49 protein-coding genes and 2 pseudogenes (1 of these 51 running past the window's edge) are annotated in these 57251 nt (G+C 70.0%); 22 read left to right on the top strand and 29 right to left on the bottom strand.

What is annotated here, in order from left to right; translation table 11 throughout:
• From ACZ5C2_RS33855 to ACZ5C2_RS33845, 3 genes are all read right to left on the bottom strand, one after another.
• A protein-coding gene (locus ACZ5C2_RS33855; protein ID WP_468799892.1) for an ABC transporter permease crosses the window boundary here: on the bottom strand, positions 1 to 620 show its 5' portion. 358 nt of this gene lie to the left of the window's left edge; only the first 620 of its 978 coding nucleotides appear in the window; it begins with the start codon at positions 618 to 620; its stop codon lies off the left edge, out of view.
• 104 nt (positions 621 to 724) lie between these two features.
• On the bottom strand, positions 725 to 2524 hold the full coding sequence (locus ACZ5C2_RS33850) for an ABC transporter substrate-binding protein (protein WP_468799890.1): 1800 nt from the start codon (positions 2522 to 2524) through the stop codon (positions 725 to 727).
• Positions 2525 to 2626: 102 nt separating this feature from the next.
• Entirely contained in the window at positions 2627 to 3673 is a 1047-nt protein-coding gene (locus tag ACZ5C2_RS33845) for an ABC transporter permease (RefSeq protein ID WP_468799888.1), read from the bottom strand.
• A gap of 441 nt (positions 3674 to 4114) precedes the next feature.
• On the opposite strand from ACZ5C2_RS33845, the gene typA reads away from it, so the two are divergent.
• The gene (typA, locus tag ACZ5C2_RS33840) at positions 4115 to 6031 is read left to right on the top strand and encodes a translational GTPase TypA (protein WP_468799886.1); all 1917 of its coding nucleotides are present in this window, start codon (positions 4115 to 4117) and stop codon (positions 6029 to 6031) included.
• Positions 6032 to 6106: 75 nt separating this feature from the next.
• Here typA and ACZ5C2_RS33835 read toward each other — a convergent pair whose 3' ends face one another.
• Complete coding sequence (locus tag ACZ5C2_RS33835) at positions 6107 to 8389, bottom strand: ABC transporter family substrate-binding protein (RefSeq protein WP_468799884.1); 2283 nt, start codon at positions 8387 to 8389, stop codon at positions 6107 to 6109.
• 323 nt (positions 8390 to 8712) lie between these two features.
• On the opposite strand from ACZ5C2_RS33835, the gene ACZ5C2_RS33830 reads away from it, so the two are divergent.
• The 4 genes from ACZ5C2_RS33830 to ACZ5C2_RS33815 are packed head-to-tail and all read left to right on the top strand — an operon-like array spanning position 8713 to position 12599.
• Positions 8713 to 9006, top strand: coding sequence for a hypothetical protein (locus tag ACZ5C2_RS33830; RefSeq protein ID WP_468799882.1), 294 nt, complete (start codon positions 8713 to 8715; stop codon positions 9004 to 9006).
• A gap of 44 nt (positions 9007 to 9050) precedes the next feature.
• Positions 9051 to 9887 (top strand): hypothetical protein, encoded by an 837-nt coding sequence (locus tag ACZ5C2_RS33825; protein ID WP_468799880.1) that lies wholly within the window; start codon positions 9051 to 9053, stop codon positions 9885 to 9887.
• Positions 9888 to 9903: 16 nt separating this feature from the next.
• Positions 9904 to 11838, top strand: a complete 1935-nt coding sequence (locus ACZ5C2_RS33820; protein WP_468799878.1) for a fumarate reductase/succinate dehydrogenase flavoprotein subunit — start codon at positions 9904 to 9906, stop codon at positions 11836 to 11838.
• Positions 11835 to 12599 carry a succinate dehydrogenase/fumarate reductase iron-sulfur subunit gene (locus tag ACZ5C2_RS33815; RefSeq protein ID WP_468799876.1) on the top strand — a complete coding sequence of 255 codons (765 nt, stop codon included), beginning with the start codon at positions 11835 to 11837 and terminating at the stop codon, positions 12597 to 12599. Before ACZ5C2_RS33820 ends, ACZ5C2_RS33815 begins: the two co-directional genes overlap by 4 nt.
• Here ACZ5C2_RS33815 and ACZ5C2_RS33810 read toward each other — a convergent pair.
• The 10 genes from ACZ5C2_RS33810 to ACZ5C2_RS33765 form a co-directional block, all read right to left on the bottom strand.
• Positions 12586 to 13998, bottom strand: coding sequence for a glycoside hydrolase family 18 protein (locus ACZ5C2_RS33810; RefSeq protein WP_468799874.1), 1413 nt, complete (start codon positions 13996 to 13998; stop codon positions 12586 to 12588). The genes ACZ5C2_RS33815 and ACZ5C2_RS33810 overlap by 14 nt on opposite strands.
• Before the next feature lie 90 nt (positions 13999 to 14088).
• Positions 14089 to 14649 (bottom strand): GNAT family N-acetyltransferase, encoded by a 561-nt coding sequence (locus ACZ5C2_RS33805; RefSeq protein ID WP_468799872.1) that lies wholly within the window; start codon positions 14647 to 14649, stop codon positions 14089 to 14091.
• A gap of 32 nt (positions 14650 to 14681) precedes the next feature.
• Positions 14682 to 17321: a SpoIIE family protein phosphatase gene (locus ACZ5C2_RS33800; RefSeq protein ID WP_468799870.1), complete on the bottom strand. Its 2640-nt coding sequence runs from the start codon at positions 17319 to 17321 to the stop codon at positions 14682 to 14684.
• A 267-nt stretch (positions 17322 to 17588) separates the two neighbouring features.
• On the bottom strand, positions 17589 to 18032 hold the full coding sequence (locus tag ACZ5C2_RS33795) for an ATP-binding protein (RefSeq protein WP_468799868.1): 444 nt from the start codon (positions 18030 to 18032) through the stop codon (positions 17589 to 17591).
• A gap of 138 nt (positions 18033 to 18170) precedes the next feature.
• Positions 18171 to 18584, bottom strand: a complete 414-nt coding sequence (locus ACZ5C2_RS33790) for a (deoxy)nucleoside triphosphate pyrophosphohydrolase (protein WP_468799866.1) — start codon at positions 18582 to 18584, stop codon at positions 18171 to 18173.
• Positions 18585 to 18607: 23 nt separating this feature from the next.
• The gene (locus tag ACZ5C2_RS33785; RefSeq protein WP_468799864.1) at positions 18608 to 18796 is read right to left on the bottom strand and encodes an SPOR domain-containing protein; all 189 of its coding nucleotides are present in this window, start codon (positions 18794 to 18796) and stop codon (positions 18608 to 18610) included.
• Positions 18797 to 19185: 389 nt separating this feature from the next.
• A complete protein-coding gene (locus tag ACZ5C2_RS33780) occupies positions 19186 to 19938 on the bottom strand; it encodes a GntR family transcriptional regulator (protein WP_468799862.1) in 753 nt (250 codons plus the stop codon).
• Between the two features lie 147 nt (positions 19939 to 20085).
• The gene (locus tag ACZ5C2_RS33775; RefSeq protein ID WP_468799860.1) at positions 20086 to 21294 is read right to left on the bottom strand and encodes a DUF4190 domain-containing protein; all 1209 of its coding nucleotides are present in this window, start codon (positions 21292 to 21294) and stop codon (positions 20086 to 20088) included.
• A 93-nt stretch (positions 21295 to 21387) separates the two neighbouring features.
• Complete coding sequence (locus ACZ5C2_RS33770; protein ID WP_468799858.1) at positions 21388 to 22968, bottom strand: S8 family peptidase; 1581 nt, start codon at positions 22966 to 22968, stop codon at positions 21388 to 21390.
• A gap of 338 nt (positions 22969 to 23306) precedes the next feature.
• Complete coding sequence (locus ACZ5C2_RS33765) at positions 23307 to 24326, bottom strand: ArsR/SmtB family transcription factor (protein ID WP_468799856.1); 1020 nt, start codon at positions 24324 to 24326, stop codon at positions 23307 to 23309.
• Between the two features lie 225 nt (positions 24327 to 24551).
• Here ACZ5C2_RS33765 and ACZ5C2_RS33760 point away from each other — a divergent pair, with 225 nt between their 5' ends.
• Complete coding sequence (locus tag ACZ5C2_RS33760) at positions 24552 to 25367, top strand: M23 family metallopeptidase (RefSeq protein ID WP_468799854.1); 816 nt, start codon at positions 24552 to 24554, stop codon at positions 25365 to 25367.
• Between the two features lie 214 nt (positions 25368 to 25581).
• Here ACZ5C2_RS33760 and ACZ5C2_RS33755 read toward each other — a convergent pair whose 3' ends face one another.
• A complete protein-coding gene (locus ACZ5C2_RS33755) occupies positions 25582 to 27108 on the bottom strand; it encodes a GH39 family glycosyl hydrolase (RefSeq protein WP_468799852.1) in 1527 nt (508 codons plus the stop codon).
• Between the two features lie 377 nt (positions 27109 to 27485).
• Here ACZ5C2_RS33755 and ACZ5C2_RS33750 point away from each other — a divergent pair, with 377 nt between their 5' ends.
• The 4 genes from ACZ5C2_RS33750 (at position 27486) to arfA (ending at position 32406) form a co-directional block, all read left to right on the top strand.
• On the top strand, positions 27486 to 28787 hold the full coding sequence (locus ACZ5C2_RS33750; protein ID WP_468799850.1) for an ABC transporter substrate-binding protein: 1302 nt from the start codon (positions 27486 to 27488) through the stop codon (positions 28785 to 28787).
• An 11-nt stretch (positions 28788 to 28798) separates the two neighbouring features.
• Positions 28799 to 29824: a carbohydrate ABC transporter permease gene (locus ACZ5C2_RS33745; protein ID WP_468799848.1), complete on the top strand. Its 1026-nt coding sequence runs from the start codon at positions 28799 to 28801 to the stop codon at positions 29822 to 29824.
• Positions 29821 to 30723: a carbohydrate ABC transporter permease gene (locus ACZ5C2_RS33740; RefSeq protein WP_468799846.1), complete on the top strand. Its 903-nt coding sequence runs from the start codon at positions 29821 to 29823 to the stop codon at positions 30721 to 30723. The genes ACZ5C2_RS33745 and ACZ5C2_RS33740 overlap by 4 nt, the downstream gene beginning before the upstream one ends.
• A 183-nt stretch (positions 30724 to 30906) precedes the next feature.
• Complete coding sequence (gene arfA / locus ACZ5C2_RS33735; RefSeq protein ID WP_468799844.1) at positions 30907 to 32406, top strand: arabinosylfuranosidase ArfA; 1500 nt, start codon at positions 30907 to 30909, stop codon at positions 32404 to 32406.
• Positions 32407 to 32456: 50 nt separating this feature from the next.
• Here the strand turns inward: arfA and ACZ5C2_RS33730 are convergent, their stop codons facing one another.
• From ACZ5C2_RS33730 to ACZ5C2_RS33720, 3 genes are all read right to left on the bottom strand, one after another.
• Complete coding sequence (locus ACZ5C2_RS33730) at positions 32457 to 33515, bottom strand: LacI family DNA-binding transcriptional regulator (RefSeq protein ID WP_468799842.1); 1059 nt, start codon at positions 33513 to 33515, stop codon at positions 32457 to 32459.
• Positions 33516 to 33670: 155 nt separating this feature from the next.
• Positions 33671 to 35209, bottom strand: a complete 1539-nt coding sequence (locus tag ACZ5C2_RS33725; RefSeq protein ID WP_468799840.1) for a glycoside hydrolase family 43 protein — start codon at positions 35207 to 35209, stop codon at positions 33671 to 33673.
• 259 nt (positions 35210 to 35468) lie between these two features.
• On the bottom strand, positions 35469 to 37628 hold the full coding sequence (locus tag ACZ5C2_RS33720; RefSeq protein WP_468799838.1) for a DEAD/DEAH box helicase: 2160 nt from the start codon (positions 37626 to 37628) through the stop codon (positions 35469 to 35471).
• 309 nt (positions 37629 to 37937) lie between these two features.
• Between ACZ5C2_RS33720 and ACZ5C2_RS33715 the strand changes: the two genes are divergently transcribed.
• A complete protein-coding gene (locus tag ACZ5C2_RS33715) occupies positions 37938 to 38189 on the top strand; it encodes a hypothetical protein (protein WP_468799836.1) in 252 nt (83 codons plus the stop codon).
• Positions 38189 to 38581, top strand: a complete 393-nt coding sequence (locus tag ACZ5C2_RS33710) for a DNA-binding protein (RefSeq protein ID WP_468799834.1) — start codon at positions 38189 to 38191, stop codon at positions 38579 to 38581. The genes ACZ5C2_RS33715 and ACZ5C2_RS33710 overlap by 1 nt, the downstream gene beginning before the upstream one ends.
• A 121-nt stretch (positions 38582 to 38702) precedes the next feature.
• On the opposite strand, the gene ACZ5C2_RS33705 is transcribed toward ACZ5C2_RS33710, so the two are convergent.
• Positions 38703 to 40121 carry an ATP-binding protein gene (locus ACZ5C2_RS33705; RefSeq protein WP_468799832.1) on the bottom strand — a complete coding sequence of 473 codons (1419 nt, stop codon included), beginning with the start codon at positions 40119 to 40121 and terminating at the stop codon, positions 38703 to 38705.
• A 470-nt stretch (positions 40122 to 40591) separates the two neighbouring features.
• On the opposite strand from ACZ5C2_RS33705, the gene ACZ5C2_RS33700 reads away from it, so the two are divergent.
• Both ACZ5C2_RS33700 and ACZ5C2_RS33695 read left to right on the top strand, forming a co-directional pair.
• Positions 40592 to 40978: a CPCC family cysteine-rich protein gene (locus tag ACZ5C2_RS33700; RefSeq protein ID WP_468799830.1), complete on the top strand. Its 387-nt coding sequence runs from the start codon at positions 40592 to 40594 to the stop codon at positions 40976 to 40978.
• Positions 40975 to 41700, top strand: coding sequence for a HEAT repeat domain-containing protein (locus ACZ5C2_RS33695; RefSeq protein ID WP_468799828.1), 726 nt, complete (start codon positions 40975 to 40977; stop codon positions 41698 to 41700). The genes ACZ5C2_RS33700 and ACZ5C2_RS33695 overlap by 4 nt, the downstream gene beginning before the upstream one ends.
• A 396-nt stretch (positions 41701 to 42096) precedes the next feature.
• Here the strand turns inward: ACZ5C2_RS33695 and ACZ5C2_RS33690 are convergent, their stop codons facing one another.
• The 5 genes and pseudogenes from ACZ5C2_RS33690 to ACZ5C2_RS33670 form a co-directional block, all read right to left on the bottom strand.
• Entirely contained in the window at positions 42097 to 42495 is a 399-nt protein-coding gene (locus ACZ5C2_RS33690) for an effector-associated constant component EACC1 (RefSeq protein WP_468799826.1), read from the bottom strand.
• Positions 42483 to 43178: pseudogene (locus ACZ5C2_RS33685) on the bottom strand (caspase family protein); the annotation flags it as partial. The pseudogene ACZ5C2_RS33685 and the gene ACZ5C2_RS33690, both read right to left, overlap by 13 nt.
• A gap of 21 nt (positions 43179 to 43199) precedes the next feature.
• A complete protein-coding gene (locus ACZ5C2_RS33680) occupies positions 43200 to 44048 on the bottom strand; it encodes a helix-turn-helix domain-containing protein (RefSeq protein ID WP_468799824.1) in 849 nt (282 codons plus the stop codon).
• A gap of 401 nt (positions 44049 to 44449) precedes the next feature.
• Entirely contained in the window at positions 44450 to 44986 is a 537-nt protein-coding gene (locus ACZ5C2_RS33675; RefSeq protein ID WP_468799822.1) for an NUDIX domain-containing protein, read from the bottom strand.
• Between the two features lies 1 nt (position 44987).
• Complete coding sequence (locus ACZ5C2_RS33670) at positions 44988 to 46343, bottom strand: tetratricopeptide repeat protein (protein WP_468799820.1); 1356 nt, start codon at positions 46341 to 46343, stop codon at positions 44988 to 44990.
• A gap of 224 nt (positions 46344 to 46567) precedes the next feature.
• On the opposite strand from ACZ5C2_RS33670, the gene ACZ5C2_RS33665 reads away from it, so the two are divergent.
• From ACZ5C2_RS33665 to ACZ5C2_RS33650, 4 genes are all read left to right on the top strand, one after another.
• The gene (locus tag ACZ5C2_RS33665; RefSeq protein WP_468799818.1) at positions 46568 to 47317 is read left to right on the top strand and encodes a hypothetical protein; all 750 of its coding nucleotides are present in this window, start codon (positions 46568 to 46570) and stop codon (positions 47315 to 47317) included.
• A gap of 78 nt (positions 47318 to 47395) precedes the next feature.
• The gene (locus tag ACZ5C2_RS33660) at positions 47396 to 48307 is read left to right on the top strand and encodes a phosphotransferase family protein (RefSeq protein WP_468799816.1); all 912 of its coding nucleotides are present in this window, start codon (positions 47396 to 47398) and stop codon (positions 48305 to 48307) included.
• A 1-nt stretch (position 48308) separates the two neighbouring features.
• Complete coding sequence (locus ACZ5C2_RS33655; protein WP_468799814.1) at positions 48309 to 49001, top strand: class I SAM-dependent methyltransferase; 693 nt, start codon at positions 48309 to 48311, stop codon at positions 48999 to 49001.
• A gap of 36 nt (positions 49002 to 49037) precedes the next feature.
• Positions 49038 to 49583, top strand: coding sequence for an HAD domain-containing protein (locus ACZ5C2_RS33650; RefSeq protein WP_468799812.1), 546 nt, complete (start codon positions 49038 to 49040; stop codon positions 49581 to 49583).
• A 120-nt stretch (positions 49584 to 49703) separates the two neighbouring features.
• Here the strand turns inward: ACZ5C2_RS33650 and ACZ5C2_RS33645 are convergent, their stop codons facing one another.
• The 3 genes and pseudogenes from ACZ5C2_RS33645 to ychF all read right to left on the bottom strand — a co-directional run bounded on the left by ACZ5C2_RS33645 (position 49704) and on the right by ychF (position 52059).
• Positions 49704 to 50381 carry a hypothetical protein gene (locus tag ACZ5C2_RS33645; protein WP_468799810.1) on the bottom strand — a complete coding sequence of 226 codons (678 nt, stop codon included), beginning with the start codon at positions 50379 to 50381 and terminating at the stop codon, positions 49704 to 49706.
• Positions 50382 to 50438: 57 nt separating this feature from the next.
• Positions 50439 to 50756, bottom strand: a pseudogene (locus tag ACZ5C2_RS33640) (relaxase/mobilization nuclease domain-containing protein); the annotation flags it as partial.
• A 214-nt stretch (positions 50757 to 50970) separates the two neighbouring features.
• A complete protein-coding gene (ychF, locus tag ACZ5C2_RS33635; protein ID WP_103541405.1) occupies positions 50971 to 52059 on the bottom strand; it encodes a redox-regulated ATPase YchF in 1089 nt (362 codons plus the stop codon).
• 187 nt (positions 52060 to 52246) lie between these two features.
• On the opposite strand from ychF, the gene ACZ5C2_RS33630 reads away from it, so the two are divergent.
• A complete protein-coding gene (locus ACZ5C2_RS33630) occupies positions 52247 to 52897 on the top strand; it encodes a DUF6542 domain-containing protein (RefSeq protein WP_468799807.1) in 651 nt (216 codons plus the stop codon).
• A gap of 56 nt (positions 52898 to 52953) precedes the next feature.
• Here the strand turns inward: ACZ5C2_RS33630 and ppgK are convergent, their stop codons facing one another.
• Both ppgK and ACZ5C2_RS33620 read right to left on the bottom strand, forming a co-directional pair.
• The gene (ppgK, locus tag ACZ5C2_RS33625; protein WP_468799805.1) at positions 52954 to 53700 is read right to left on the bottom strand and encodes a polyphosphate--glucose phosphotransferase; all 747 of its coding nucleotides are present in this window, start codon (positions 53698 to 53700) and stop codon (positions 52954 to 52956) included.
• Positions 53701 to 53777: 77 nt separating this feature from the next.
• A complete protein-coding gene (locus tag ACZ5C2_RS33620; protein WP_468799925.1) occupies positions 53778 to 54803 on the bottom strand; it encodes a 4-hydroxy-3-methylbut-2-enyl diphosphate reductase in 1026 nt (341 codons plus the stop codon).
• A 66-nt stretch (positions 54804 to 54869) separates the two neighbouring features.
• On the opposite strand from ACZ5C2_RS33620, the gene xseA reads away from it, so the two are divergent.
• From xseA to ACZ5C2_RS33605, 3 genes are all read left to right on the top strand, one after another.
• Positions 54870 to 56078 (top strand): exodeoxyribonuclease VII large subunit, encoded by a 1209-nt coding sequence (gene xseA, locus ACZ5C2_RS33615; protein WP_468799803.1) that lies wholly within the window; start codon positions 54870 to 54872, stop codon positions 56076 to 56078.
• Positions 56079 to 56087: 9 nt separating this feature from the next.
• The gene (locus ACZ5C2_RS33610; protein ID WP_468799801.1) at positions 56088 to 56345 is read left to right on the top strand and encodes an exodeoxyribonuclease VII small subunit; all 258 of its coding nucleotides are present in this window, start codon (positions 56088 to 56090) and stop codon (positions 56343 to 56345) included.
• A 166-nt stretch (positions 56346 to 56511) separates the two neighbouring features.
• A complete protein-coding gene (locus ACZ5C2_RS33605; RefSeq protein ID WP_468799799.1) occupies positions 56512 to 57102 on the top strand; it encodes a malonic semialdehyde reductase in 591 nt (196 codons plus the stop codon).
• Positions 57103 to 57251 lie beyond the last annotated feature (149 nt).

The raw sequence follows: 57251 nt of genomic DNA, 5'->3' as shown, positions 1-57251 counted from the left end.
TACTGCGCGGTGAAGATGGTGGCCATCACCGCCCACGGGATCAGCAGGCCGACGGCCCAGGTGAGCGGGTTCTCGGTGAACGGGTGGTAACTCGGGTTGTCCAGCCAGCCGGCCTGGTAGACGACGATGCCGAGGACGATCGGGCCGAGGAAGTAGATCTGGAACGAGCTCAGCACGATGGAGGCGCCGCTGACCAGCTTGTCGACGACGGTACCGCGCTTCCAGGCGGCCATCAGGCCGGAGCCGAGACCCAGGATGAGGAAGATCACCAGACCGCCGACGGTCAGCGAGAGCGTCAGCGGGAAGCGGTCCATGATCGAGTCCCAGACGAACTGACCGGAGCTGAAGGACTGTCCGAGGCACGGTGCCTCACAGTGGCCGGTCGCGAAGTCCCGCCCTGCGACGATGCCCGTCATGAACTCCCAGAACTGGGTGGTGATGGGCTTGTCCAGGCCGAGGTTCTCGCGGATCACGGCAAGGTTCTCGGGCGAGCAGTTCTTGCCGCAGGACAGCGCGGCGAAGTCCTGAGGAACCGTATAGAACAGAAAGAACGTGAAGGCGCCGATCAGGAACATGATGACGACGGCGCCGATCAGCCTGCGGATGAGGAACTGAAGCATGGCGGGTGAATGCTCTCTTCGAAACGCGGCGGCAGGGAGGGGGTACCGTCCGCGGGGGTGCGCTCCGCCTGGCGCGCACCCCCGCGGTCAGCCTAGCTGACGGGTTACGGCTTCTTCAGGTACAGGTCGTTGATGTCGATGTAGCTCGACTCGGTGCTGTACCGGGCGCCACCGATGTTCGATCCGTAGAGCTGGATCTGCTTGGAGTAGTAGACCGGGGCTGCCGGGTTGATCTCCTCCACGATGCGGTGGTGAGCCTGCTCCCAGGTCTTGGCGGCCTCCTCCGGCTGCTGGATCAGAGCCTTCTGGATCAGCTCGTTGACCTGCTTGTCGTTGATGTGCGAGTAGTTCGACGCACCGTCGGCGACGAGCTCACCGTCGTAGACCGGAGTGATGACCGTGGACGGCGACGACCAGTCCTGGCCCCAGCCGGTCATGTAGATGTCGTACGGGTTGTCCAGCTTGCCGACCTGCTCGTAGAAGCTGGCCCGGTCGATCTCCTTGGCCTGGACGTCGAAGCCGATCTTCTCGAGCGCGTCCTTGATGATGACCTGCTGCGCCTGGCCGCGCGGCGTGTTGGAGTAGGCGTAGCTGATCTTGGTGCCCTCCTTGAAGCCGGCCTCCTTCAGCAGCTCCTTGGCCTTCGCCGGGTCACCGTTGGGCTTCTTCAGCTTGCCGAACGGGTCGTACTCGGGGTCGTAGTTCGGCAGGGTCGGGGCGAGCAGACCGCCGGCGATCTCACCGCCGTAGCGGCCACCGTCCGCCTGGACCATGGACTGGTTCGGGATGGCGTAGGTGATCGCGTCACGGATCTTCTTGTCCTTCACCCGGTCCAGGTTGAAGGTCAGCTGCCACACGTAGGGCTGGTAGCCCTGGATCGTGCGCTTCTTGGCCTTCGCGTCACCGATGACCGTGGTCATCTGCCCCGGGTCGACCGGGTCGGTGAACTGGATGGCGTTCTTGGCCTCGCCCTGGTCGGCGATCAGACGCTTGGTCTGGCTGGCCTGGTCGATGGTGGAGCTGAAGTTGTAGCCGTCGACGTACTGGTGCCGCACCGAGTCCGTCTTCGGGTCCCACTGGTCGTTCTTGACCAGCTTCATCGACTTGCCCGGCTTGTACTCGGCGATCTTGTAGGGGCCGAGCGCGGCGGGGGCGTCGTCGTACTTCTCCTTCGTGTCCTGCTTCTCGGGCACGATGGCGTAGCCGGCCATGGCCAGGGCCTGCGGAAGGTCCGGACGCGGCTTGTCGAAGTGGAAGACGACCGTCTTCTCGTCCGGGGTCTCCAGGACGGTGTCCGGCAGGTGCTTGCCCTTGTAGGGGCCGTCCGGCAGCGCCTTGCGGTAGTCGTTGCCCGAGAGCCAGGACTGGACGAAGGTCGGGCCGTCGAAGATGACCTTCGAGTACAGGCGCTCGATGGAGTGGCGGACGTCGGTCGAGGTGATGGCGTTGCCGTCCTCGTCCTTGACGCCGTCCTTGAGCGTGTACGTCCAGGTCTTGCCGCCGTCGGAGGACTTGCCGGAGTCGGTGGCGATGTCACCGACGACCGTCAGGTTGCCCTTCTCGTCCTCCTGGTAGTTCGTCAGACCGCGGTGGATCAGGTTGGCGAACTGACCGGCGTCACTGACGTAGATCTGACCCGGGTCCATGTGGGTCAGGTCCGACTGCATGTAGACGTTGATGAAACCACCGGACTTGGCGCCGGCGACCTCTTCGGCCGGGCCCGTCGATGCGGCGGCGTCACCGTAGGCGACAGGGTCCTGCTGCTCGGCGGCGTCCTTCTGCGACTTCGAGTCGTCCTTGCCCTTGCTGTCGCTGCTGTCGCTGGAGCAGCCGGTCAGCGCCAGCGAGCCGGCCACGATGGCCACGGCGATGGCACGCGCGGTACGCGTTCTGATGGGCTTCATGATGCGGATGCACCTACCTGTCATTGGGTTGTCCACGAGTGCTGCCTGACGGTCCGGAAGCCCGGCACGGGGGCGGCAGCTCCCCCACCCACCAATGGACGTTTACCGTCCGGTCTTGGGGTCGAATGCGTCCCGGACGGAGTCGCCGAGAAGGTTGAAGCAGAGAACGAAGACCACCAGCGCCACACCCGGGAAGAACATGAACATCGGGTCCTGCTCGTACACGCCGGCGGCGAGGGCGAACATCCGGCCCCAGTCGGGGGTCGGCTCGACGAAGCCGACGCCGATGTACGACAGGAAGGCGATGGAGAGGATCGTCCCCGGCAGGATGTAGGTGGCCTGCACCAGGATCGGGGTCACGATGTTCGGCAGGATCTCCTTGCGCACGATGCGCCACGGAGAGGCACCGGACACCTTGGCCGCCTCGACGAACTCCCGGTCGGCCAGCGAGAGTACAGAGCTGCGCACCAGACGCGCCAGGCCCATCCAGCCGAGGAACCACATCACCAGGGTGATGGCCAGGGCCCGCAGGTAGGTGGGGGTCTCGTCCTGCGGGTCGACGAAGAGCGCGACCACGACGGGCATGAAGGCGATGAAGAACAGCTGCTGCGGGAAAGCCAGGAAGAAGTCGGTGACCCGTCCCAGCCAGTAGTCCACCCGGCCGCCGAAGTAGCCCATGATCAGGCCGATGAGGACGCCCGTGAGGACACACAACGTCGTGACGACCACGGCCATGTACAGCGAGGTCCGGATGCCGTACAGCAGCATCGTGAACACGTCACGGCCCAGCTTCGGCTCCACGCCGAACCAGAAGTCGCCCGACATGCCGCCGAAGGATCCGGTGGGCATGGCGAAGTCGTCCAGGAGGAACGGGTACTCCGGCTCCTGGGCGTACAGCGTGTAAGGGTTCTTGCCATACAGCTTGGAGATGAGCGGAGCCGCGGCGGACACCACGAAGAAGAAAATCACTACGCACGCGGAGACGACCCCGGTACGGTCGCGCTTGAAGCGCTGCCACATCAACTGGCCGGGGGAACGACCCTCGGGCTGCTTCTCGCCCTTCACGACCGCGTTTTCGGTGGTCGCTGCGAGCTCAGGGTCCAAGACAGCCGCGGACCCGGAGTCCTCGGCCTTGATTGGACTGGTCATCGTGTTCGTCCCCCGGGGGGTTGGAGAGTTGAGCGCAGCACAGATACCGGCAGGTTCTGTGGTTTGGGGGAACTTTCGCCAAGACCGTCAACGCGCGTCAAGGGCGGAAGGCATAGGGATCTCCCTACCGTCCATATTTTGAGCAAAAATTGCAAAGATTGACACCTACGCGCGCTTGACACCGGTAAACAGAAATCGACATTTCGGACATTAAGGCGCACCATTTTGTTTACATGTCCGAAACGTGTTTCCGTGTACACCGATATGCGAACGAGTCCTCCCGGTTCCCGGGAGCCTCAGAGGGCCCAGGGGCTCGCGAGGGCGGACCTCGCGGCGGGCCCGTACCATGGAGGAGGCCGAGGCGTGTGTCAGCCCGGCAGGGCCCGCACACCACAGACACTCGTGCAGGGCATTCCTCAGCACTCCGGGAGTACGCCTTTTATGGCACCGTCCGCAACACGTCACGACATCCGCAACGTCGCCATCGTCGCTCACGTCGATCACGGCAAGACCACCATCGTCGACGGCATGCTCAAGCAGGCCGGCGCCTTCGCCGCCCACCAGCTCGACTCCGTCGACGACCGCATGATGGACTCGAACGACCTGGAGCGTGAGAAGGGCATCACGATCCTCGCCAAGAACACGGCGGTGAAGTACCACCCCAAGGACGGCGGGGAGCCCATCACGATCAACATCATCGACACCCCCGGCCACGCCGACTTCGGCGGCGAGGTCGAGCGCGGCCTGTCGATGGTCGACGGTGTGGTGCTGCTGGTGGACGCCTCCGAGGGCCCGCTGCCGCAGACCCGCTTCGTGCTGCGCAAGGCGCTGCACCAGCGGCTGCCGATCATCCTCTGCATCAACAAGACGGACCGTCCGGACGCCCGGATCGACGAGGTCGTCAACGAGACCTACGACCTCTTCCTCGACCTGGACGCCGACGAGGAGCAGATCGAGTTCCCGATCGTCTACGCCTGCGGCCGGGACGGCGTCGCCTCCCTGACCAAGCCGGACGACGGCACGGTCCCGAAGGACTCCACCAGCCTGGAGCCGTTCTTCTCGACCATCCTGGACTACATCCCGGCCCCGACCTACGACGAGGACGCGCCGCTCCAGGCCCACGTCACCAACCTGGACGCCGACAACTTCCTCGGCCGTATCGCCCTGCTGCGCGTGCACCAGGGCGAGCTGAAGAAGGGGCAGACGGTCGCCTGGATGAAGCGCGACGGCTCCGTCGGCAACGTGCGCATCTCCGAGCTGATGATGACCGAGGCGCTCACCCGCAAGCCCGCCGAGAAGGCCGGCCCCGGTGACATCTGCGCCGTCGCCGGTATCCCGGACATCATGATCGGCGAGACCCTGGCCGACCCGGAGAACCCGATCCCGCTGCCGCTGATCACGGTGGACGAGCCGGCGATCTCCATGACCATCGGCACCAACACCTCCCCGCTGGTCGGCCGCGGCGGCACCGGCAAGGGCGCGGGCAACAAGGCGGCCGTCAAGGACCGCAAGGTCACCGCCCGCCAGGTCAAGGACCGCCTGGACCGCGAGCTGATCGGCAACGTCTCGCTCCGCGTCCTGGACACCGAGCGCCCCGACGCCTGGGAGGTGCAGGGCCGTGGCGAGCTGGCGCTGGCCATCCTGGTCGAGCAGATGCGCCGTGAGGGCTTCGAGCTCACCATCGGCAAGCCGCAGGTGGTCACCAAGGAGATCGACGGCAAGGTCCACGAGCCCGTCGAGCGCATGACCATCGACGTCCCCGAGGAGCACATGGGCGCGGTCACACAGCTCATGGGCGTCCGCAAGGGCCGGATGGACAACATGTCCAACCACGGCTCCGGCTGGGTGCGCATGGAGTTCGTGGTGCCCTCCCGCGGCCTGATCGGCTTCCGTACGGAGTTCCTGACCCAGACCCGTGGCACGGGCATCGGCCACTCCATCCACGAGGGCCACGAGCCCTGGTTCGGGACGCTCACGACCCGTAACAACGGCTCCCTGGTCGCCGACCGGGCCGGCGCGGTCACCGCGTTCGCGATGACCAACCTCCAGGAGCGCGGTGTGCTGTTCACCGACCCCGGCACCGAGGTGTACGAGGGCATGATCGTCGGGGAGAACTCCCGCTCCGACGACATGGACGTGAACATCACCAAGGAAAAGAAGCTCACCAACATGCGGTCGTCCTCGGCCGACTCGTTCGAGGCGATCGTCCCGCCGCGCAAGTTGTCGCTGGAGCAGTCCCTGGAGTTCTGCCGTGACGACGAGTGCGTGGAGGTCACCCCGGAGGCCGTGCGCATCCGCAAGGTGAACCTGGACGCCCGCGAGCGCGCCCGCGCCACGAGCCGCGCCAAGCACGGCTGATCCCGGCCGAACCGTACGGGGAGCGGCCCACCCCTTGGTGAAGGGGTGGGCCGCTCCTCGTACGCGCCCGAGGCGTCAGTCCCCGGCCGACGGCGCGGAGCTCCCCGTGCCCGGTGAGCCCGACGGGCCCTCGGCGGACTTCTTCACGAAGCCCATGTCCTCGAAGACCGGCGTACGGAAGCCGAAGGCGCCGGCGTTGGCCAGGTTCTTGCGGGCCGCGGTGAGCTGGGGACGCTGGAAGAGCGGGATCGAACCGGCCGCCGCCCAGATGCGCGAGTCGGCCTTGCGGATCAGGGCGTGGCGCTCCTTGTCGTCGAGGGTGCCGATGGCCTGGTCGAAGAGCTGGTCGATCTGGTCGGTGCCGACACGGGTGTAGTTCTGCTCCACGTTCAGGGAGCCGTCGGCGGCCGGGACCGGCTTGGAGTGGACGGGGCGGGCGTCGGTGGCGGGGAAGGCGGTCGCGGGCCACGAGTACAGGGCGAGGTCGTACTCGCCTGAGGCGATGTGGTCCTTGAAGTAGCTGTCGTCGTCGACCTTGGAGAGGTCGGTGCGGATGCCGATCCTCCCGAGCATCCTCGAGATGCGGCCGGCCACGGTGGCCAGCGTGTCCGAGCCGGGCCCCGAGGGCAGGACGAAGCGGAGGGTGAGCGCCTTGCCGTCCTTGGCGACGGGAGCGCTGCCGGCCCGGGCCGGGGCGGCGGTGCCCTCGGGGGCGTAGGCGCCGGGGGCACCGCCCTGGTTAAGTTGCCCGGTGCCGGTGCCGGAGTCGCGCGGGGCCCTGTTGTCGGTGGTGTCGGTGTTGTCGCCAGTGCTGTCCCCCTCCCCGCCGCTGTCCCCGTCCCCGCTGCCCCCGTCGTCCTCTTTGTCGTCCTCGCCGACGATGTACGTTCCGTCGTCGCCGTCGTCGCCCCCGGACTCGCTTCCGGAGCCGTCCCCGGCGCCGTCGTCCTTCTCCGCCTCCGAGCCGGCCGCTTCCTCCTTCTCGTCCTTCTTCTCCTTGACCGGCCCTCCCCGCACCCAGCCGGCGTCCGCGAGCAGCGCCCGGGCCTCCTTGGCGTCCTGCTTGCCGAGGGCTCCGCTGCCGTCGGCGTAGGCGTCCTGGCCGGCCAGCGCGAGGTGGCTGCCCACAGGCTCGGCGGGCAGTCCCAGCGGCTTCAGGACGGCCTCCGCGAGCTCCTCGCGGTCCAGGGCACGGGCCACGGCACGGCGGACCCGCTCGTCGGCGAGAGGGCCGTCCGCGCCGTTGAGGGCGAGCTGGGTGTAGGCGGGCTCCAGTGACTTGCGCACCTCGAAGCCGCCGAGGGCCTTCTGCTGACGGGCGTACTTGGCGGCCTTCTTGCGGAGCTTCTTGCGGGCGGAGACCTCCTCGTCGGCGGCGTCCTCGTCGGAGCCGTTGGCTACCGCCCAGGAGCGCAGCGCGTCCGCGGCGGACCGGTCCGCGCCGGGGCCCATGAGGGGGGTGCTCTCGCTGCGCGGAAGCGCGGCGGCGGTGATCCGGCCGGCGGCGGAGGGGTCGATCTCGGCCAGATCGACGGTGCCGGCACTGAGCGCGGAGATCCGCTTGTCGCGGTCCACGGCGCGCAGCACGATCTTCGAGAGTTTCGCCGGGTCGCCCCACCAGCGCTTGTTGCGGGTGAGGGTGACCTCGTCCTCCTCGGTGTCGACCTTCTTCACCGTGAAGGGCCCGGCGGTGACCTTCAACTTCTCGCGTGCCCCGTCGTTGAAGGCGTCCGGGGTGCCCATGACCTCCTTGGGGTACAGCGGGGTGAAGAGGGACCGCCAATCGGCGTAGGGGCGGCTGAAAGTGACCTTGACCTCGAGGTTGTTCCCGCCTCGCTCGACCTTCTCGATGCGGTCGTAGCCGGCGTTGCGGGCGGTCCAGTAGGCGGTGTCCTTGCCGGACAGGGCGCGCCACTGGGCGGCGAAGTCGGCGGCGTCGATCTCGCGGCCGTCGCTCCAGACGGCCTGCTGGCTGAGCCGGTAGAGGACCACCTGTCGGGGCTCGGTGTCGACGACCTCGGCGGACTCCAGATAGTCGGGATTGCGCACCGCCCGGCCCCGGCCGTCCATCCGGTACAGGGAGGGCAGGACGGCCTGGGCGATCCGGGAGGTGGTGGCGTCGGCGTCCGCCTGGAAGGTGTTCAGGGTGTCCGGGACGGTGTCCACGGCCCAGCGCAGGGTGCCGCCGTCGGCGATCTTCGCCCGGTCGGCGCGCGCGATGTCCGCCCCGGCGAGCGGCTTGCCCGCGGGGTCGTCGTCGGAACCGCATCCGGCCAGCACGGGCACCGCGAGCATGCCGGCGGTGAGGAGGGCGACCGGGCGCAGAGCCGCGCGCGGTCCGGCGCCGTCGTGGGACATCTCTGGGTACCTCCGGGAGGCCGCGGGCGTTACGATCACTTTTGGTGTTATTTGGAGCTCATCCGATGTATGCGGCCCACTGAAGAGGAAAGGGTTCGGCAACCCAGGGCGACACGGCGGCCACGGGTGACAAGCCCACCCGTGCGGCCCAACGCACCGCCCGGCGCGGTGCCCGTGGGGCGCGAGGCACCGGACGATGCACCCATGCGCCTCGGCCAATCGATGCACATCCCTTCACAGCGCAAGGTGTGACGCGCAACACTCGCAGGCGCATGAACGTTGCCGCCTTGGGCCAGAAGGACCCGTGGAAGTGAGGGCAAGTCATGTCCGTGCACGACGAACTGACATCCGTCCAGCGCTGTCTCGACGACCTGATCCGGTCGGTGGGGCGCCTGGAGAAGCAGATGGGCAGCGGTGGTCTGGAGATGCGCCGCGTCCGGTCCGACACCAATCACCTGCGCGAGAGCATCGCGCTGCTGCGGGAGACGGCGGCCACCACCGCGGCCCCCCAGAAGCGGCCCGACCTCGTGACCATCTCCGACACTCCCTACGACCCCTCGCTGTGGGTGGACACGGACGACGAGGGTCTGGGCGCCCGCGGCCGTCACGCCCCCTGACCCCGCCGATCGCGGCGCCCCCTGACCCCTACCGGAGTGCACCAGTGGCCACTGGCACGGAACCCCCTGCCACAGAACCCCATCCCCGAAGCGGCGGCGTGAGAACCGGCACGCGCGCCGCGATCGACGCCCCGCATCTGCGGACCGACCGCTGGTGGCTGGCCCCGGCCGCCACCGCGGCCGGGCTGCTCGCCTTCATCGTCTACTCGACCTGGCGGGCCTTCGCCAACGCCGACTACTACGCGGCGCCGTATGTCTCGCCGTTCTACTCCCCGTGTCTGGCGGAGAACTGCGAGCCCATGAAGGCCGGGCCGAACTGGGAACTGTTCGGGAGCTGGTGGGGCATCTCCCCGGCGATCATCATCCTGATCTTCCCGCTCGGCTTCCGGCTGACCTGCTACTACTACCGCAAGGCCTACTACCGGGGCTTCTGGGCGTCCCCGCCGGCCTGCGCGGTCGCCGAACCGCACACCGCATACACCGGGGAGACCCGCTTCCCGCTGATCCTGCAGAACATCCACCGGTACTTCTTCTACGCGGCGCTGCTGGTCGCCCTGGTACTGACCTACGACACCGTGCTCGCCTTCCGCGACGAGGACTACAACTGGGGCCACGCGGGTCTGGGCACCCTGGTGTTCCTGGTCAACATCGCGCTGATCTGGGCGTACACGATCTCCTGTCACTCCTGCCGGCACATCGTCGGCGGGAAGCTCAAGCACTTCTCCAAGCATCCCGTGCGCTACCGGATGTGGCAGTGGGTCGGCCGGCTCAACGCCCGGCACATGCAGCTCGCCTGGGCGTCGCTGCTCAGCGTGGCGCTGGCCGACCTCTACGTGTACCTCGTCGCGTCCGGTGTCTTCGACGATCCGCGCTTCTTCTAGCTGGGGGCTTTGACTGATGTCCGTGGTCGACCGACAGGAGTGGGACGTCGTCGTGGTCGGGGCCGGTGGCGCCGGACTGCGCGCCGCCATCGAGGCCCGCGAACGGGGCGCCCGTACGGCCGTGATCTGCAAGTCGCTGTTCGGCAAGGCGCACACCGTGATGGCCGAGGGCGGCATCGCGGCGGCGATGGGCAACGTCAACTCCGGCGACAACTGGCAGGTGCACTTCCGCGACACCCTGCGCGGCGGGAAGTTCCTCAACCAGTGGCGGATGGCCGAACTGCACGCCCAGGAGGCACCGCAGCGCGTGTGGGAGCTGGAGACCTGGGGCGCGCTGTTCGACCGGACGAAGGACGGCCGGATCTCGCAGCGCAACTTCGGCGGCCACGAATACCCGCGGCTCGCCCACGTCGGCGACCGTACCGGCCTGGAGCTGATCCGCACCCTCCAGCAGAAGATCGTCGCGCTCCAGCAGGAGGACTTCCGGGAGACCGGGGACCACGAGTCGCGGCTGAAGGTCTTCCAGGAATGCACGGTCACCCGCGTGCTGAAGGAGGACGAGAAGGTCAGCGGGGTCTTCGGCTACGAGCGGGAGTCCGGGCGCTTCTTCGTGCTGGAGGCACCCGCCGTGGTCATCGCGACCGGCGGGATCGGCAAGTCCTTCAAGGTGACGTCGAACTCGTGGGAGTACACCGGTGACGGGCACGCGCTGGCACTGCTGGCCGGGGCCCCGCTGTTGAACATGGAGTTCGTGCAGTTCCACCCGACCGGGATGGTCTGGCCGCCGTCGGTGAAGGGCATCCTCGTCACCGAGTCGGTGCGCGGGGACGGCGGGGTGCTGCGCAACTCCGAGGGCAAACGGTTCATGTTCGACTACGTCCCGGACGTCTTCAAGGAGAAGTACGCCGAATCGGAGGAGGAGGGCGACCGCTGGTACGAGGACCCGGACCACAACCGGCGCCCGCCCGAACTGCTCCCCCGCGACGAGGTGGCCCGCGCGATCAACGCCGAGGTGAAGGCGGGCCGCGGCTCGCCGCACGGCGGAGTCTTCCTGGACGTCTCCACGCGGATGCCGGCCGAGGTGATCAAACGGCGGCTGCCGTCGATGTACCACCAGTTCAAGGAGCTGGCGGACGTCGACATCACGGCGGAGGCGATGGAGGTCGGGCCGACCTGCCACTACGTGATGGGCGGCATCGCCGTCGACTCCGACTCGGCGGCGGCGCGCGGGGTGCCGGGGCTGTTCGCGGCCGGTGAGGTGGCCGGTGGCATGCACGGCTCCAACCGGCTCGGCGGCAACTCCCTGTCCGACCTGCTGGTGTTCGGGCGCCGGGCGGGATGGCACGCGGCCGAGTACGCGAGCGGGGCGGGGTCCTCGCGCCCCCGGGCGGACGACGTACAGGTCGACACGGCCGCCGCGGAGGCCCTGCGCCCGTTCTCGGCGGAGAGCGGGGAACCGCACGAGGGCCCGCCGGAGAACCCCTACACCCTGCACCAGGAACTCCAGCAGACGATGAACGACCTGGTCGGCATCATCCGCCGCGAGCACGAGATGGAGCAGGCCCTGGAGAAGCTCGCCGAGCTGCGGGTACGGGCCCGCCGCGCCGGGGTCGAGGGGCACCGGCAGTTCAACCCGGGCTGGCACCTGGCGCTCGACCTGCGGAACATGCTGCTGGTCAGCGAGTGCGTGGCCCGGGCGGCGCTGGAGCGCACCGAGTCACGCGGCGGCCACACGCGTGAGGACCACTCCGGGATGGACCGCGCCTGGCGCAACGTCAACCTGCTGTGCGCGCTCGCCGACCGCACGGGCGGACGTCCGGTCACCGAAGCGGTGCGCGGCCAGATCGCCCTCACCCGGGAGACCACCGAACCCATCCGCCCCGACCTGCTCGCCCTCTTCGAGAAGGAGGAGCTGGTCAAGTACCTCGCCGAAGGGGAGCTTTACGAGTGAGCAGCTACGAGGCCCGCTTCAAGGTGTGGCGGGGGGACGTCGAGGGTGGCGGCCTGGAGGACTTCGAGGTCGAGGTGAACGAGGGGGAGGTGGTGCTCGACATCATCCACCGCCTCCAGGCCACCCAGGCCCCCGATCTCGCCGTGCGCTGGAACTGCAAGGCCGGCAAGTGCGGCTCGTGCTCGGCGGAGATCAACGGGCGTCCGCGGCTGCTGTGCATGACCCGCATGTCGGTCTTCGAGCCGGACGAGACGATCACCGTGACGCCGCTGCGGGCCTTCCCGGTGGTCCGCGACCTGGTGACGGACGTGGGCTTCAACTACACCAAGGCCCGGGAGGTCCCGGCCTTCGTGCCGCCGGAGGGGGTGGGTGCGGGCGAGTACCGGATGATGCAGGAGGACGTGGACCGCTCGCAGGAGTTCCGCAAGTGCATCGAGTGCTTCCTGTGCCAGGACGTCTGCCATGTGGTCCGCGACCACGAGGAGAACAAGCCCGCGTTCGCCGGACCGCGCTTCCTGATGCGGGTCGCGGAACTCGACATGCACCCGCTGGACGCGGCCGGGGAGTCCGGCCTGGACCGGGCGCGCACCGCCCAGGACGCACACGGTCTCGGCTACTGCAACATCACCAAGTGCTGCACGGAGGTCTGCCCCGAGGGCATCAAGATCACCGACAACGCGCTGATCCCGCTGAAGGAGCGGGCGGCGGACCGGAAGTACGACCCCCTGGTGTGGCTGGGCTCGAAGATCAGGAGGCGTTAGGACGCAGCCAGCCCTCCCGGTACTCCTCCCAGTTCGTCTCCGTCGCCGCGAAGTCGATGTACGGGGCGACACCGAAGAGTTCCCGGTCGGCGTCCGTCCGGGAGAGGCCGAGGCGGACGCCGCGGACGGCGGCGGCGACGGTCTCGGCGTGGCCCCAGTGGCTGAAGTTGCTCTCGTAGTAGAAAGGCAGGCCCATCAGCAGGTGGGTGGTGGGCGGGGTGACCTCCAGGGCGAGGGAGGTCTGCTGGGCCACGTAGCCGCCGTAGGTGCTCTCCAGCGGCCGCGCGGTGTCGTACGACATCACGGCGATCTGGTCGACGCGCCGGGCGACCTGGCCGAAGAACTCCTGGGACCACCACTTGGGGTGTTCGGCGAAGAGACCGGCGACGGAGTGGAGTGCCGGGAGCGGGTCGATCTGGTGGGCGGCGACCGACAGCTGGGCGTCCCGTGCGCGGGTGACGGTGCGCAGGTCGTCCAGGAGGGAGAGGTAGTCCCGGTCGCCGGAGTGCAGCGGCTCCAGGTCGAGGTGGACGCCATCGTAGCCGGTGTCCAGGACCTGACCGGCGCTGCGGACGACCTCCGCGCGGGTGGCGGCGCGGTCCAGGTGCAGGCCGTCGGGGCCCCCGTTGGCGAGAACGTCCCCGAGGAAGGCCTGGACCCGGACGCCCGGCAGCTCGCGGTGCACGGAGTCGATGAACCAACGGGCACGCGGGTACACCGACTTCGGCAGCGTCCCGTCGTGCTCCAGCGGGCCGGAATGGACGTACAGGTGACGCACCCCGGTGTCCTCGAGCCGGCGGGCGAGCGCGCTGATGTCGGCGTCCTTCTTCCGTCCGTCGACCCAGGCGTGCCCGAGCCACATGGCGTCCCGGTCACGGGTGTACGTGCCGTCCGCCGGATCGCCCATGTAGGTGACCCGCAGGGCGGTCTCGATGGCGAGAAGCGGCACGATCAGGAGGAGGGCGAGCACGAGTGCGGTTCGCCTGAACCGGCGGACCCAGGGTCCCCGGCGTCCGCCGGCCCGCCTGCCGGGGACTGCGGCGGAGTCGCCTTCGGTCCGCTCCCCCGGGGAGACCGCACCACCCGCACCACCCGCACCACCCGCATCACCCGCTCCGACCGCCTCCGGCGGGGACGCCTCACCCATGGCGGCCGCCGGCTCCGCACGCGGCGGCTCGCTGGGCGGTGAGCCTCGGCAGGCTCCCGCGGGGAAGGCATCGTCGCCGGTGTCGTCCGGGGCACTCGCCCCGGCCGGTTCCGGCGTGGAGTCCCCGTTCCCCGCGGCCGCCGGCTCCGTGCGCCCGGGCACCCCGGCGGGCTCCGGTCGGGCGTCGGGTGCCGGTTCCGGGGGCGGGGTGTCCGCCGGGGCCGGCGGTTCCTGCGGGTCCGTGCGTTCCATGCCGGCTCCCCTGCGCCTGTCGACTCCCTCGCGGCAGCCGTGTGGTCGATGTCGGAGGGAGGACGAGGGGAACGGGTGGCCCGGTTGCGATCATGCCTCGGTGGGCGCCTGGCGCATGTGCCGGTGGCCCTCCAGAGGGAAGGCGGGCGGGGCGGCGGGGAGTACGCCGGACAGGAGGAAGCCGCTCTTCTCCGCGACCCGGCAGGAGGCCGTGTTGTCGACCTGATGCAGCAGCTCCAGGTGGGCCAGGCCCTCCTGGGCGAAGGTCGCGAACGCCCAGTCGGCCAGGGCCGTCAGGGCGCGCGGGGCCACTCCCCTGCCCCGTGCGTGGGCCGCAGTCCAGTAGCCGACCTCGGCGGAGGGAGAAGCCGTGGCCGGGCGTTTGAGGACGACGTTCCCCGCCGGCCGGGCGTCGGACGCCCGTGTCTCCTCCACGGCGAACGCGAGGCGTTCACCGGTTTCCCAGCCGCGCTGCTGCTCGGCCACCCAGCGCGCCGCGCCCGGCTCGTCGTGCACGGGCGCGGTCGCCCAGCGGCGCAGGGCCTCGTCCTGGTACAGCTCGACGAGGACGGCCGCGTCCTCGGGGGTCCAAGGGCGCAGGGTGAGGGTGCCGGTCGTCAGGCGTACCGGAGTGGCCGGGGTGAGGTGCATGGCGCGAGCGTACGCACCTCGCCGACGTCCCGTCAGAAGAGGCTCAGCAGCGCCTCCGCCGGGTCGGTGAGCGTCGTGTCGGTGCCGGGGAGGGGGAGTTCGAACCAGACCGTCTTGCCCCGGGGCGTACGGCGTGAGCCCCAGGCCGCGCTGAGCAGGCCGACGAGCTGGAGGCCGCGGCCGCCCTCGTCGGTGTCGCGGGCGCGCCGGCGACGGGGCTGGACCAGGCCGGAGTCCCAGACCTCGCAGACCAGGGTGCGGTCGAGGAGGAGCCGGAGCCTGATCTCGCCCTCGCCGTAGCGCAGGGCGTTGGTGACCAGTTCACTGACCAGGAGCTCCGTGGTGTCGACGAGGGGCTCCATGTCCCAGGCGAGCAGCTGTGCGCGGGCGTACTCGCGGGCGCGCCCCACGCTGCGGGGCTCGCGGGGCAGGGTCCAGTCGCCGACGGAGTCGGCGGGCAGTCCCTGGACGCGGGCCATCAGCAGGGCGATGTCGTCCTCGCCGTGGTGGGTGTCGAGGGTGTTGAGGACGTGGTCGCAGACGTCCTCCAGGGGGGCCGAGGGGTCCGTGAGGGCGCCCACGAAGGCCTGGAGGCCCTCGTCGAGGGGGTGATCGCGGCTTTCGACCAGTCCGTCCGTGTAGAGCGCGAGCAGGGCGCCTTCGGGCAGTTCGACCTCCACCTCCTCGAAGGGCTCCCCGCCGACCCCGAGCGGCATGCCGGGCGGCACGTCGAGCATCAGGGCGGGCTCGCCCGGTTCGACCAGGACGGGCGGCAGATGGCCCGCGTTGGCGAAGGTGCAGCGCCTGGTCACCGAGTCGTAGACGGCGTAGACACAGGTCGCCAGGTAGACCTCGGAGAGATCCGCCTCGCGGGGCCGGCGGGCGGCTCTGGTGGCCTGCTGCACCCCTCCCGCGAAGGCCTGGGAGGGACCGCCGGGGGTCCCGAGGCCCCGGGCGATCTCGTCCAACTGGGAGAGCACCTCGGCGGGTTCCAGGTCGAGCTGGGCCAGGGTGCGTACGGCGGTGCGCAGTTCGCCCATCGCCACAGCCGCGCGCAGGCCGCGCCCCATGACGTCGCCGACGACCAGCGCGGTGCGGTGGCCGGGCAGTTCGATGACGTCGAACCAGTCGCCGCCGACCTCGCTGGGCCGGCCCGTCGCCACGCTGCCGGGCAGGTAGCGGCAGGCGATGTCGAGGCCCGAGGCCTCCGGGTCGCCGGGCGGGAGCAGCGACCGCTGGAGTATCAACGCGCGTTCGTGCTCACGCCGGTACAGGCGGGCGTTGTCGATGCAGACGGCGGCCCGTGCGGCCAGTTCGACCGCGAGGTCGCGGTCGCGGTCGCCGAACGGCTCGCTGCCCTTGGTGCGGGCGAACTGGGCGAGGCCCACCACGGTGTCGTGGGCGACCATCGGCACGGCGAGCGTGGACTGCACCAGGCCGCCCTCGTCGCCCGGCACCTTCTGCGGGCGGGCGGTGCGCAGGGCGTCCGCGCAGGGCGAGTTGAACGAGTAGTGGTGGACGGCGCCCAGCTTGACCGGCTCCCCGGTGCCGCTGAACGGCGCGTCGGAGACGGCGCTGGCGAAGGCGACCCGGCGCACCTCGGCGCTGCCGTCGGCGAGTCTCGACGGGGTCTCGTCACCGGCCAGCAGTCCCTGGTACAGGTCGACGGTGGCCAGGTCGCAGAAGCCGGGGACGACGACGTCGAGAAGTTCCCGGGCGGTCGTCTCCAGGTCGAGGGAGTTGCCGATCCGGGCGCCCGCCTCGTTGAGAAGGGCGAGATTGCGCCGCGCGGCGGCGGCCTCCCGGGCGGCGGCGCGGCGGGCGGTGATGTCGGTTCCCAGCCAGGCGATGCCGATGGGCCGGCCGCTGCCGCTGTGTACGCGGTAGAGGTTGACGGACCAGTGGCGGCGCTCGTCGGAGCCCGGCACATGGCCCGTGACGTGCATGTCCGTGATGGAGTTGCCGGACTCCAGGACCCGGCGCAGGGTCGCCGCGACCCGCTCGGCCTCCCCGCGCGGCAGATAGTCGTGCACGCCCTTGCCGCGGTGGTCGTCGGGGGTGCCACCGAAGATGGACGCGAACCGCTGGTTGGCGCGGCGTACCCGCAGGTCGGTGTCGATCAGCAGGAAGCCGAACGGAGATTGGCCGAATATGGCCTGCGAGGCGGCGAGATCGGTCTCGATACGGCGCAGGGTGCGGACGTCGACGACGATGCAGACGGCGGCCTTCTGCCCCTCCTCGGTCCGTGTCGGCATGACGTAGACCTCGGCGAGACCCTCCCGGTCGTGCTCGTCCGCCGCGAGCGAGTCCGGCAGCCGGAAGGGCACCACTCCGGTCCACTCCCGGCCGTCGAGGATCTCGGCCATCTTGCGCTGGCCGCGCTCCCGGCGGACGGGCTCGATGAACGCCTCGATGGGGTCCCTGCCGACGACGCGGTCCGCGGGGATGCCGAAGACCTGCTCGGCACGCAGGCTCCACTGGTCGACCAGCCCGTCCGGGCCGATGGAGAAGGAGGCGACCTTGATGTAGTCGTACATGGAGCCGGGCGGACTGCTCTGCCACATCCCGACGCCGGACGGAGCATCGCCGGAGAAGAGGCCGTCGGCGGCCCCGCTCCTCGCGCCACCCGACGAGTCCTCGGACTCCGTGGCCTTCGCTGGTATCTCGCTCACGCGAACCGTCCCCTCCAGCTCACCGCGTCCGGCACCGGTCACCGGGGGCGGCTGCCCGCAGTATCCAGCACTACGGCGCCGCGCAACACGGTGTTCACGATCACAGCACGGTCCCGATGCTTTTCGGTCCGCGCCGTGAGATCACTCCCAGTCTTCTAACCAGCGGACACGTCGTCGAATCCCCCTCTTCGACAACGTCCACAGGCCGGAACCGGGCACTCGACGGAAAGTCCGGTCGCGTACACCGGTGAACGGCCGTGCCAGGCGTCATCGCGGCACCGTGAGTTCGAACCACACGGTCTTGCCGGCGGCGCCCGGGCGGGTGCCCCAGCGGCGGGAGGCGGAGGCCAGGAGCTGCAGTCCGCGTCCGCCCTCGTCCTCCGGCCGGGCGGGACGTTCACGCGGGGGGTCGGGGAGCGGGTCGGACACCTCCACGAGGAGGACTTCGGCGAGGTCACAGGGGCGTACCAGGCGGACGCCGATGGGGGCGGTGGCGTACCGCAGGGCGTTGGTGACCAGCTCGCTGACCAGCAGGGCCGCGAGGTCGCCGACGCTCTCGAGGTCCCACAGGCGCAGCTGGTCGCGGACGGCGGAGCGGGCGGCGCGCACGGCTCCCGGGTCCGCGGAGAAGGTCCACGCGGCCCAGTCGCCGTCGGTTCCGGTCACACGGACCACTTCCCCGCCGAGGGAGTGAGGGAGATCCCACCCCATGTCCCGTTTCATGGGGTTAATGGGCACATACCCGATATCCCGGACGGAGTACCGCGTTCGGCGGCGCGTCGTGGCACGAACGGCGCGGAAAGGCGCCCACACTCCGTCACCCCTGCGTCCGCGCGCCGGAGTCGTGCTTCACACGCCCTCCCCGAGGCCGAGGTGGACGAGGGTGTCCCGGACGGCGGGCACATCGTGGTCGAGCCAGCCGACGTCCCAGATCCGGTCGGGAGTGAGCCAGCGCAGCTCGTCATGGTCCTCGAGGGGCCGGGGCTCGGCGGATCCGGGGCGCAGGCGGGCGGTCCACACCTGCATCACGTACGGCGTCCGCAGCGGCCACTGGCCCGGGACGCGCTCTCCCGCCTCGGCGTCGACGCCGAGTTCCTCGCGCAACTCCCGTACGACCGCCGCGTCCGGGGCCTCCCCCGGTTCGACCTTGCCACCGGGCAGCTCCCAGCGCCCGGCCAGTTCGGCGGGCGCGCTCCTGCGGGCGGCGAGCAGCCGCCCCTCGTGCCACAGGGCCGCACCGACCACCACGATCCGCTCGCTCATGCGCCGGAGCCTACGGGAGGGGGTCAGCCGGATGATGTCCCGTTCGGGCCGATCCGCTCGACCCAGTAGAGCCGCCGGTGTCCTCGCCCGTCGAGGCTGTCCGCGATCCGCTCCGCCTCGGCGCGGGTCGCGTACCTGCCCACCCGGTAGCGATTGCCGTTGTCGTCCTGACGCACGACGAGCCAGGGAAGAGTCACCGTGCCGTCGTTCATCGCTCCCCTCCACTTCCCGCCCGCGGTCTGCGCCGCGCCCCGCCCGATAAGGAAACCCCAGTCCGCATATGCCCGACCCTACGCCTTACCTTCACTGAGCGAATACGGCTTTTCACAAAGAGGTACGCAACCAGCCAGAGCACAGGGGGGCGCATGGTGGCGGATGCGCCGTGCGCCCCGGTCGACGCATCCGGTCAGTGGCATACCGCCGGGCGTCCCCGGCTCCGGAGGCGACCTGGGAGAACGGCCAGATCACTCCGGCGGCGGGGCAGCGGTGCACCGTACGGCGCGCCGGAGCGGATGCGGGAGCGGGGCGCGCGAAGGAGCGCGAGGGAGCGATGGGGCGGGAGTTCGAGGGCGGAGGCGGGAGCGTGAGGGCCGAAATGACGCTACTTGACGGGGAGGTGGTAGGCGGCCCGGTAGCGGTCGGCGGGAATGACCACGTCGGCGGTCTCGACCGGCCGCCCCGAGGCGAAGTAGGTGCGCTGGATGACCAGGACGACATGTCCGGGGACACCGCCCAGCAGGACCAGTTCCTCGGCGAGGCCGGGGCGGGCGCCGACCTCCTCCGTGACGTTGTCCACGATCACGTCGATGGCGCGCATGCGCTCGACGACGCCCATGCCGCCGAGCGGGCCCTCCTCGGGCAGCATCACGGGCGTCCGGCCGGTGAGGGCGAGCGGTTCCCAGGAGGTGGAGAGCATCATCGGCTCACCGGCCTCCCTGAAGAGGTACTTGGTGCGCATCACGCGGTCGCCGGGCTCGATGCCGAGCCGGCCGGCGACGGCGGCACAGGCGTCCGCCTGCGCGCTGCCGGACTCCCAGGTGCCGCGGACCCCCGCGTCCGCCTGCTCCTGACGGAACGGCGTGGCCCCGCGCTCCGGACGGAACCCGGAGCGGGCGACCCGCCGGGGCACGGGACGCTCACGCACATACGTCCCCGAGCCGGAGCGGCCCTCGACGAGCCCTTCGGCCATGAGCACCTTGCGCGCCTCCAGGGCGACCGTGTCCGAGACGCCGTACTCCTCGCGGATCCTCGCCTGGGAGGGGAGCCGGGTGTGCGGGGGCAGACGGCCGTCGACGATCTTCTTGCGGAGATCACCCGCGACGCGCAGGTAGGCCGGCTGCTCACCGAATGTCACGGGCCACTCCCATCAGGTTGTACAGACAGCAACAGCGTGGCAACCGTAGGTTGTGCCAGGCAAGCAAAGGCCTGAGAATCACTCGATGTGATGACATGTGCGGGGTGCAGGCTTTACGCAGGCACTTTCTCCCCGCTATGGCGGCCGTCACACCTTCATGTCACCGCTTTCGGGCTCCCGCTCCGTCTCGTCGTCGTAGAGGGGCGGGGACGCGGTCAGGCCCAGAGCCTTGCGTGCGGTGACCGAACCATCGGGGTCGATGAGGTTCCATCCCCGGTCGGAGTGCTCGTAGTAGGTGTCCGCGTCCCCGGCCCCGGCGGCCTCCGCCCACTCCCCCTCCGCCTCCTCCAGCTCGGCGGCGAGCTCGCTCACCGGCTCGTGCGCACCGGCGGGCCACTCGTGCGCGCGCAGCATCCGGGTCTGCTCGGCGACCGCCGCCGCGACCTCGCCCGCCCACGCCGTGTGCCCCGCCAGGTCGTCCTCGGCGAGCTCGGCCTCGGGGGCGTCGTCCAGGGCGTCGTCGAGCACCCGGGCGGCCTCCAGATAGGCCACCTGGTGCGGATCGAGGGTGGTGTCGTCCCGGCGCAGCGAGCCGGTGAGACGGGACTGCCCGTCGCGGTGGCCGAGGACACAGGTGATCCCGCGGTCGCCGAAGCTCCAGCTCTCCCGGGTCGGCACGAAGTAGTACACGTCGACCGTGGCGGGCAGCGCCCAGCGGTCCATGACGTAGTCGTCCTGGACGCCGTAGCACCGCTCGTCGGCGGTGGCGGTGAGGGAGGCGTCGCCCGGGTACGCCCCGCGCGGCAGGGTGACGAGGGCGAAGACCTCTCCGTCGTGCTCCCGCGCACAGGACACCTGGTCGGTCCTTTCGGTCCATCCCTCCAGGCCACCGGGCGCGTTGAAGCAGTCGCCCTTTTCCAGGGCGAGCACACTGCCGCCGCCGCTCGCTCCGTCCTTGACGCCCTCCCAGAAGTCGGCCGCGGCCCCGGAGGCGAGCAGAGCGGTCCACAGGGCGAGTCCGGCGCAGGACAGCAGGGAACCCGCGATCGCCATCCCCCGGCCCCGCTCACCGCGCCGTTTGATCTGCCGCAGCGCGATCAGCCCCAGCACCAGCCCGAGGGCCGGCAGAAAACACAGCACGCCGAAGACCAGGGCGGTGATGGCGACCCCGTTCACGGCGGCCGGCGGCCGGGGACCGTAGGGCCCGTAGAGGCCGTACGGCGCGAACCCGGGTTGCCCTCCGTAGGGGAACCCGGGTGGCGGGTGGGCGCCTTGGGGGCCGCCGGCGGAGTACTGCCCCTGAGGATCCTGCGGGCCCCGGGCGTGCGGGGGCCCGTATGGCGGAGGTATGGACACGAGGCGCATCGTAGGCGGAGGTGGCGGGCCTCGCCCCCGGGGGGCTTCCCCGAGGGCGAGGGTGGTGCTGCCCGTCCGACGGGCGGAGTCACGTCAGAACTGCAGGGCCCAGCCGTTCAGGCGGCCGGAGTCCCACCAGGCGTTGTCGCTGACGCGCAGCTTCCAGGTGCCGTTCGCCGACTCCGCGGAGGCGTCGACGGTGTAGGTGGTGTCGATGTCGTTCGCGCTGCCGCCGGTGCCGTACGACTTCAGCGTGTACGCCGTGCCGTCGGGCGCGATCAACTGGACTTGGAGGTCGCCGATGTAGCTGTGGGTGATGTCCACCTCGACGGCCAGGTTCGAGGGCGCGTTGCCGGAGACGCCGGAGACGGTCACCGGGGACTCGACGGTGCTGTTGTCACTGATGGTGGCGCCCTCGGTGTTCTCGAAGCGGTCACCGGGCGGAGGCGGGGTGGTGCCACCCTCGCCCACGTTCAGCAGCCGGTTGGGCGATCCGCTGCCCGGGTTGCCGACGACGCCGGTGGTGGCGGCGGAGGTCAGCGCGGAGGAGACCTGGGCAGGGGTGGCCGAGGGGTTGTCGGCCAGGTGCAGGGCGGCGGCCCCGGCGACGTGCGGGCTCGCCATGGACGTACCGGAGATGGTGTTGGTGGCCGTGTCACTGGTGCGCCAGGCGGAGGTGATGGAGGAACCCGGCGCGAACACGTCCAGGACGGAACCGTAGTTGGAGTAGCTCGCGCGCGCGTCACTGGACGTGGTCGCGCCGACGGTGATCGCCTCGGTCACCCGGGCCGGGGACTTGGTGGAGGCGTTGGTCGACTCGTTGCCGGCCGCGACGACGAACGTGACGCCGGAGGCGATGGCGTTGCGGACGGCCGTGTCGAGGGCGCTGTCCGCGCCGCCGCCGAGGGACATGTTGGCGACGGCCGGCTTGGCCGCGTTCCGCGCCACCCAGTCGATGCCCGCGACGACCTGGGCGGTGGTGCCGGAGCCTGAGTCGTTCAGCACCCGGACGCCGACGACCTTCGCCTTCTTCGCCACGCCGTAGGCGCTGCCCGCGACCGTGCCGGCGACATGCGTGCCGTGACCGTGGCCGTCCTGGGCGGTGTTGTCGTTGTCGATGGCGTCGTAGCCGTAGGAGGCACGCCCGCCGAAGTCGCTGTGGCTGATGCGGACGCCGGTGTCGATGACGTACGCCGTCACGCCCTGACCGGCCGAATCCGGGTAGGTGTACGAGTTGTTGAGCGGGAGGCTCTGCTGGTCGATCCGGTCCAGGCCCCAGGAGGGCGGGTTCGGCTGGGTGCCGGTGACGTGGAAGGTGCGGTTCTGGACCACGGAGGCGACGGCCGGGTCGGCGGCGAGGCGCTTGGCCTCGGCCGCGGAGGCCTCGACCTCGTAGCCGTTGAGGGCCTTGGTGTAGGTGCGCTCGATGTCGGCACCGTACTTCTTGGCCAGCGCCCGGCCCTCGGCCGAGCCGGAGCGGGCCTCGTCGGCCTTCAGGGTCACGATGTAACTGTCGGCCACCGCGTTCTCGGCGCCCGCGTACTGGATGCTGCCTTCGGGCGCGGCCGGGGCCGCGCCCGCGGGGAGAGCGGAGACAAGGCCCGCGACGAGCGCCGCGGAGGCCGCGGCACCGAGGGTGGCCAGTCTTCGCCGGGGGTGACGCATCACTGCCATGTGAGGGTTCCTCCTCAGTCGGTGGTGCGTGTGCTGTGGGGGGGGTGGTGCGGTCGGCGCACGTGCTTCGCGGGTGGCGAAACGATCCGGCCAATGACAGGATCATGTCAATAACGATGGCCAAGTCCGTGCGTCAGCCGAAAGATTGAGGGTTCCACAGGATTTCCACAAGGGTCCTGCACGAACGTAATGGGCCGGACCCACGACAACACGGCACCGGGCGGGCCACCCCGTACGGGCGGGCCGCCCGGTCGCGCCCGCCGGCCGTCAGTCGCCGGGGCCGCCGTGGAGCCCGGGCGGCGACAAGGGCCGGTGCGGGGCGCCCGGTCGTGACGGTTCTACGGCCGGCCGGGGCCGGCGTCCCCCCGTCGCCGCCCGACCAGGTGCCGGCCACGCGGTGTCAGCCGGTGCGTGACGTGCACTCCGGCGCGTTCGCTCGCGACGAGTCCGGCGTTTCTGAGCACGGTCAGGTGGCCGCTGACGGACGACGCCGGGAGGGTGAGGCACGCCGCCACGTCACCGGTGGTGCGGGTGGTCGCGAGGGCGGTCAGTATGCGTGCGCGGTTCGCTCCGAGCAGCCGTGCGAGGGCCGCGTCCTGGTGGGCTCCGCTCCGGGCCTCCTGCGGGTCGTCGGGGTGCAGCGGATAGACGACGACGGGAGGCAGCCGGGGGTCGGCGATCGCCACGGGCCGGGCGTGGCAGAAGAAGGAGGGGACCAGGCGCAGCCCCCGTCCCCGCAGGCGGAGGGTGCGGTCCATCGGGTACGGGGCGCTCAGGACCGGTTCGCGCCACACGAAGGGCGTGAGCGAGGCCAGCACCGCCCCGAGTCCCCCTTCGAGCCTGTCCGTCCGGCGCGCCCGGTCGGCCGCCCCGGTGGCCTCGACCTCGCTCCAGTCGGGGGCGAGCAGGCTGCGGTGGACGGTGCGGACGGCGTGCGCGACGTCGTCGAGCGACGAGGGGTCGCCGGCGGCCAGGCGGCGCGCCCAGGGGGGCAGGGGCCGGTGGCGCGACACCTCGCGCACCTCACGCTCCAGCCGGGTGCGTGAGGTCTCCCGCAGCACACGCAGGCCGGCGGCGAAGCCCTCCTCCGACTCGGCGGGTGTGAGGAAGTCGGGCCAGTAGGGGGCGTCGGACGGGGCGAGGTCGTGCAGCAGGCGGAACGCGCCCCGCACGTCCGGCCGCCGGGCGCGCTCACGCGCCCGGCCACGCCACAGGCGCAGCCGGGCCGGGAGCCGGTCCGCCGGGGTGGTCAGTACGTGCAGGCCGAGGATGGCCTCCCACATGGGGTCCGGTGAGCGGGCGAACCGCACGTGGAGGAAGTCGGTGGGGGTGAAGTGGATACTCAGCGTTCCGGCCATGTCCGGCATGAAACAGCCTTCGGGTGTCCGGCGGAAGACTCGTTCCCGGGCTCCGCGCGGGGGACTGCCTGGGCTTTTCGACTGGCACGGAAAAGCTTCCCATCCTTGGCATGGCCACGCCCATACACTCGGCGCCGCGACGCGAACCGTCACGCGTGCGCACGCGTCCTCCGGCCGGCGCTCCCCCGAGCCGCCGGCCCGGCTTCCCCAGAAGGGCCCCGTGCCATGTCACTCAGACGCCTCCTGTCCGTCCTCCTCACCTGCGCCCTCGGGGCCCTGGGCCTCGTCGGCCTCACCGCCGCACCGGCCCAGGCGGCACCGAACTTCAAGGCGCCCTACCCCTGCGGCCAGCAGTGGACCTACAGCCATCACTCCGCCGAGGTCCGCCTCGCCCTGGACTTCGTACGCTCCGACGGGGGTGCCACCTCGGGCGCCCCGGTGCTGGCCTCCGCCTCCGGTACGGCGTACCGCTACTACGAGGCGGGCGGTGCCGGCAACTACGTCGTCATCGACCACGGCGGTGGCTGGAAGACGTACTACTTCCATCTGGCTGCCTACTCGATCAGCCACGGCCAGGGTGTCGCCCAGGGCCAGCAGATCGGCACGACCGGCTCCACCGGCGCCAGCACCGGGGCCCACCTCCACTACGAGCAGCTCTACAACGGTGTCGGGCAGAGCATCCGGATCAACGGCGCTTCCCTCGCCCCGTATCCCGGCTCGTACTACCAGAGGTACCTGACCAGCGACAACGGCTGTTCCGGCGGCGGCACCCACTGGGTGGACACCTTCGCCGACGCACCTGGCTACGCCTCGCCCACCAGCACCACCCGGACGGGCACGCTGTACGCGGGCACCAACTACGTGTTCTGCAAGGTCTGGGGGCGCGAGATCCGCGACGGCGCCGGCAACTACAACCACTGGTGGCTGCGCACCGACCTCGACGTGGGCCCCGGCAACCAGTACGTCTCGGCGTACTACCTCTCACGCTGGGGCAACGACCAGGCGCGGGACAACAACGGGACCGTCATCCCCGACTGCTGACCCTGCCGTCCCGCGGGCGCGGGACGGCAGGGCGGGAGGGGCCGGGCTCCCCCGGCTGCGCCCCTGCCTGTCAGGAGCACCCGCGAGCGCCCGGCGCCCGGCCCGGCGGGGCCGGGCAACGTCGCGTACCGCTCCGGCCGAGAGATCATCGCGAGCCGGGTACCTGCGGGCGCGCTCGTCATGCAGACGGCCGCGGAGCGCGGTCAACGGGTGGTCAGGAGCCCTCGGTACCCAGGCCGAACAGCCGGCTGTCGCTCCACCACTCCGGGGTCTCGTCGACGACCGGGATGAGCTCCAGCAGCGTCACCTCGTTGCGGCCCAGGACGAGGTCCACGTCGGCACGCCCTCCGGTGACGGGCACGCTCCGGTGCGAGCTCGCGGGCTCGGCGGCCTCGCGGAGGGCGTCGAGCCGGCGGTCGTCGGGCGCGAGCGGCCGCCCCATCTCGCACCACGCGGCCCAGGGGTTGCCGGCGTCCTCGCTCACGGAGCGGCGGCGCGCGAAGGCGGAGCCCTGTGCGTCCGGGGAACCGACGGGCAGGGACAGCCTGAGTGTGTGGCCGTCGACGGGCCCGCCGCCGGCCGGGTCGGCCGGAGCCCAGGCCAGCGTGGTGACGCGCCCGTCGTCGTGCCGCGTCACGAGGTGGTCCTCGCCCCGGGAGAGGACCTGTGCGCCCATGCCGGCCATGAACGTGTACAGGTGGTAGGTGGGCTTCTTGATCTGACGTTGTGTCAGCAGGCCGAACCCGCCGTGGAACGGCGCGGTGGGGATACCCACCTCCTCGAACACGTCGCTGAACGTCCAGTACGAGAAGGAGTCCGCGAGGTCGCCCCCGTTCGCCAGCACCGGTGCGAGGTAAGCGGCGTGGAACGCGGTGTCGTGGATCGGGTTGTCGGGCCGGTAGGAGGAGTTGAACTCGGTGATGTGGACCGGCAGGTCCGCGAGCCCGGTGCCCGCCAACTGCCGTCGTGGGGCGCCGAACTGCTCCAGCAGCGCCGACGCCGGCATGAGCGTCTGGTGCGCGCCGAAGGGCACCGGCTGGACGGGGCCGGAGGAGTAGGCGTGGCGGCTCACGAAGTCGATCGGCAGGTCGCGGGCCTCGACGAAGTCGGCGAAGCGCCGGATCCATCCGTCCTCGTAACCCGGCGCCAGTGAGGGGCCGCCGACCTGGAGTTCGGCGTCGACCTCCTTCACCGCCAGCGAGGTCACCTCGTAGAGGCGGTGGTACGCGTCCTGGCCGGCGGACCAGAAGATCTCCAGGTTGGGCTCGTTCCACACCTCGATCGGCCACCGGCGCACCTGCTCGATGCCGTAGCGGTCGACCAGGTGCCCGATGACGGCGCGGACGAGGTCCGCCCACTCCTTCTCGTCGCGGGGAGGGGTGATGTTGCCCTTCCACCAGAACACGGTGTCGTCGCCGGAGGCGAGCCCGGACGGCATGAAGCCGAGTTCGAGGAAGGGCGCGATGCCCCTCTCCAGGTAGGCGTCCACCACCTGGTCGACGTACAGGAAGGCGTGGCGCACGCGCCGCTCGCCGGCGTGGTCGTAGGGCTGGTGGACGCCCATCCCGTCACTGAGCAGGCCGTGGCCCCGGATGTGACGGAATCCGATCTCCTTCTGGACGAGATCGAGCGACTCCTGGTAGTCGCGCCTCAGCGCGAGGTCCAACCTTCCCGTGCCGACGCAGTGGCGCCAGGCGTCGGAGAGCTGCGCCGTCGGCCGGCGGGGAACGACGATCCGCATCGTGGAGGCTCCTTGCTCCGGTTCGGTGAGGGGTGGTGCGGGTGCGGCCGGCGAGGGTCGGGTGAGTGGACCGGCCGCGCTCCCGCCCTGCGTGGCGCCCCCCGCGGGGACGGTGAGAGCGGCGTCAGGGCGTCGAGCCGTCCCCCGTGGGCGCTCGGTGGTGCGTGACGACGGTTGCCTTCCCGCTACGCCCGTGCCCCTGGTACGTGACCACCGGCGAGGGCGCCTCATCGGTAACGATCGCACAACTTGCGAAAACTACTGGTTGCCGTTCGTTCTTTTCGCACTGTACACCTTGCCTCACCTTTCCAGAGGGCCCCCAATAGTTGCGCAAATTAACCCTGGTTGCTTACCCGACAACGAAGTAGGGAGTTTCCATGACGACGAGGAAAACCCGCAGCGCCACCGCTGCCGCGATCGGCTTGTGCATCGCACTCGCCGCCACCGGCTGCGCCGGCGGCAGCGACCTCGACGACGGCGCCGGTTCGTCCGACGGAAAGGTCAAACTGACCTTCTGGGGGAACGCGACGACCGGGGCGGGAAAGCAGTTCTGGGAGGACGCCGCGAAGGCGTACGAGGCGAAGCACCCGAACGTCACGATCAAGATCCAGACGATCCAGAACGAGGACTTCGACGGCAAGCTGCAGACCGCGCTCAACTCGAGCTCCGCGCCCGACATCTTCCTGCAGCGCGGTGGCGGCAAGATGCAGGCCATGGCCGAGGCGGGCCAGATCCAGGCGCTGGAGCTGACCGACAGCGACAGGACGAACGTGGGCGAGGCAGCCATCGCGGGCGTCTCGATCGACGGCAAGACCTACGCGATGCCGGTCGACACACAGCCCGAGGGCATCTACTACAGCAAGGACCTGTTCAAGAAGGCCGGCATCACCTCGCCGCCGAAGACGATGGACGAGCTCCAAACCGCCGTCACGAAGCTGAAGGCGATCGACGTCGCGCCGATCGCGGTCGGCGCCAAGGACGCCTGGCCGGCCGCGCACTGGTACTACAACTTCGCCGTGCGCGAGTGCAGCCAGGACACCATGGAGGCGGCCGCCAAGTCGCTCGAGTTCGACGACGCGTGCTGGACCAAGGCCGGCGAGGACCTGGCCTCGTTCCTGGAGACCGAACCCTTCCAGAAGGGCTACCTGACGGCGTCGGCGCAGCAGGGCGCCGGGTCGTCGGCGGGCATGCTCGCCAACCACAAGGCGGCCATGGAGCTCATGGGCAACTGGAACCCCGGCGTGATCGCCGGCCTGACCCCGGACGAGAAGCCGCTCCCCGACCTGGGCTGGTTCCCCTTCCCCGCCGTGGCCGGCGGCCAGGGCGACCCGACCGCCATCATGGGCGGCGCCGGCGGATTCTCGCTGTCCAAGAACGCGCCGAAGGAGGCCCTCGGCTTCCTCCAGTTCGTCGTGACCAAGGACCAGCAGGAGGCCTATGCCGAGGCCTTCGACACGATCCCGGTCAACAAGGCCGCGCAGGGCGTCGTCACCGACTCCTACAACATCTCGGCCCTTCAGGCCTTCAACAAGGCCGCGTACTCCATGCAGTTCCTTGACACCCAGTACGGCCAGAACGTCGGCAACGCGATGAACGTCGCCGTCGTGAACCTGATGGCCGGCAAGGGCACCGCCGCCGACATCGTCAAGGACGTCAACGCGGCCGCCGAGAAGGGCTGAGTAAGCAGACCATGAGCGACACCCTGGGTACTGACACGGCCGACGGCCGCCAGTCGCAGGGCACGCCTCGAGCCGGGGACGCGGCCGAGCCCGCGCCCCCGGCTCCGCCGCGAGCGGCTGCCCGCCGCCGGGGCCGTGCCCGGATGCGACTCGAGATCGCCGCCCTGTCCGCACCGGCGATCATCATGTTCCTGACATTCGTGATCTTCCCGGTCGTGCTCGCCGCGTACTACGGCTTCTACCGGTGGAAGGGTTACGGGGAGCCCACCGACTGGGTCGGCCTGAACAACTACGAGCTGATCCTCACCGACTCCGCGTTCCAGGACGTCCTGTGGCACAACGGCCTCATCCTGGTGCTCTCACTGGTCATCCAGGGCCCGCTCGCCATCGGTCTCGCGCTCCTGCTCAACCAGAAGGTCCGCGGCCGCTCGGTCATCCGCGTCCTGATCTTCGTGCCCTACATCATCTCCGAGGTCATCGTCGGCACCGGCTGGAGCCTGATGCTCCAGAGCAACGGCGCCCTCAACGACCTGCTGCACGGGATCGGCCTGGGATCCCTGGAGGCCGACTGGCTCGCCGACCCGGACCTGGCCATCTGGACGCTGATGGCCATCATCACCTGGAAGTACATCGGCTTCGCGGTGATCCTGATGCTCGCCGGCCTGCAGTCGATCCCTGATGAACTCTTCGAGGCCGCGCAGATCGACGGCGCCTCCTACTGGCAGATCCAGCGCCGCGTCACACTGCCGCTGCTGGGGCCGACGATCCGCATCTGGGCGTTCCTGTCGATCATCGGCTCGCTGCAGCTGTTCGACCTCATCTACATCATCTGGGGCCAGTACGTCTCGGGCACCGCGGGCACCTCGACCATGGCCATCTACATGCTCGCCGAGGGCCGCAACGCGGGCAACTACGGCTACGGCAGCGCCGTCGCGGTCGTCATGTTCGTGATCTCTCTCGTCGTCGCGCTGATCTACCAGCGCTTCGTCCTGCGCCGCGACCTCCAGGGCGCCGTCACCGAAGGGACCGTGCGATGAGCGCGACGACCGCCGGCTCCCGGACGTCCCCCGCGGCGGAGCCGCATACCCCCACCGGCCGGCGCGGCCACCGGGACACCCCGGAGAAGTGGGGGCACCCCTTCACCTACTTCATCGCGCTGCTCTTCATCGGCGTCTGCGTCGCCCCGGTGCTCTACATCGTGCTCGGCGGATTCCGCACCAACGCGCAGATCACCTCGAGCCCGGCCGGCCTGCCGCAGCCCTGGGTCGTCGACAACTACACCAGCGTCCTGAAGTCGAGGCTCTTCTGGGGCGAGTTCGTCAACTCCCTCGTCGTCGGGCTCGCGAGCACCGTCGGCATCGTCGTCCTCGGCCTGATGGTCAGCTTCGTGATCGCACGGTACGACTTCAGGCTCAAGGGCGCGATGTACTCCCTGTTCGCCGCGGGCCTGATGTTCCCGATGGTCGTCGCGATCACCCCGCTGTACCTCGTCATCAAGGACTTCGGCCTCGTCGACAACCTGCTCGGCGTGATCGTCCCGCAGATCGCCTTCGGACTGCCGGTGACCGTCATCATCCTGGTGCCGTTCCTCAGGGCCATCCCGAACGAGATCGAGGAGGCCGCCGCGATCGACGGGGCGAGCCGGCTCGGGTTCTTCTTCCGCATGGTGATCCCGCTGTCGCTGCCCGGTGTGGTCACCGTCAGCATCCTCGCGTTCATCGGCAGCTGGAACAACTACGTCCTGCCCCTCTACGTCATCAACACACAGGCGAACTACACCCTGCCGCTCGGCGTCCAGGCGTTCTCCTCGCAGTACTCCACGAACACGGCGCAGGTCCTCGCGTTCACCTCACTCGCCATGCTGCCGGCACTGATCTTCTTCTCGGTCTTCGAGAAGCGGATCGTCGGAGGTCTCACCGGCGCAGTGAAGGGCTGAGACCCGGCTCCGGGATCCGATCCCGGGCCGTCTCACGCCTGCCCCCGCCCCTGCACCTGCCGGCGGCGGGGGCAGGCCGCCGGCGCCGGCGGCACCGATCGGCCCGCCGCGGCCGCACGTCCCGCGCCCTCCCCCGGGCATGCCGTCCCCGGACATGCCGTCCCCCCAGAAAGGACCGTCGCTTTGCCCCGCGCCCACATCGAGCTCGACAGGAGGGCCGTCATCGCTCCCGTCCGACGCCGTACCTTCGGCTCGTTCGTCGAGCACCTCGGCCGCTGCGTGTACACCGGCCTCTACGAGCCGGGACACCCGAGCGCGAACGACGAAGGGTTCCGCATGGACGTCGTCGAACTCGTCAGGGAGCTCGGCAGTACGACCATCCGCTACCCGGGCGGCAACTTCGTCTCCGGGTTCCGCTGGGAGGACTCGGTCGGTCCGCGCGAGAAGCGCCCGGTGCGCCGCGACCTGGCCTGGCACTCACTCGAGTCGAACCAGGTCGGCCTCGACGAGTTCGCCAGGTGGCTCAAGCTCACCGACTCCGAGCTGATGCTGGCGGTCAACATCGCCACGCGGGGCATCCTGCCCGCCCTGGACCTGCTCGAGTACGCCAACCATCCGTCCGGCACGGCGCTTTCGGACCTGCGCATCGCAGGCGGCACACCGGACCCGCACAACGTGCGCATGTGGTGCCTCGGCAACGAGATGGACGGACCCTGGCAGACCGGGTTCATGACGGCGGACGACTACGGCAAGATCGCCGCCCGCACGGCCGCCGCGATGAAGGCGGCCGACAAGGACCTCGAACTCGTCGTCTGCGGTTCCTCCGGATCCGGCATGCCGACCTTCGGTGACTGGGAGCGGACGGTACTCGAGCACACCTACGACCACGTCGACTACATCTCGTGCCACGCGTACTACCAGGAGCACGACGGCGACCTCGGCTCCTTCCTCGCCTCGGCGCTCGACATGGACCACTTCATCGACACCGTCGTCGCGACCGCCGACCACGTGGGGTACAAGAAGCGCTCCGACAAGAAGATCAACATCTCCTTCGACGAGTGGAACGTCTGGTATCTCAACGAGCATCAGGGGTTCGCGGCGGTCCAGGACGAGTGGCGCCACGCCCCCCGGCAGCTCGAGGACCAGTACACGGTGGCGGACGCCGTCGTCGTCGGCAATCTGCTGATGACGCTCCTGCGGCGCAGCGACCGCGTCACCTCCGCCTCGCTCGCGCAGCTCGTCAACGTGATCGCGCCGATCATGACCGAGCCCGGCGGCCCGGCCTGGCGGCAGACGACCTTCTATCCGTTCTCCCTCACGAGCCGGCTCGCCTCCGGCGAGGTGATCCGGCCCGTCATCGACTCGCCGACGTACACCACCGCGCGCCACGGCGAGGCATCCGTCGTCGACGCCGTCGCGACCGTCGACGAGGACCGGGCCGCGGTCTTCCTCGTCAACCGGGACCTGGCGGATCCCGCGCAGGTCACGATCGACGTGCGCGGCCTCGCGTCGTCGCGCATCGCCGAGGCGGTCACGCTCGCCGACTCGGACGTGTACGCGAAGAACACACTCGCCGAGCAGGACCGGGTGACCCCGGCCACGAACAAGAGCGCGGCACTCGCCGACGGCCTGCTCACCATCGAGCTGCCGCCCACCTCGTGGACGGCGATCGCCCTCCGCTGAGCGTTGGGGCGTGACCGTGACGAGACCGTCCGGGGCGCCGCCCGTCCGCGTCAGCGGCGTGGCGCCGCGGTCGCCGGGACGGGCCCGGTGGAGGCACGGACGACCAGTTCGGTGGCCAGTTCCATGCGGGCGGGGGGCCGGATGCCGCCGTCCTCGCTCCGGGAGAGGTCGATCAGGAGCTTGACCGCCGCGGCACCCAACTCGGTGCTGGGCTGTCTGACGGTCGTCAGCCCGGGGGTGACGTACTGCGCCTCGGGCAGGTCGTCGAAGCCGATGACGCTGACGTCCTCGGGGATCCGCAGGCCCCGGGCCGCGAGCGTGTCGTAGATGCCGAGCGCCATGGGGTCCGAGCAGGCGAAGATTCCCGTGATCCCCGGGTCGCCGTCGAGCAGGGTGTGGGTGGCGGCCGTCGCCTTGGCGCGATTCCATCCGCCATGGACCACGGACACCGTGGCACCTCCGGCGGTCGCCGTGTCGGCGGCCGCACGGAATCCGTCGACGCGGGCCCGGCTGAAGAGATGGCGGGCATGACCGGCGACCACCCCCATCCGCCGGTGACCGAGAGACAGGAGGTACTCGGCGGCCGCCCGGCCGCCGTCCCAGTTCGCCACGCCGATGCTCGCCACCCCTGACGGCGGTGTGCTCATCGGGTCGATCAGCACCACGGGGACGCCCGCGGCGGAGAGCGCGCTGAACTGCCGTGAGGTGGGGTCGATCAGCGTCCCGATGGTGCCGACGGCGCGCCTTCTCAGGACCCGCGACACCCAGTCGCTGTCCGGCTCGGCGAGCGTCAGTACGACATCGAGTCCCGCTGCCGCCGCCTCCCGCCCGACCCCGGCGATCACCAGATTCGCCCAGGACCCCTCGAAGTGGGTGACCACGAGATCGAGCACGTTGGACAGGCCGCTCTCGTCCCGCACGCCGTCGCTCTTGGACCCCGCCCGGCGGGTGTAGCCGACGGCTTGCACGGCTTCCATGACCCGCGCGCGCGTCTCGGCCGAGACGTCGGTCCCGCCCCGCAGCACCTTGGACACGGTGGGCACGCTCGTACCAGCGGTTTTGGCCACCAGTGACAGTGTCGGGCGCGAGCCGACGGGTCGGGGGGACATGAGGACAGGCTATCCGGCGGGGCAGCCGTCCAGGACGCCGGGGCGGCTGCCCCGGCGGGCCCCGCGGAGGTGTTCGGCGCCGACGCCACCCAGGTCGGCGACGTCGTCCGCCCTCTCCCGGGGCGCGGCCGAACGCCGGGGTCAGGCGACCGGCGTCACGCGGAGGGCGCCGGGAGCGGGGCGGCGTACTCGAACCAGTCGAAGGCGACCTCGCCCTCGACGGCGTACATGCCGATCACCCGGCCGGTGAAGCCGCAGGCGACCTCGGTGGACAGGTAGCGTCCGTCCAGTTCGGCGAGCGGCCGGGCGTCCGGGGCGTCGGGGTCGCCGAGCCAGAAGGCAATGGTGTCGGGGCCCGTGGCCCCGCCGTCGGTGAGCTCGGGCGAGGCGGGCACGAGGTCGGACGTCCGGATCGTGACGGTGAGGGTCAGCGGCCCGGACGGGACCGGCCGGGCGGCCACGGTCTGGCGCAGCGGACCGATCCGGGCGACGACGCCGGCCTGTCCGTTCCCGATCTCCAGTTCGTAGTGGTGGGCCTCGTCCAGGCGCACGCAGAGTCCGCCGCGTCCCGTGCCCGGGTCGATCTCGGCGCTGACGCGGCAGTCGTGGTGCTGCTGGCGGCGGCCGACGAAGGTGTATCCGGGGCGGTCGAGGGTGGGGCCGGTGGTGGTGAGGGCCAGCAGGCCGGGGCGCCGGGTGAGCGACCAGGAGCCCTCCGGTCGGGCGAACGGCGAGACCCAGTGCGGCGCGAGAGCGGTCCCGTCGAAGTCGTCGCGAGCGGGCGGCTCCGGAACGGGATGCCAGGCCCCGCCCGGGGCCGTGTGGCTCTCGGGAACGGGCGCGACGACGGGCCAGCCGTCCTCGTCCCACTCCACGGGGGTCAGGAACGTCTCGCGGCCGAGCACGTGGACGTCGGGCGTGAAGCCGCGGGGGCGGACGCCGAGCAGCACCATCCACCAACTGCCGTCGGGAGCCTGCACCAGGTCGGCGTGGCCGGTGTTCTGGATGGGGCGGGGGGTACCGCTGTGGGACAGCAGGGGGTTGGCGGGCGCGCCCTCCCAGGGGCCGCGCGGTGAGCGGGCGCGGGCGACGGACACACTGTGGCCGCGTTCCGTGCCGCCCTCGGCGATCAGCAGGTACCACCAGTCGCCGATGCGGTAGAGGTGCGGCGCCTCGGGGAACTTGAGGCCGCTGCCCGACCACGTGGCGAAGGGCCCCTCCAGCACTTCACCGGTGACCGGGTCGATGCTGGCCATGTTGATGCCGCCCGCCGGCCCGGAGAAGGCGCACCAGCAGGTGCCGTCCTCCTCCCATGCCAGATCGGGGTCGATCCCGGTCAGGTCGATCCATACCGGGTCGCTCCACGGCCCCTCGGGCCGCTCGGCCGAGACGACGAAGTTGCCGCCGCCGTCGATGTTGGTGTTGACGACCCAGTAGCGGCCGTCATGGTGACGGATGGTCGGGGCGTAGAGGCCGCCGGACGCCTTGGCCCCGGGGATCGGCAGCGGCAGTTGCCCGGGCCGGTCGAGCACGTTGCCGATCTGCTCCCAGTGCACGAGGTCCCTGCTGTGGAAGAGCGGCAGCCCGGGAAAGTACTCGAAGCTGGAGCACACCAGGTAGTAGTCGTCACCGACCCGGCACACGCTCGGATCGGGATGGAAGCCGCTGATCACAGGATTGTCGTACGTATGCACGGAGCCGTGCCTTCCCTTCGGGCCACCGAACGCCGCGAACCGGGCCCGGAGTTCAGCGGCTCATCATCAGGGGGACGAAAGCCCCCCGCCCGTTCGTTCGTTCGCGATATCGAACGAGTGTCGAAATTCCGATCAACCTAGATGATAGAAGCGAACGACGTCAACGGCTACGACCCGGCGATGCGGGAAGGCGGCAGCCCCGCTGAGGCTGCCGCTCGCCTGCCCACCTGCCCGCCTGCGCCTGAGCCGGATGCGAGCCTCAATCGGACGTCGGGGGCCTCGGGTTCGTCATGCCCAGACGCGCCTGCTCCTCCTCGACGATCCGGCGAGCCAGCTCGGTGTCCGACACGTCGACCGCGTCCGGGGTGGCTTCGGCCACCGCGCTACGGCGGGCGTAGGCATCGAACAGGCGGGTCTTCTTCTCCAGCATCTTCACCATGCGCTCATCCACTCCCCCGGTGGCGAGAAGGCGGTGCACGTGAACCGGCCTGACCTGCCCCATGCGGTGGGCCCGGGCCACTGCCTGGTGTTCGAGGGTCGGCTTGATCTGTGGTTCGCAGATGATGACGACGGACGCAGCCTGCATATTGAGGCCGACGCCGGCCGCCTGGATCTGCGCCAGGAGCACCGCCGGCCCTGAGACCCCGGCGAAGTCGTCGACGATCTGCTGCCGCCGCCCGGCCGGGATACTGCCGGTGAGCGGACCGAGCATCGGGGTACCGGCGGTGGGACCCACCGCGAGGGCCGCCTCCACCACGCCCAGCACGTCCTTGAAATGGGAGAAGACCACTGTCTTCTGCCCGTTCTCGGCGGCTTCCTGAACGATCTCGCGGAGCCGGTCCAGCTTGGCCGACTTCTCGGGACGCAGGTACGCGGCCCTGCGCATCGCCATGAAGTTGCCCGCGCGCACGGCTTCGCGGTACGCCTCCTCGTCCGACGCGCTCAGCTGCTCCCACTCGTCGGTCTGCTGAAGACTCGGGAGTTCCGTCAGCACGTCTTCCTGGTTGCGCCTCAGGTAGACCGGGGCGACGGCCTTGCGGAAGGCGACCGATCCCGCCAAGGCGTCCCGCTCGCCGAGGGAGTCCGCCACCCCTCCGTCGAGCATCTGGACCAGGTTGCGGAACTCCGCGACCCGGTTCTCCATCGGGGTTCCGGTCATGAAGAGGGTGCGCTCACAACGCTCCGTCCACAGGGCGACCGACTGCGACCGCTTGGTCTTCGGGTTCTTCACGGAGTGAGCTTCGTCGACGACGAGCAGTCCGACCTCGCCGCCGCCGGGCGCCGGAAATCCGCGCAGCGCGTCGAAGGTGGTCACCCCCACCCCGCCCCGCCCTTTCCAGTCGGCGAACGCGTAGTGCCGGTCGGGGCCGTGGAGCACCGTGACCCGAAAGGCGCTGCGGGCCTCGATCTCCCGAGTCCAGTTCACGAGAACGCTCGCCGGGCAGACGACCATGAAATGGCTCTGCCCCTCGGCGGCCAGGTGTGCCAGCACGGCAATCGCCTGGATGGTCTTCCCGAGACCCATCTCGTCGCCGAGTATCACCTTGCGCTGCGCGAGGACGAACCGCGCGCCGAACGCCTGATAACCGCGCAGGGAGACCCGCCGGTGCGAGTCGTCGAGCTGTTGCGTCCGTACGCGCTCGGCGATCTCCTCCGGCAGGAACCCCTCGGCGGCCGCCGTGTCCGGCGGCCGCCCGGCGATCTCGGCGAGCAGGCTGTAGTACTCCGCGGAGCGGAGCTCGAAGTCGACCCATGCCGCGATGTCGGACGAAGATCCACGCAGCAGGTCCACCGAGGCCTGGGCGAGCAGTCCGGGCAGGCCGGCCTGCTCCGCCTCGTCCACCAGTGAGCGGATCTCGGCTACCGCCGTCACGGCACAAGCCCTCTTCTGCCGGCCGGCCAGCAGCATCCTGACACGGCCGGCGGCGGGCCTCGCGTCGGCCAGCAACGGGCCGAGCCGTTCCGACAGGGCCGCGGCTCGGTCCACCGCGCGCCGGGCGTCCGGGCCGGCTTCCACCAGTACGTGCAGGGCCATGACGAGCGCGGTGGTGCTCGGCTCCGGCCTGTCCACGTCGATGTGGACGGCCACCGTCTCGTGCACCGCTTCGGAGAGCCGGCGGGCAGCGGCGAGGATCTGGTCGACGGTGCGTTGCCCGACACCGGGAATCTGCCGCAACCGGTAGGGACCCGCTTCGAGGACACGGCCCACCGTGCCGAGGCCGTTCTTCTCGACGTTCCCCAGCCGCAGGCGTCCTTCGGTGACATCCTGCAGCCGGGCGACGGGTATGGCGTCGAGCTCCCGGGTGACCGCCGCGTCGCTGATCGGCTTCAGCGCCGCCCGCACCGCCTCGACCGCCCTGCGGTGGTCACCGGCCACCGCCTGCGCCGCCTCGTGGAGCACCGCTCCCCTCGCGATCATGTCCCGCTCGCCACGCCCCACGTGTCCCGCCCCTCTCGCAATCCCCGCATCCTCCCACCAGCCACGCCGGCCCTGGACGAGGTTCCCGTCCGGGGCGGGGCGGAACGCCGATGCCCATCGGACGGGCATCTGATCAACCTGCCGCAGGTCAGCGGCCCTCCTCGGCCGATCTCCCGGACGCGGGACCGGACGCGGGACCGGACGCGGGACCGGACGCGGGACCGGACGCGGGAGAAGCCGCCGCGGATCAGCCGGGCCCGCAGAACTCTTCATTACCGAAGGCTTACGACCACCAGTAGGATCGGTGGCATGAGCGGTAGCAGGAAGTACTCCATCAGTCTGCCCGAGGACCTCGCCGAGGCCGTACGCGCCCACGTCGGCCCCGGCAGCTTCTCCGCCTACGTCGCCGAGGCCCTCGAACAGCGGGTCGCCATGGACAAGCTTCGGGAGATCGTCGCCGACTTCGAGACCGACAACGAAGCTCTCACCCGTGAGGAGGTCGAGGCCGCTCGGGCACTACTGCGCCATGATCACCGGCAGACCGGTGGGGCCGCCATCTGATGCCCGGCACCCTCCTGCTCGACAGCGAAGGCCTCTCGAAGCTCTACCTCAAGGACCGCACCGTCACGGCTCTTGTCCAAGCTGCGTCGGAGGAGGGCATCCGCGTAGCCACCAGCGCCATGACGACTCTCGAGGCCGACTACGAACGTATCCACCCGGCCCGCGTCAAGTGGGTCCTCTCCCGCGTCGACGTCCACGACGTCACCAAGGTGATCACCCACCAGGCCGCCGCGCTTCTGCGCGCCCATCACCTCCACGGCCACAAGTACGCCATCGATGCCGCCTTCGCTGTCATCGCCCGCAACGCGCCCCGGCCGGTCACCGTCCTCACGTCCGACCCCGAGGATCTGACACTCCTGTGCGGCCCTTCCGTGGAGGTCGTCAAGGTCTGAGGCGGTGTCACCACCACGCCGGCCCGACCTGCCACGGGATTCACGACGCAGTACGAGAGGGCGACGTCCGTTCCGCCTGATCACGCTCCTCAACTCCCGTACCGCAGCTGCCACCCGCCACTCACAGCGGCCAGGCGGACAGCAGATCGCCGGGACCGTAGGCGGCGTCAAGCCCGGGACAGTCGACTCCACTGCGCGAGACCGCCACGACTGGAACCGGTTCGTCGGTGAGGGCGGCCCGGTGTCGATGGAGAGCGGCCACGTCGTGCCGGTCGAAGGGCGACTGCTCCAGCCACTTGATGGAGCCGACGAAGAGCAGCTCCTTGGCGATGGGGGCGCGGTCCGCCCCGACGATATCGATCTCGACGTCGTTGGTACGGGTCCAGTATCCGCCCACCGCGGGGGCCGCGGACAGCCGGTCGTCGGGCAGAATCCGCGCCAGGGCCTCGCGGACAAGGGGCTCGACGGCCCGGCCGCGCCAGCTGGTCCAGTTCTCCCGGATCCGCGCCAAGGTCAGATCGCCCCGCCCCCGCTCGATCTCATCCATGGAGGGGCCGAGCAGGTGCAGCCAGAACCGCACGTAGGGATCCGCAACCCGGTAGCGGCGGTCCTTCGACGGACGCAGCGATACGGGCAGCTCCGCAGCGACGATCCGCTTGTCCGTGAGCAGTTCCAGCGCTCGCTGCAGCGGCGTGGCCCCGATACCGCCGGCCGCACGAGCGATGTTGGTGAAGGTCCGCTCGCCACTGCCGATAGCCGCCAGCACCGTACGCGCCTGAGCCTGCGGAGGAAATTCGGCAGCCAGCGAACGCTCTGCCGACACCAGCAGGGCCGAGACCGGGTCACTCAGTGCCTCACCAAGGAAGTCCCACAGCCCCGCACCCCCCGGCCACTCCGTGCAGATCAGCGGCAGCCCGCCGGTGACGAGCGTGGCGTCGAAGGCTCCCGCTGGCTCCAGCCCCAGCATCCTCCCCACCTCGGCGGGGTTCAGCGGTCCCAGCACCATCTCCCGGCCGCGCTGATGGAAGGGCCGTCCATAGCTGTTCAGTGCCTCCATCATCGACAGATCGGAGCCGATGAGGACCAGCAGCACGGGCTTGGTCTCCAGCACCCGATCCCAGGCCCGTTGCAGCATCCCCTCGAAGGCGCCATCGATATCCATCAGGTACGGCACTTCGTCGATGACCAGCACACTCGCCCGGTCGGCGGGCAGCGCCGCGGCCAGCACATCGAACGCGGCGTCCCAGCTCTCCGGCCGCGCGGCGGCCACCAGCCCCGCCAACGGCAGCGTCGACGCCTGGGCGTCCCGGCTCAGCCGTGCCAGATCATCCCGGGGAGACGCACCGGTCGCCGCATAGAACAAGAACGGAGCCCCGGAGCGCTCCGCGAACCGCTCGACCAGCCGCGACTTGCCCACCCGGCGCCGCCCACGCAACATCACGCACCGACCGGGCCGCTCCCCGCCGGCGCCTGCCGCCACCTTCTGCAGCTCTCGCTCCAGCGTCGCCAGCTCCTGGCGACGGCCTACGAAATCAGCCACGGCCGCCGACCTCCACGCATGACACCAACAATGATGTTACTAACATTTACGTTAGCATCTTAGGGCGCCGACACCGCACCGCGACGAAGCCGTTGTCGGGGAGGGCCGAGGGCCCATCCCGGCCCGATCCACAGGTGATGAAGGACCGGCTGTCCCAGCACCGCCTCAGCACGGTCAAACCCGAAGGGCCCGACCCCGAAAGAGTCGGACCCTCTCTGCCTCTGCACGTTCGCGAGATCAGTGACGTGTCGGCACGTCCGCGGCTACACGTTGAAGCGGAATGTCTGCGGCCCGATTCCGACCTGCGGCGGAGCGCCGTGCAGGACCCTGACCTGGGATTCCTCGTTGGTATGCGTTGACTCCCGACGGCCGTTTACGGGTGTCCTGCGGACTGGCTGCGGACTGGCCGGGGGTGCCGAGGCAGAGAAACCCATGGCACCCCGGCGGGACCTTCCAAGGAGACTGCGGGGGTGAGCGACTCCTACCCCTGCCCGTGCTGCGGGCACCGCGTGCTGGACGCGATGCCCGGCTCGTACGAGATCTGCCCCATCTGCTTCTGGGAGGACGACGGGGTCCAGTTCCGCTGGCCGACCATGGCCGGAGGGGCGAACAAGGTCTCCCTGATCGAGGCCCAGCGGAACTATCAGGACTTCGGCGCCTGCGACGAGCACGGCCTCTGGTACGTCCGCCCGCCGGCCGAGGACGAGCCGCTCGACCCCGCATGGCGGCCCATCGACCTGACGCGCGACTCCTTGGAGGACTGGGAATCCCAGGACCGCGCCCCGTGGCCAGACGACCGCTCGGTGCTCTGCTGGCGGCTCCCCACCTTCTGGCGCCGGGACCGCTCCGCGTCATGACCTCCCACATCGAGACACTCGTCCAGCAGCTCGACGGCAAGGCCGATAAGTCCTACGACGCCCGCGCGGAGCTGATCTGGATCGGCGCCGACGCCATACCCGCCGTCATCGACGGCCTTCCTTCCCTCGGCGGCTTCGGCCAGCTGACCGCCATCGAAGTCTTTGAGGAGGTGGGCGATCCCCGTTGCGGCCCCGCTCTCATCGGCCTGCTGGACAGCGACAACCCGACCGTCCGCGAATGGGCGGCCATGGCCCTGGCGAGCCTGGAGATCGACGGCGCCATCGAGCCCCTGCGCCGCGCCTACCGCGCCTGTCTAAAACGCGCGACCCCACCGGACTGGACCGAGTCCGTCGGCATCCGCTGGGCGCTGACCGAACTCGGCGCCCGCACCCCCGTCGTCCCGCCGCTCACCGCGCGCGCCACCGTGGCAGACGACGCCCCGGGCTGGCCCTCGGTCCACTTCACCGAGATCATCAACGACCTGGCCGACCACGCCCAGGTGATCCTTTACTCCCAGTTCTGGCGCGTGGACGACGGCCGCACCTACGGCATCTCCGGCACTGGCCTGGACTGGGAACTCGACTGGACCGCACCGTGGGGGCACCTGGTCGAGGAGTCCCGCACCTGGTCCCTGCTCGAAGCATCCGAAGCCCTCGCCGGCAACAACATCTTCGTCGCCCCCACCTGGATTGACCGTGCCGACCTTCACCAGGAGAGTTGACCGATGCCGTTCCAGCACCCCGAAGAGATCGTCTACGGCTTCCTGATCGAGCGCTACGTGACGAGGAAGGACTCGGGCTCGGGCCACCCGTGCCACTTCGTGAGGTGGACCACCATGCGGGTACCGCGCGGCCAGGCCCCCTACACGGCAAGGCGGCCAACGAGCGTCAGATCGTTGGCCGCCTTGCCGTGTCCAGGCCCAGGCCAGTCGGTAGTAGGGCTGGCGGGCGGAAGGCGATCCGGGCGAGGGCCGAACAGTCCGCGGCGAGGCAGCAAGCCGGGCAGACGTGGCCTCCGCCCTGGCGGCCCACCGCCCCCTGGATGGGCACCCACAGGTCCCACGAGCGACCGGGCGACTGTCACAAACACGCGTTGATCAAATCAGCTATCTCGTTGGTCATTGAGAGCCATCACCGGCTGTTGCTGAGCCATCCGGATAGGCAGCCTTCAGGACGTCCGCGAGGCGTCTGATTTCGGCGGGGTCCTCCGTTCCCGATACCGCAACGGTTACCGAACCCAATTTGATCTCCACGGGATCCGGCGCGCCCCCGCGTGCCTTGAACCAGTTGGAGATGATCTGGATGAATCCAGGAAGCGCCAGCGTCCCGGAAATTACGATGGCGAGGACGTCGAGCCCGTCGCCGAGTGTGCCCGCCGCCGGTTCCGTGGCCTTCCGCTGAAAGCGCCCAATTGTGCGAGAATTGGGATCACGAGCGAGAAACCTCTTAAGATCCTCGAGCTGCGTCGATCCGTCAGCGTGACGGATCTCGATAGTTCGAGACACTATTTCCCCCACTTGTTTGTCATGATTTCCACCCGGTCTCCATCGCCGCCGATCTGGCGTCCAGGCGCGGGAAAGCCGCGCGCCTTGGAGATGCGCTCGATATGACGGAACAGTACATCAGTGTTAATGACGGACGGACCCTGAGGAATTCCCTGGCGTAGCGCATCGACGAGATGCCCGGTAAAAGTGGTGAAACGCTCACCGACGGGTGCGAGCGCTGCCGTAGTGGCATTCGCGGACGTCAGCACGTAGGTCCCATCGATGACAGCCGCACTGGCCAGCTCCTCGGGCTGGCCAAGGATGTCCAGTGCCGCACCGCTGTAACAGCTATCGAGGATCACAACGCGCTTTCCGATTTGACTGTCGGCGATCTGAATGCGCAAGTTGTTGAAGTCGAACGCGGACCATGGCCGCGACGGCGAGGAGCGGACGAGGCCCAGCATCAGCCTCCCCCGGGAGTCAGTCCAGCCGTGGCCGGCGAAGTAGACGAGCAGGGCCCCGCCCGAGGGGTCCGCCGCTTCGGCTGCCCGTTCGACAGCATCATGCACGTCTGAGTTAGATTCCGGGTTCTTCACCACGAAGACGTTCTCTCTGGGGATTCCCATGCTGCTCACCATGAGCTCTTGGAGAGATTCAAGATTGTTCGCAATAGACTTCACAGGAATCATTTCCTGGTAGTCGGATACGCCAACGAGAACTGCCGCACCACTTTGCCATCACGGGAAGAATTGTGGAGGGGGCGTATCTAGTGATGCCGGAGACGAGTCTTGAATTCCTTGTGAGTTGCGGAGGTACGCTGTGACCGTCCGCCTCTTCTTCAGGTAGTCCTTGATCGATCTTTCCACAGACTCTTTTGGCGTTGCCCGGCCGTTGAGCCAAGCCTGGACGGCGGCCCTGGTCATCCCGGTGTCACTTGCAAGTTGCCCCTCGGTGACACCCGCCTCTCTCATCATCCGAGCGAGCCAGATGGTTGTGGGTTCGCTTTGATGAATCGGAAATTCCGGGTCCCAGTGATCAGGCCACCCTTCAAGCTGATAGCTGAACACGGCGGGCGGGATTTCAGCACTCTGGAGGTAACCGGGGTGTGCTTTATCTGTTCTTTCTAGCTCGCTAGCGTATTCGAGGTTGCGGGTGAGGAGGGTAATACGTTTCCCCTTCTCTCCCTCGAGGAGCAGTAGCCCGTATCCCGTCTCAATATGGGGGAGCCCCGCAGTAGAGCAGAACTCCCGGTAGCGCACCGCTCCAATGCTCTCGGGAGTCGCCAAGAGGATTCGCTTTCGGGTTATCCGGTCTGACTCGCTGCGGCGGCCTACCAGAGGGTTCGCCTGCTTCCTCGCGGCCGCCAGAGTCACCGCTTCCCTGGCGGCCCCCGCCATGAGCTCGCACCAGTCGCCGAGATCAGGGTCCTCGCCGGCCCAGGCCGACATGACGGTCACGGCAGCGATAAACGCATCCTGATACTTTTTGGGCACCGGAGGCTCGAACGTGCGAGGTGAGAGCCACAGCCTGAGCACGTACTCCGTGAGCTCCGAGGAGCCGCGGATCTGCATCTCGTGTGCCGCCATCACGACGTCCTGGACGCCAGGGGCCCGTTGCTCGCGTTCCCGCGCGGCTCGCGCCCGTTGGTAGAGCGCGCGAAGCCGTTCACTCAGGCGGTCTTGAAGCACCCGGCCCGCAGACACGTCGCCGGTGGGCGTCTCCGCGAGCTCCCCACCGCGAGGGTGCGCGCTGAGTGACCCATGTTCATAAAAGGTGCCCACGCCCACGTTTGCCGGATGCGTGTAGGGCGCTCCGTCGGTGATGTGCGACGAGTGAGGCGTGTCCGAAGTCGACATTCCCCCAGGATCCCCCTGTCGTGAGCCCGCCGAAGCACCTACAGCAGAACGCGATGAGGAGCTTACTAGGCGTGTTTACCGATTCCTCCAACGTATCGGTATACCGACACCGGAAGGGGTAGGTCGTGGGCTCACGGTGCGGACCAGCCGTCCAAGGAGACTTCCGAGCCGTGAGTCAGATACTGATGGAGAGCGCTGGCGGTGGTGTCGACGAAGGCTTCGGGGATGGCGTTAGCGTCGACCCAGCGGACCTGGGCGTGCTTGCGGGGTTCGCGGTTTTCCGGTTCGCCGGTCCAGTCGTGGGCGGCGAAGACGACGGTGAGGAAGCCGTTGGGGGCCTCGACACCCCAAGCTCCGTGGATGATGTGGGCGACCTTGAGGGACTCGGGCTTCACCGTGAGGCCGGTCTCCTCGTAGAGCTCGCGGACCGCGGTTTCGGTGATGGGCTCGCCCGGCTCGCTCTTGCCGACGGGGAGGTCCCACATTCCCTGGGCGAACTTCGCGTTCTCGCTGCGTTGGAGAAGAACCACGCGGTTGGCGGCCTTGTCGTGGACGATGACGGCGGCGACCAGCAGGGTCATGGATTCGAGCGCCGGCTTCAGGGCCTTGGGCTGGTCGTCGGTCTGCTGGGTCACGGTGTTCCCTTCGGCGGGCGGGTTGTTGGGCATGTTAGGCGAGGGCCTCGCGGGCGCGGCGAGCAAGATCGGCGGCGCCGGGTACCTTGCGCCTCTGGTAGATCGCCAGGGTGGAACGGATCGAGGTGATCGCCTTGCGCGTCCGGTCGGAGGTCATGCCCTCCATGAGGACGAGGGCCTGGGTCCAGGCGGCGACGGCCTCATCGGCGCGGGCCTGGGCGGCGAGGCTGTCGCCGAGGTCGGCGTGGGTGAGCGCGTGGACCCGCTTGTACTTCTTGGGGTCCCAGCGGGTGAGGGCGTCTCGGTGCTGCTGTTCGGTGCCGATGTGGTCGGCGAGGTCAGTCAGGGTGCGGGCGGTGTGGCTGGCCACGGTGCCGGCGGCGGGGCCGCTGACCCGGGAGTAGCTGGGCTGGGGGCCGTCGTCGCGGAGGAGGGCGTCCTCGGCGGCGAACAGGGCGCGTGCGGCCGACGGGTTCTCGTCGGTGGCAGCGTAGGCGCGGGCGTGGGTGATGTGGAGGAGGGCCTCGGTCTGGCCGTCGACGTGGCCGAGACCTGTGCGGAGGGCGCCTTCGACGAGGTCGACGCAGTGGTGGGGCTGCTTGAGGCTCAGGGCCTGGTGGGCGAGAGCGCGCATCATCCAGGCGGCGTGGCCGTGCGGGTCGGCTTCGCAGGCGAGCTTGTAGCCGACCTGGTAGTAGCGCTGGGCGGCGCCTTCCTGGCCGAGGTCGTGGTGCTTCCACCCTGCGAGGTAGGCGAGTTCGGCGACAGCGCCGAAGGCGGCCCGGCGTAAGGCTTCGCTGGGGAAGCGTCCGCGCAGCATGGGGGCGGCTGTGTCGGCGAGGTACGCGGTGACGGTGGTCAGGCCGTGTCCGCCGCCGAGGCGCTCGTCGGCGGCGCTGAAGGCCGCGGTGATCTGGCGTACGACGTCCACGTCCTCCGCACCGACCAGGGATATGCCCGTGCGGGCGCGGAGCATGCGGGTGGTGGCTTCGTGGTCGTAACCGAGCGGCATGGCGACGCCGGCGGTGGTGAAGGCCGCGATGGCGAGGAAGCGGCGGCGCTCGACGTCGGCGCGGCCCAGGTCGGTGACGGCGAGGACGGGGTCGGATTCCGCCGGCTCTTCGTCACCGCTGGCCTGGAGGCCAATCTCGGTCTGGGTGACCGTGCGCTCCGCTCGGCGGGACAGCGCCTCGGCCAGGTACTGACCTACCCGGCCCGACGGGGCACGAGTGCCGTTCACCCAGTGCGAGATGGCCGACTTGTTGGTCTGGAGGATCTCGCCGTTCTCGGCGGCGATACGTCGTACGTCTCGGGCGAGGGCCTCGTAGGTGCAGTCCGCCGCGTCGATGACGTCGCGTAGACGGGAGTTGGGTTCTCTCAGCGCCGCCACGACCGCCTCCGCCCTGGAGCTGTAAACCGCGTATACCGCTTCAACTGCCTTCCACCGTACCCACTGAGCGTGACCACCGGTTCACTTATCAGCAGCCGCCCCGGAACGGCGCGACCGTGATCCAGGCTCCCCCTTGGTCCGGGCGGCACCCCGAAGTTCCGTACGCCCACACCAGGCTCGGGCATTCCTGTGCCCCAGCCTGGCCGATCAGAGACGGAGAAGCGGTGACCACCATCGACACAACGGCCATCACGGTCGAGCTGCCCGAGGCGTTCGACCCGCGCTGGAGCCGCCTGCCCGGCATCCAGGTCGACGGCCGACGCATCACCATCGACCCGGCGGAGTACTTCTTCCGCTTCGAGTCCAACACCTGGCTCGTCGCCGACTGGGAGCTGGTCAAGGCCCAGCTCCTCGGTGCGGACGAGACGACCGAGAGCGCCGTCGAGCAGCTCGCGCTCGACTTCATCAAGCAACACAGTGAGTCGACCTCCGACGCGGCCCGCGTCCTGGCCACCGCGTACGAGGTGTACGCGTACCTGTTCCGCGACGAGCACCTGGCCGGCCTCGGTCTACCGCAGATCACCGCCGAGCACCTTCGGATGCTCCGCGAGGCGGCCACGCTCATGGCGCTCAACAAGGTGGAGCTGGACGGGCACATCTCCAACGTCGGCCCGTGCTGGTTCTTCCCCGCCGCCACGTCCGTCGTCTTCGACCTGGACGACGAGATGGGCGGGATGCTCGACGAGGTCTACCACGGCGGCTGGTTCAACGAGCACCGCCGGATCGAGTCCATCAAGGCCCACGCCGCGCTCGGCGGCCGGCTCGTGCACGGCTGCCAGTCCGTGCCGGACCAGTCCGGCGGCGTGGTCGCGCCCTACGGTGCCTCGATGGCGAACTTCCGCAACGGCCTCGACGCGTTCAAGGCGGGCTGGATCGAGCAGGTCAACGCCCACCGCGTGAACCCCGCCGCGTAACCCACCTCCCGATCAGGCTCCGGGGCGGGCCGGTATCTCGCCCGCCCCGGACGCCACCACCCCTCCCCGGAGCCCCACGTGACCACGAACCCCAGCGCCGAACTCCTCGACAACCTGCTCACCGCGACCGGCCAGACCACCGCCGTACGGGAGGAGGTGCGCGTGTGGTCTATGTCCGGCGTCGAGCGCGTGGCCTTCCCCGACGGCTCCACGGCCATCTTCAAGTACGCCAAGAAGCCGTTCGACAGCGAGGACCAGGCCCTCCGCCTGGCCAACACCCTCGGCGTACCCGTCCCCCAGGTCCACGCTTCCGCCGTCCTGAACGGCTGGCTCGGCATGCTCATGGAGGACCTCGGACCGTCCGTCCGCGAGGCCGACGACCTCGACGGCGTCGCCGCGGCCGTGATCCTGCACGGCACCCGTACGGCTCCGCCCTTGCCCGTACTCGATCAGAACCGGCTGCGGACGCTGCCGGCCAGGGCGCTTGAGCATCTCGAACGGCTGCGCAAGGTCGATCGATGGCAGGACGCCGACGACGTCGAGGACGCGCTCGACCATATCGCCAAGGCTGCCGAGGCCCGCTCGGCCGGAGCAACGCTGGAGCCGTTCGGCTGGGTGCACTCCGAGTTCCACCCCACCAGCCTCCACATCGGCGAGCACGGCTGGCGACTGCTCGACTTCGCCCGCGCCTTCACCGGCCCCGGCCTGCTCGACCTCGCAAGCTGGCACGGCACTATCGAGCCCCCGCACCCCGTCCGCCTGCGCCTCTTCCTGGAGCAGTACGTCACCGCCGGCGGCACCCCCGACGCCCTCGCCCAGCGCGGCGGGCTCACCGCCGAGAACTGGGCCCTGGGCTGGCACCGCATGTGGGCCGTGGAGTGGTTCATGGAGCAGGCCATCCGCTGGATCAACGACCCAGCCACCGACCCGGCCTACATCAAAGCCGTCCGCCGCCACCTCACCGACGCCCTCCACATCCTGGAGATCTGACGTGCTCGCCCAGGCGTCCCCGTGGCACGCCCACGCCCTCCAGCGCACCGCCGCCGAACTCGCCGAACCCCTGGCCGTACCCGCCCGGATGGAATGGACCACGAGACCCGGCCAAGGCCCCGGAGCAGAGATCCTCGGCCCCGACCTGCGCGGCAAGCGCCTCCTGGAACTCGGCTGCGGCCCCGGCCACAACGCCGCCCACCTCGCCACCCGCCACAGTGCCCGTGTCACCGGCGTCGACCTGGTCGGCCTCCAGGTCCGCCGCGCCCGCTCCCACTACGGACGGCTGAACAACCTCACTTTCGTCGCCGGTCACACCCTGCACTACCTGAACGCCTCCAACGAGCAGTTCGACGCGGTCTACTCCATCTTCGGCGCCGTCGGCCTCGTCGCCCCCGAGCTCCTGCTCCCGGCCATCGCCCAGCGCCTCACGCCCGGCCGGGTGCTCGCCTTCTCCGTCCCCCACCCGCAGCGTGGCGGCCAAAGCCCCTCCGGCGACGACCGGCCTCGTCGCGACCACGTCACTCTTCCCGATCGCACCCGCCTACCCATCGCCCGCTGGGAGTTCTCCACGGACCGGTGGGAGAAGCACCTCAGCCAGGCGGACTTCTGGCTCACCTCAGCCCAGGAATTTCACGACCCCCGCATGGGCCACTGGCCCACCACCCTACTGATCCGCGCCCGCAAGCTCTGACCAGCCAATTGCCCCGGCTTCCCCCTGGAGGAACCGATGCGTCCGCCCTACCTTCTCCTCGACATCGACGGCGTCCTCATTCCCTTCCCTGACGCAGCGGGCTCGGCCCCGGCCACCCACGCCCGTCACGACGTCGTCCCCACCGGCCGCAGCGCCGCCAACCCGGTCACCGTCTGGCTCAACCCCGACCACGGCCGCCTTCTCATGGACGTGATCCGCACCGGCCTGGTCACTCCCGTCTGGTGCACCAGCTGGCGCAAGGACGCCACCACCCTCATCGGGCCCCTTCTCGACCTCCCGGCCCTGCCGCACGTCGACCTGCCACGTCCCCAGATCACCACCAGCCACCCCAACGGCTACCTCTGGAAGCGCGACCACGTCGACATCTGGCTGGGCGACGCCCTCGCCGTCTGGATCGACGACGACTTCACCAGCCTCGACCACGCCTGGGCGGCGGAGCGCACCTCAAAGGGAACGCCGACTCTCCTAGTTCAACCCGACCCGCACCTCGGGCTGCAGCCCGAGCACCTGACTGAGGTCACGACGTGGGTCGCGCAGTTACCCGTAGCCCGAGCCGCCTGACGACTGTTGCCCTCGCTGCCACGGACAGCGAGGGCAACAGGGTGCGTAACGGGTGGCCCGAACGCGACCTCGACTGGTGGGCTGGCGTACTCGGACCTCCTCATCATGAGTCACGCCACGTCAGGCCGTCGACTCGTTGAGGCGGTACTCCTCGGAGGGCATCGAGTCCCATTCGGTATTCGCGCCGTCGCGCGTCACCATGAACAACGGGCGCGATCGGAGGACCGGCCCGACCAGTTGCCCGCGCATGACGACCCCGGGATCATCCGGTCCTGCGTAGCCCTCGGGCGTGTAGCGGAAGTACACGTCCATTGCCTCGGCATACGCGATTGCGTCGCTCTCCAGCTCCAACAGGTCTCGCCCGACCAGCGGGATTCCGTCGTATGCGACCTGGGGACCGTTCACGGCGTCGACAGCAATGCAGAAGAGGCCCACAACTTGACTCACATAGGTTGTGACGGCAGATGGAGAAGGAGCCGCCCCGTGACGGCGGACCTCGACCTTCCAGGTCGGCGAGAAGATCGCGTGGTCCGGTGCACAATCGCTGACCTTCGTCTGGCCGAGTGTCTCAGCCGCCTCGACCACTTCGTCGACGGTCATACCGAACCGGAGCGGTCCCACGCCGACAGCCGGCGCATAGGACCACTCGTCCCGGCCGGCGACTCCGAAATCGGCTTCGGCCTTGAACGCCACAGTCGCCCCTCCAGAGACACCTGAGAACTCACCGGCGCCCATCATGTCGACGGAACGCCCCCGCTTCAGGGCGCCGAGGATGAATGGCTCTGCGAGATAGCGCACGCCGGAAGGCTGCGGCGTGATGAGGATGCGCGTCCGCAGAAGGACATCGGGCCGGGGTCAGCGGTGTCGACTGCGCCCTTCGGGCCTCGTGGCCACTGGTGTGGCCAGCGCGTATGGCGTGACGGACATGGACGACGTGCCGCTGGTGGCGCTTCGGCTGCGAGCCGCTTGCGTCCGCCGGTTCGGCTGAGCGGTGATGCGCCATTTGAGGACCCCGGCGGGGTGCTCGGCGCTGTCGAGCTCCCGCTCGGTGCCCACCTCGGCCAGGAGACGTCGGGGGTTGTGGCCGGCGGTCTCGGCGTGGGCGAGAGTTGTGGTCAAGGCGGTCCAAGCGGGGCCGGCGAGGATTCGGTCGGCGTGGTCGGGGAATAACGCTGAACACCTGTGGCCCGACTCCGAGGAGCGGACCCGCGCGGCGGTCGACAAGGCGTACGCGGACCGGTCCGCCGATGCCCAGCCACCGGTCGACGAAGCGGCGTAGCCGCTCCCCCGCGCGCTGACCGAAGTCAGCACGCTGCGGACTCCGTGCGGACCACAAAGGCCGCCCAACCCGCTCCGCCGCAGGTCAGACGGCCTTTCGCCGGACCTATCAGACGTTGAAGCGGAACTCCACCACGTCGCCGTCCTGCATGACGTAGTCCTTGCCCTCCATGCGGGCCTTGCCCTTGGCTCGGGCCTCGGCGACCGAGCCGGTTTCGACCAGGTCGGCGAAGGAGATGACCTCCGCCTTGATGAAGCCCTTCTGGAAGTCGGTGTGGATGACACCGGCGGCCTCGGGGGCGGTGGCGCCCTTCTTGATGGTCCAGGCGCGGGATTCCTTGGGGCCGGCCGTGAGGTAGGTCTGCAGGCCGAGGGTGCGGAAGCCGACGTGGGCGAGGGTGGCGAGGCCGGGTTCCTCCTGGCCGACGGACTGGAGGAGCTCGAGGGCCTCGTCCTCGTCCAGCTCGGCGAGGTCCGCCTCCAGCTTGGCGTTGAGGAAGATCGCCTCGGCGGGGGCGACCAGGGCGCGCTGCTCGTTCTTGAAGTCCTCGTCGGTCAGCTCGTCCTCGTCGACGTTGAAGACGTAGAGGAAGGGCTTGGTGGTGAGGAGGTGCAGGTCGTGGAGGAGCTCCGCGCGCTCGGTGCCCTGGACGATGCCCTGGGAGAAGAGGGTGTCGCCCTTCTCCATGATCTCCTTGGCCTCCTCGACCGCCTTGACCTTGGGCGCGATGTCCTTCTTGATCCGCGACTCCTTCTGGAGGCGGGGCAGGACCTTCTCGATGGTCTGCAGGTCGGCGAGGATCAGCTCGGTGTTGATCGTCTCGATGTCGTCCTTCGGCGAGACCTTGCCGTCGACGTGGACGACGTTCTCGTCCTTGAAGGCGCGGATGACCTGGCAGATCGCGTCGGACTCGCGGATGTTCGCGAGAAACTTGTTGCCCAGGCCCTCGCCCTCCGAGGCGCCGCGGACGATGCCCGCGATGTCGACGAAGTCGACGGTGGCCGGGAGGATGCGCTGGGAGCCGAAGATCTCCGCCAGCTTGGTGAGGCGGGGGTCGGGGACGCCGACCACGCCGACGTTCGGCTCGATCGTGGCGAACGGGTAGTTGGCCGCCAGCACGTCGTTCTTGGTCAGGGCGTTGAACAGGGTCGACTTGCCGACATTCGGCAGGCCGACGATTCCGATCGTGAGCGACACGTTGCGACTTCCCGTACGTGAGGATGAGGGGTGAGGACGGACCGGCCCTACGGGGCTGCGGGGGCCGATCCACCAGTCTACGGCGTGGCCGCGCCCGTCCGGCCGACGTGTCGAACGCCTGGCCGGGCTCCCGTTCCCGGCGTGTCTGACGGACTGTTCGGCACATAAAACGACCTAAGTTGGTCCAGTGGAGCAACACAGGACGCGACCCGCACAGCACGGACCGCTACGTGACCCGGCGCCCGGGCCACCCCGGCCCTCCAGGCCGTCCCGTTCGGGCAAACCGCCGCTGCCTCCGCAGGCGGGCCGGGCGGCGGGGGGCGGGGTCGTACGGTCCGCGCGGGCCGCCGGTCCCGGGCGGGCGCCGCAGCGGCGGCCCGCGCCCCCGCCCGCGCCCCGGCGGCTGCCCGGCCCCCGGCTCACCGGGCTGGGCGGCGGCCTGTTCTGCGGACTGGTGATGCTCACGCTCGGGCTGCTGACCGAGGCGCTGTTCGGGGCGTCCCAGACGGTCTACGGGGTGCTGTTCCTGCCGGTGTGCGTGCTCACCGCGCTCTGGGTACGCGAGGGGGACCTGCTCATCGCGCCCGTCATCGTGCCGATCGCCTTCGCTCTGGGACTGGTACCGGTGGCCGACGAAGGCAGCGGGGGCACCCTCGACCGGCTGATGGGCATGGTGACGGGCCTCGCCACCCAGGCGGGGTGGCTCTACGGCGGGACGCTGGTCGCGGGTGTGATCGTGCTCGTACGCAGGACGGGCCGGGTGCGACAGGCCCGCCGGACGCGCCAGGTGCGACGCGTGCAGCCCGCCGGCGGGGGTGGCCGGACCGCCCGTTCCTAGGCCGGCCCGGCCGTCCCGGCCGTCCCGCGAGCCTGCGGCCCGCGCCCGGGGTCCGGCTACGTACCCGTCGCCGCCCGCATCGCCGCGCCCACGATGCCCGCGTTGTTCTGCAGTTGGGCCGGAACGATCTCCGCCTTGATGCCCTCGATGTGGTCCAGGAACTTGTGGGACTTACGGCTGACGCCGCCGCCGATGATGAACGCCTCGGGTGAGAACAGCATCTCCACGTGGGCCAGGTACTTCTGCACCCGGTGCGCCCAGTCCTCCCACGACAGGTCGTGGTCGTCCTTGGCCTTGCTGGAGGCCCGCTTCTCCGCCTCGTGACCGTGCAGTTCCAGGTGGCCCAGCTCGGTGTTGGGGACGAGGACGCCGTCCACGAACACGGCGCTGCCGATCCCGGTGCCGAAGGTCAGCAGGATCACCGTCCCCCTGCGGTGGCGTCCGGCGCCGAAGTGCATCTCGGCGACGCCCGCCGCGTCCGCGTCGTTGACCACCGTCACCGGCAGGCCGCCCAGGCGGTCGCCGAGCAGCACGCGCGCGTCGGTGTCGATCCAGCTCTTGTCGACGTTGGCCGCCGAGCGGATCGTGGTGCCGCCGGTGACCACTCCGGGGAAGGTGATGCCGACCGGGCCCGTCCAGCCGAAGTGGTCGACGACCTGCTTCACGCCGTCGGCCACCGCGTCCGGTGTGGCCGGGTGCGGAGTGAGGACCTTGCAGCGCTCCTGCGCCAGGTCCCCCCTGTCCAGGTCGACCGGGGCACCCTTGATCCCGGATCCGCCGATGTCCACGCCGAAGATCTCCATGCCCCTACGTTACGGCGTACGACGGACCGTCACGCAGGCCGACCGCCGTGACCGCCGCCGTCGTCGTCCCACCACCGTCACGACGCGGAATCCGCGCCGGTCCCGGTGCCGCCGCGCTCGGCCACCAGGGCGGCGGCCTCGTCGCGCAGGTCGCGGCGGAGCTCCTTCGGCAGGGAGAAGATGATCGACTCCTCGGCCGCCCTGACGATCTCGACGTCCTCGAAGCCACGCCCCGACAGCCACTCGAGGACCTGCTCGACAAGGATCTCGGGCACCGAGGCCCCCGAGGTGACGCCGACCGTGGAGACACCCTCCAGCCAGGCCTCGTCGATTTCGTCGGCGAAGTCCACCAGGTACGCCGCGCGGGCACCGGCCAGCTTGGCGACCTCCACCAGCCGCTTGGAGTTCGAGGAGTTGCGGGAGCCGACCACGATCACCAGGTCCGCCTCGGCGCCCATCTGCTTGACCGCGAGCTGACGGTTCTGGGTGGCGTAGCAGATGTCGTCGCTGGGCGGGGAGATCAGCTGGGGGAACTTGTCCTTCAGCGCGTCGACGGTCTCCATGGTCTCGTCCACGCTCAACGTCGTCTGGGAGAGCCAGACCACCTTGGACGGGTCGCGGACCTCGACCTTCTCCACATCGCCGGGCCCGTCGACGAGCTGGATGTGCTCGGGGGCCTCGCCGGAGGTTCCGATGACCTCCTCGTGGCCCTCGTGGCCGATCAGGAGGATGTCGTAGTCGTCGTTCGCGAACCGGACGGCTTCCTTGTGGACCTTGGTGACCAGCGGGCACGTGGCGTCGATGGTGGCGAGCCGGCCGCGCTCGGCCTCCTCGTGGACGACGGGGGCGACGCCGTGCGCGGAGAACATCACGATGTTGCCCGGAGGGACCTCCTCCGTCCGTTCGACGAAGACGGCCCCCTTCTTCTCCAGGGTCTGCACGACGTACTTGTTGTGCACGATCTCGTGCCGGACGTAGACGGGGGCCCCGTACTGCTCCAGGGCCTTCTCGACGGCGATCACGGCGCGGTCCACACCCGCGCAGTAGCCCCGGGGGGCGGCGAGCAGGACACGGCGGCCAGGCGAAGCGGTCATGCCTCCCATCGTAAGGGCCACGTCCCAGGGGTTCGGTCACGGTGCGTTGTCGGTGGGGCGCACTACTCTCGCCGCATGGCTCTCAACACGTCTGCGGAAGCTCCCATCCCGGTCGGGGAGGTGTCACGGCTCATCGGGGGGTGGATCGACCGGCTCGGCGCGGTGTGGGTCGAGGGGCAGATCACCCAGCTGTCACGGCGGCCGGGCGCCGGGGTGGTGTTCCTGACGCTGCGCGATCCGTCGCACGACATCTCCGTGGGCGTGACGTGCTACCGGCAGGTGTTCGACGCCGTCGCGGACGTCGTGAGCGAGGGCGCGCGGGTGGTGGTGCACTGCAAGCCGGAGTGGTACGCGCCGCGCGGGCAGTTGTCGCTGCGCGCCGCCGAGATCCGGCCGGTGGGGGTCGGGGAGCTGCTGGCGCGGCTGGAGCAGCTGAAGAAGTCCCTCGCGCGGGAGGGACTGTTCGCGCCGGAGCGCAAAAAGCCGCTGCCGTTCCTGCCGCAGCTGATCGGACTGGTGTGCGGGCGGGCCTCGGCGGCCGAGCGGGACGTGCTGGAGAACGCCCGGCACCGCTGGCCCGCCGTGCGCTTCGAGGTGCGCAACGTGCCCGTGCAGGGGGTGCACGCGGTGCCGCAGGTCGTCCAGGCCGTGAAGGAGCTGGACGCGATCGACGACGTGGACGTGATCGTCGTCGCGCGGGGCGGCGGCAGCGTGGAGGACCTGCTGCCGTTCTCCGACGAACAGCTGGTGCGGGCGGTGGCCGCCTGCCGTACGCCGGTCGTCTCGGCGATCGGGCACGAGCCGGACAGCCCGCTGCTCGACCTCGTCGCCGACCTGCGCGCCTCCACGCCGACCGACGCCGCCAAGAAGGTGGTGCCGGACGTGGGTGAGGAGTTCGAGCGGGTCCGGATGCTGCGCGACCGTGCGCGGCGCTGTGTGGGGGCGCTGCTGGACCGGGAGGAGCGCGGGCTGGCCCACGCGCTGGCCCGGCCCTCGATACAGGATCCGCACCGGATGATCGACACGCGGGCCGAGGAGGTCACGGCGCTGCTGGAGCGGGGGCGGCGCTGTCTGCGGCATCAGCTGGACCGGGCCGACTCGGAGCTCACGCACACGCATGCGCGCGTGGTGGCCCTGTCCCCCGCCGCGACCCTGAAGCGGGGGTACTCCGTACTCCAGCGGTCGGACGGGCACGCGGTGCGCGCTCCGGGCGAGGTGGAGGCCGGTGCGGCGTTGCGGGCGCGGGTGTCCGAGGGTGAGTTCACAGTCATTGTCGATGCATAGGGTGGGCGGATGACCAGCGAGACGGAGCAGGCGGCGGCGACGGCGGGGACGGCCGAGGCGCTCGGGTACGAGCAGGCACGGGACGAGCTGATCGACGTCGTGCGGCGGCTGGAGGCGGGCGGTACGACGCTGGAGGAGTCCCTTGCCCTCTGGGAGCGGGGCGAGGAGCTGGCCCGGGTGTGCCGGCGCTGGCTGGAGGGGGCGCGGGCCCGGCTGGACGCGGCACTCGCGGAGGAGGCCGGGGCGGAGGACGCCGGGGAGGACTGATCCGGCGGCGAGGACTGGTCCGGGGAGACGCGGTCGGTGAAACGGATCACCACACTCCAGATTTAGTTGAGCATTGAACTTGCTGGGCTACGGTCGTGTCCACCAACCGGTTCGTGATTCCCGCGCGGAAGCCCGGGCCGACGTACCCCCCCAAGAAGGTTCACGTATGTCTCTCGTTCTCGCTCCCGCCGCCCAGGACCTGCTGTTCCGCGAGGCGCGCACCGCCCACGCGTTCGCCGACGAGCCGGTGACCGACGAGCAGGTGCGAGCGATCTACGACCTGGTCAAGTACGGCCCCACGTCCATGAACCAGTCGCCGCTGCGCATCACGCTGGTCCGTTCCCCCGAGGCCCGCGAGCGTCTCGTCCGGCACATGGCCGAGGGCAACCGGTCCAAGACGGCCACGGCCCCGCTGGTCGCGATCCTCTCCGCGGACAACGAGTTCCACGAGGAGCTGCCGCACCTCTTCCCGCACTTCCCGCAGGCCAAGGACGCCGTCTTCGGTGAGCGCCCGGTCCGGGAGAGCTCCGCCGCGCTGAACGCCGCCCTCCAGGCCGCGTACTTCATCATCGGCGTCCGCGCCGCAGGTCTGGCCGCCGGACCGATGACCGGACTCGACGCCGAGGGCGTCCGCAAGGAGTTCCTGGACGGCGACCACACCCCGCTGATGGTCGTCAACATCGGGCGTCCCGGCCCCGACGCCTGGTTCCCGCGCGGCCCGCGCCTGGAGTTCGAGCAGGTCGTCACCACGGTCTGAGCCGAGCCCCGGCACGGGCACAGGCACAGCTCGTAGCGCACGAGAAGCGCACGAGGGGCGGGGGGGGGGGGGGGGGGGGGGGGGGGGGGGGGGGGGGGGGGGGGGGGGGGGGGGGGGGGGGGGGGGGGGGGGGGGGGGGGGGGGGGGGG

Source organism: Streptomyces sp. NPDC031365, assembly GCF_055569765.1.
The sequence above is the reverse complement of the archived record's forward strand: the minus strand, read 5'-3'. Positions and strand labels throughout refer to the sequence as shown.

Bases quoted from the DNA above. Each gene is read 5' to 3' on its own strand.
- ACZ5C2_RS33790 (WP_468799866.1), bottom strand. From the start codon at position 18,584: ATGAGCGAGCGGATCGTGGTGGTCGGTGCGGCCCTGTGGCACGAGGGG.
- ACZ5C2_RS33680 (WP_468799824.1), bottom strand. From the start codon at position 44,048: ATGGCGGCACACGAGATGCAGATCCGCGGCTCCTCGGAGCTCACGGAG.
- ACZ5C2_RS33720 (WP_468799838.1), bottom strand. From the start codon at position 37,628: ATGATCGCGAGGGGAGCGGTGCTCCACGAGGCGGCGCAGGCGGTGGCC.
- ACZ5C2_RS33805 (WP_468799872.1), bottom strand. From the start codon at position 14,649: ATGCACCTCACCCCGGCCACTCCGGTACGCCTGACGACCGGCACCCTC.
- ACZ5C2_RS33745 (WP_468799848.1), top strand. From the start codon at position 28,799: ATGAGCGACACCCTGGGTACTGACACGGCCGACGGCCGCCAGTCGCAG.
- ACZ5C2_RS33830 (WP_468799882.1), top strand. From the start codon at position 8,713: ATGTCCGTGCACGACGAACTGACATCCGTCCAGCGCTGTCTCGACGAC.
- ACZ5C2_RS33755 (WP_468799852.1), bottom strand. From the start codon at position 27,108: ATGCGGATCGTCGTTCCCCGCCGGCCGACGGCGCAGCTCTCCGACGCC.
- ACZ5C2_RS33675 (WP_468799822.1), bottom strand. From the start codon at position 44,986: ATGCCCAACAACCCGCCCGCCGAAGGGAACACCGTGACCCAGCAGACC.
- xseA (WP_468799803.1), top strand. From the start codon at position 54,870: ATGGCTCTCAACACGTCTGCGGAAGCTCCCATCCCGGTCGGGGAGGTG.
- ACZ5C2_RS33620 (WP_468799925.1), bottom strand. From the start codon at position 54,803: ATGGGAGGCATGACCGCTTCGCCTGGCCGCCGTGTCCTGCTCGCCGCC.
- ACZ5C2_RS33715 (WP_468799836.1), top strand. From the start codon at position 37,938: ATGAGCGGTAGCAGGAAGTACTCCATCAGTCTGCCCGAGGACCTCGCC.
- ACZ5C2_RS33820 (WP_468799878.1), top strand. From the start codon at position 9,904: ATGTCCGTGGTCGACCGACAGGAGTGGGACGTCGTCGTGGTCGGGGCC.
- ACZ5C2_RS33795 (WP_468799868.1), bottom strand. From the start codon at position 18,032: ATGGGGTGGGATCTCCCTCACTCCCTCGGCGGGGAAGTGGTCCGTGTG.
- ACZ5C2_RS33740 (WP_468799846.1), top strand. From the start codon at position 29,821: ATGAGCGCGACGACCGCCGGCTCCCGGACGTCCCCCGCGGCGGAGCCG.
- ACZ5C2_RS33770 (WP_468799858.1), bottom strand. From the start codon at position 22,968: ATGGCAGTGATGCGTCACCCCCGGCGAAGACTGGCCACCCTCGGTGCC.
- ACZ5C2_RS33750 (WP_468799850.1), top strand. From the start codon at position 27,486: ATGACGACGAGGAAAACCCGCAGCGCCACCGCTGCCGCGATCGGCTTG.
- ACZ5C2_RS33650 (WP_468799812.1), top strand. From the start codon at position 49,038: ATGCGTCCGCCCTACCTTCTCCTCGACATCGACGGCGTCCTCATTCCC.
- ACZ5C2_RS33710 (WP_468799834.1), top strand. From the start codon at position 38,189: ATGCCCGGCACCCTCCTGCTCGACAGCGAAGGCCTCTCGAAGCTCTAC.
- ACZ5C2_RS33810 (WP_468799874.1), bottom strand. From the start codon at position 13,998: ATGGAACGCACGGACCCGCAGGAACCGCCGGCCCCGGCGGACACCCCG.
- ACZ5C2_RS33610 (WP_468799801.1), top strand. From the start codon at position 56,088: ATGACCAGCGAGACGGAGCAGGCGGCGGCGACGGCGGGGACGGCCGAG.
- ACZ5C2_RS33760 (WP_468799854.1), top strand. From the start codon at position 24,552: ATGTCACTCAGACGCCTCCTGTCCGTCCTCCTCACCTGCGCCCTCGGG.
- ACZ5C2_RS33785 (WP_468799864.1), bottom strand. From the start codon at position 18,796: ATGAACGACGGCACGGTGACTCTTCCCTGGCTCGTCGTGCGTCAGGAC.
- ACZ5C2_RS33845 (WP_468799888.1), bottom strand. From the start codon at position 3,673: ATGACCAGTCCAATCAAGGCCGAGGACTCCGGGTCCGCGGCTGTCTTG.
- typA (WP_468799886.1), top strand. From the start codon at position 4,115: ATGGCACCGTCCGCAACACGTCACGACATCCGCAACGTCGCCATCGTC.
- ppgK (WP_468799805.1), bottom strand. From the start codon at position 53,700: ATGGAGATCTTCGGCGTGGACATCGGCGGATCCGGGATCAAGGGTGCC.
- ACZ5C2_RS33765 (WP_468799856.1), bottom strand. From the start codon at position 24,326: ATGGCCGGAACGCTGAGTATCCACTTCACCCCCACCGACTTCCTCCAC.
- ACZ5C2_RS33850 (WP_468799890.1), bottom strand. From the start codon at position 2,524: ATGAAGCCCATCAGAACGCGTACCGCGCGTGCCATCGCCGTGGCCATC.
- ACZ5C2_RS33730 (WP_468799842.1), bottom strand. From the start codon at position 33,515: ATGTCCCCCCGACCCGTCGGCTCGCGCCCGACACTGTCACTGGTGGCC.
- ACZ5C2_RS33695 (WP_468799828.1), top strand. From the start codon at position 40,975: ATGACCTCCCACATCGAGACACTCGTCCAGCAGCTCGACGGCAAGGCC.
- ACZ5C2_RS33835 (WP_468799884.1), bottom strand. From the start codon at position 8,389: ATGTCCCACGACGGCGCCGGACCGCGCGCGGCTCTGCGCCCGGTCGCC.
- ACZ5C2_RS33605 (WP_468799799.1), top strand. From the start codon at position 56,512: ATGTCTCTCGTTCTCGCTCCCGCCGCCCAGGACCTGCTGTTCCGCGAG.